This window comes from Paenibacillus provencensis, from assembly GCF_042678545.1.
Taxonomy (GTDB): Bacteria; Bacillota; Bacilli; order Paenibacillales; family Paenibacillaceae; genus Paenibacillus; species Paenibacillus provencensis.
In genome coordinates, this window is the sequence record NZ_JBHTKX010000001.1 from 1,671,105 (window position 1) to 1,728,775 (window position 57,671).

Sequence of the window (57,671 nt, forward strand, 5' to 3'; positions counted from 1 at the left end):
TTAAAAGCTAAAAGGAGTATATTATCTGATGAGCCTTGCGAAGGATGACCAGGGAAAAAATAAAAATGTGAAAGAGCAAATCCTAAAAGCAGCCAAGAAGCTGTTCTCATCTCAAGGATATGAAGCGACGACGGTCAGGCAAATCTGTGAAGAAGCAGGCGTTTCGCTGGCCCTCGTGTCCTATCATTTTGGCGGTAAGGAGAAGGTGTTCTTCGCCTTGTTTGATCCGATTAGGGAGACAACCCGGAACCATCTATATGACTTGTCGAAGCCATTAGCTGCTCTGACTGATTTTTGCAGATCCTTTGTCTTATTCAGGTACGAGGAGCACGAACTGATCACTATTCTTCAGCAAGAGCTCTTCTTGAAGAGTCCGAGACTCGATCTGATGACCGATGTTTTCCTCCCCTCATGGAATGAGCTTCGACAGATTCTGACGGCTTGTAAGGAGAACGGAATTGTTGAATATGAGTCATTAGAAATGACCATTAATTTTGTAATGGGAACCTTGATATTCTCATTAAGCAATCCGTTTCTAAATCCAATAGTAAAGAATTATTCGCCAGAAGAAGCTTCGGAGCAAGCCATTGGATATATTCTTAAAGGCATACGAATTAATAAAGGCACGCAGTAGATGCGTGCCTTTTGCTTGTATCGATTGACACAGAAAATACGAATGTTTAGATTAGTTCACTCTTCTTCTCTACCTACTGTTTCAATTAATTTGTTAATCCAGCTCATTTCCGTCTTTAACTTGGAGATAGATACCTTCAACACTTGATCCCGGTAATGATCAATGTTAGGCTGCTCAAGTCTTTCCTCTAGATTTAATAAGAGCTGTTCAAGGTCCTTCATTCTCATATTTAATATACGCAGCCGTTTATCCTGTGAAATATACCGGAATAAAGACACTCTGATCAAGAATTCCGAATGATGCCTCGCATCTCTCTCCGTAAATGCATTGACCAGCTCCGTTATTCGTCTCTTCCCATTCTCTGTTATTTCATATATATACTGAGTAGGCCCTCCACTCTGTTCATTTATTCGTTTCGTGACCAGTCCTTCTTCCGTAAACTTTCGTAATGCAGGATACAGCATGTTGTTGTTCACATCGGTCAAATATCCTAAATCCTTCTGGATTTCCTTCTTAATTTCATAACCATGCTTAGGTGAGTCCTCAATCTGGATAAGTATAAGCAGCTCTATGTACATAATGTTACCTCTTATATAGTTTAGTATCTTGGTGCTCAAATGTATTGTAAGCTTACCAATTACCCGCTTCATCTTCAATCCCATATTCGACAAAAAGCTGAGATAGGGTCTTATGGTCATGGGTCGTTCGCATGTGTTTCGTCATTTTTATATATGTTAAACTAACATAGTTAAATCAATTCAATAAAATATCTATTCGAATGACTGGAGGGATTAATCGTGAACAATGAAATTATATCCTTGGAGGAAATTACCGAATTTAAGTCGTCATCAGAGGAATTCAGCCCTTATGCTTGGTATAAGGACAAGCTTATAAACGATCCTGTCAGCTATAATGAGGCGACCAATACGTGGAATGTATTCCGTTATAACGATGTAAAGAGAGTACTTAGTGATTATGAGCATTTCTCTAGCGTCAGAGTACGTACGACCATCAGTGTTGGCGCTGATGTCGACGAAGGCAAGCACTCCGGGAAATTCAATCTGATGACAGATCCTCCTGAACACAAAAAGAGCCGCTCCTTGCTCGCTGCCGCTTTTACGCCACGCAGTTTGAAGCTATGGGAGCCACGAATCAAGGAAATTGTAAGCGAGTTGATTGACTCTATGGAGGACAAGCCCGTTATTGATATTGTCGACGATTTTGCTAGTGCCCTGCCTACGATTGTCATTGCGGATCTGCTAGGCGTCCCTTCCAAAGACCGAATGTTATTTCAACAATGGGTGTATGATCTGTTTCTTCCGATGCCCAAAGAGAATCAAGATACGGTAAATGAACGTAAACGCAAAGCCGCCGTTGAATATTATTCCTATCTGTATCCATATGTGGTACAAAAAAGAGCCAACTTGTCAGATGATATCATATCTGATTTGATCCGGGCCGAAGTAGACGGAGATCAATTATCCGATGATGACATTGTAAGGACAACCATGTTTATTCTGGGTGCGGGCATTGAAACGACGAGTCATCTACTAGCCAATACGTTCTATTCCTTCCTTTATGATAACGATAAGATTTATGCAGAAGTACGAGAGAAACGAGAGCTGCTTCCCAATACGGTTGAGGAAATGCTGCGCTACCGGTTCAACATCGCGAAGATGGACCGCACGGTCAAAGTCGATAATAATCTGCTTGGTGTCGAGATGAAAGAAGGGGATGTTGTGGTTGCCTGGATGAGTGCTGCCAATATGGATGGTGAAGTATTCGAAGATCCGTTCACTTTAAATATTCATAGACCGAACAACAAGCAGCATTTAACCTTTGGCAATGGACCTCACTTCTGTCTTGGCGCACCGCTGGCGAGACTGGAAGCCAATACAGGGATCAGCATGTTCATGGATAAGTTTGCCCGCATCGAACCGATTCCAGGCTTCAATCTTGAAGCGAACCTGACGCCGTCCGCTGCAGGCAAAATGCTATCATCACTGCCGGTACGGGTATACAAAAAATAAGACTATTTCTGTCTGCTCATGCAATCTAATAATCAAGTAGGAGGGGCACCACCCCTCCTCTCACATCAACTAATATGCGGGTCCGCACTAGGACGATCCAAAAAAGTTAACAGATTCTGAGATAGTGAAGAAGCAAGCTTATCAGCCCTTCCCGCTCTCAGTAGGAATGTACATATTTTAAGTTTACTAACTAATACGTTTTATTCCCCTCCTCTATAGCTATAACTTCCCTTGCTGTTTCTATGAAAGATAATATGATGGGAGAAAGCCACTTGTCTTTATGCCATGCCATATGAGTATATACGTGCAAGTCCGGAATTTGCCATGGAAGAGCAACAAGTTCACCCCGTTCAACTTCGGCTTCCACGGTTATTTCGGGAAGAAAGGCAATGCCGATTCTCGCCATTGCACATTGTTTAATGGCTTCGGCATTTTGAAACTCCAAATAGGTAATATCATCAATCCCCTTTTTCTCAAACGAACGGTCAAACATGGTGCGATAGGTACAGCCTTTTTCATTGACCAGGAATACTTCTCCGTGAAAATCTTCCAGGTGTAGTACACTTCGTTCCGCGAGAGGATGGTCAGGGGCGACGAAAAAGCGGAAAGTTTCTTCCAGCAGCGCTTCCACTGTTAGCCCCGTTGAGAGAATGGTTTCATCCAGCATAAAAACGACATCCGCAGTTCCCTCAAAGAGCGTTTGCTTAAGTTCCTGATTAGGAACAGAGCGGAAGATGAGACGTACTCCTGGATAGCGCGAACGAAATTGCTGAAAAACAGTGGGAAGCCGGTAGGCGCACAGAACCTCGTTGGCGCTTATCGTCAGTGTGCCGCTTATTAGATTTTCATTTTCATGAACGTCACTCCTAGCTTCATCCAATTTGTCTAAAATACTTTGAACATGAGTTAGGAAGCGCATACCCGCTGTTGTGAGCATGAGTTGTTTGCCCAATCGGTCAAATAGACGAACCCCAAGCTCATCCTCCAATGCTTTGATCTGCATCGTGACGTTGGAGGGAACATAATTCAGAACCTCCGCAGCCCGACTGAAATTTAAAGTTGATGCAACCGTGCGAAACGTATTCAGTTGACGTAATTCCATCCTCCAGCCCCCACTTTACTTTCAATATTATTGAATACTGCTTTGAATTTTGTTCACTTTTATTGAGATTACCATAGCCCTATACTAACAACAACAAATGCATTTGTAATTTAAGGGTTCAAGATGAAGGGAGCAGTAATACAATGGATTACGAAGTTTTTGATCTGGGTAACGTTACTTTGCAATCAGGAGTGACACTACCGAACGCTTTTCTCGCTTATAAGACTTATGGGACATTGAACGAGAAGAAAGATAATGTTATTGTCTATCCTACAGCTTTTGGTGACCAACATTATCAGAATGAATGGTTAATTGGAAATGACATGGCACTAGATCCACAGAAATATTTTATTATTATTCCAAATCTGCTGGGAAACGGATTGTCTTCGTCTCCAAGTAACACACTTCCCCCTTTCGACCGGGGTCATTTTCCACAAGTCACCATCTACGACAACGTTAAATTCCAATATCGGCTGGTCACTGAAAAATTCGGCATTCAAAAAATTGCACTCGTAGTTGGATGGTCCATGGGCGGCATCCAGTCATTTCAATGGGCAGCTAGTTACCCCGACATGGTGGAACGAATTGCACCTTTCTGCGGAGCTGCAAAGACTTGGCCGCAAGCGTATGTGGTCCTTGACGGAATGAGGGCGGCGCTCATGGCTGCGATAGGCTTCGATCCAAATAAAATAAACCAGCTGACCTCTGCACACATGCGCACTGTTGGACGTGTTTATGCAGGATGGGGGCTATCACAGACGTATTACAGAGAGGAACTGTATCGTGATCTGGGATTTGATTCATTAGAAGAATTTGTGGTTGGCGTTTGGGAAGATAGCTTTATGAAGATGGATCCACACAATGTTCTCGCTATGTTATGGACAGGCCAAAATGCAGATATTAGTGTAAATCCTGTCTATAAAGGAGATTTCGATGAGGCGCTTCGAAACATTAAAGCACTAGCCTACGTCATGTCAGGGAGAACCGATCTCTTTTGCACTTCGGACGAGAACGAATACGAGGCTATGCTTATACCCAATGCTGTACTTAATCCCATTGAATCGATCTGGGGCCATTTTGCCGGTCGTGGAATTAACAATGTCGATAATAATTTTATAGATGTCAATTTAAAACGCATGTTATCACTTAATCCAAACAGATAAATAATCGTAAGTAATATAATAGCCTAATTTCTCTCCACTTGATTGAGAAATTAGGCTGTCCTCCTCTAGCTCTCCCCCATCGCTTTACGAACATCATAGTGCTGAAGGTCGATGTCCAGCTCCATTCCAAGTGCCAGCTTCGCAAGCTGGTTCCCGATATATGGGCCCATCGTAAGGCCAGAGGCACCGAGACCGTTCGCAGTGATTAAGCCATCCCAGCCTGGTACCTTACCGATGACAGGAAGAAAGCCGGGTGTAAACGGACGAAATCCAACTCTTACCTCCAGAACCGTACTATTGACGAGATCAGGCGCGAGCTCCAGCCCTTTGTTCAGTATTTCCTGCATACCTCCGGCGGTCACCCTGGTATCATAGCCCTCTATATCGTTCTCATGTGTAGCACCAATCACTATTTTTTGCTCATCAAAGGACAGCAGGTACTGATCCGTTGGCGGCATGACGACTGGCCAAGCACCGGTATCTTGATATTCCGAAACCCGTAAGTGCATAATCTGAGCTTTTTGGTAGCTTACTTTAAATTGAATCCCTAGTGGTGCAAATAAGGAATTCGCCCATGCTCCGGCACATACAATGACTTCATCGGCAGAATAACTTGTCTGATCAACGGAAACCCCTGTTACACGATTTGATTCATACTCCAGAACGGCGCCTCCGCGAATAAGTGTAGCCCCGTTCCGCTCCGCTGATCGAAGAAGCGCATCACGCAGCGCTCGTCCATCGACTCTGGCTCCCCCGCTGACATAAACGGATTGATATCCTTCTGCAAGCAGTGGAAAGAGCTCCTGAGTCTCCGTATCATTTTTGATCGTAACATCACCGATTTCGGGGGCATCGCCCTTCCGTGACTGCGCACGCTCCTCCATTTTGCTAATCTTCTCTGAATCCGTATGAATGCTTAGAACGCCTACTGCAGCATAACCTGTTTCTGTCTCTCCCTCTTTTTTTAAACTATCAATAAGTTCTGGATAATAACGGGCCCCGCCTTTCGCTAACTGGTACCAGGCTTGATTACGTCTCTGTGATAACCATGGGCATATAATGCCTGCAGCAGCATCGGTGGCCTGCCCTTCATCTTTGCGATCTACAATCAAGACCTCTGCTCCCAGCTTCGCTAATTGATAAGCGGTGGAAGCGCCTAATATTCCTGCTCCTACGACGATGACTTTCTTCATGCTTACATTCCTTTCATAAACCAATGTCTCCATTATATCGAATGTACGAAGAAAGTCTAAGTGTCCTGCAGCTTATAACTTCCAACCGGTGCTGAAGATATCATGTACAGTACTCCCTTCACAGCTTGCATTATCAATTGATCTAGTAATGTAATAACGAGAATACCTGTAATTTTTAATGTAATCGCTTTAATTTATATACTTCAGCCATGATATAATTGGATGAACAAACTATACAAAGGAGGAATACAGTGAAGATTATGAGTCAAGGCGCATACGATACAGGTACATATACCAATCTGTTTCAAAAGCTGGGTTATGACAAACAGCAAATTAATATGAAGCTTGAGGATACATGGAACGAACTGTTTTATGGAGATGAGAACACACGAATCTATTATCCTGTGGATGGGGACAAAGGCTATATACTTGATACCGGCAATCTCGATATTCGCTCTGAAGGCATGTCCTATGGCATGATGATGGCAGTACAGATGGACAAAAAAGAAGAATTCGATCGACTCTGGAATTTCTCTCACACGTATATGCAGCATACTGAGGGTCGATACAAGGATTATTTTGCGTGGCATTGCAAGCCTGACGGAACCCGCCTGTCACAAGGACCTGCACCTGATGGTGAGGAGTTTTTTGCCATGGCTCTGTTTTTTGCCTCAAACCGCTGGAGTGATGGCGTGGCTCCTTATGATTACAAGGTACAAGCAAGAAAGATCCTTCGAGCTTGCGTTCATCAAGGTGAAGATGGAGATGGTGATCCGATGTGGGATCCACATACCCGACTAATCAAGTTCGTACCGGAATCGTCATTCACCGATCCCTCCTATCACCTTCCTCACTTCTATGAACTATTTGCATTATATGCTGATGAAAGTGATCGACCCTTCTGGAAAGAAGCAGCGGCGGCAAGCCGAGCTTACCTGCATACAGCCTGTCATCCCTTAACCGGGCTTTCACCTGAATATGCAAACTATGACGGTTCACCAGCTCCGATTCAGCCGCATGGTGATTTTAGGCATTTCTACAGTGATGCCTACCGGGTTGCAGCGAACATAGCATTGGACTGGGAATGGTTTCGCAAAGATCAGTGGCAGGTTGAACAATCCAATCGGATTCAGTCCTTCTTCAGCGACATTGATGTGTCCGATTATCGTCGATATACCATTGAAGGACAGCCCTTCGATGAACCGTCATTACATCCTATAGGTCTGCTTGCTACCAATGCCATGGCATCACTGGCTGCCGACGGACCGCATGCTGACCTATTCGTCCGCCAATTTTGGAACACTCCTCTGCGTCAGGGTGAGCGTCGTTATTATGATAATTGCCTATATTTCTTCAGTCTTCTAGCCTTAAGCGGCAGATATCGTATATATTGACAATGAGCGTGGGAATTAGATCAACTAGTTAACGCCCTTATCTATTTCAAATGAATAAAACGTAATAACAAAGCAAAAAGAGGACTTCCCTGAACATCGATTCAGGGAAGTCCTCTTAATGCACAAGTTTTAATTGCTGACGGTAACAAACTTCCATTGTTGATTAAGTCCGCCCGTATCGTTTTGCTGGCCTTGTTCTGGTTGTCTTCATTGTAGTCATTATAATATAGCTTCACATCCCATTTCGGCTGCTCATCAGCACTTCCCGTGCAGCTAGATCCCATACTCGAACCAGTCAAAGTGTGCAGGGGAACGGCTTACCTGCCCATTACCGGTGGCATATAGCCCGATTACCGCGCCGGTGAAGCACATCTTATGCACAAAATCCTCCGGAGATATAGCTCGAGCAGAGCCTGTACCCAGGCTCATCCAGTTACTTCCATCTACCGAACAGGCTAATTGGTATTCCTTTTCTGTTGACTTAATTTGGAGTACTAGCTGCTCCTCTTCAGTCTCACTCTCATGCACGAATTTTGACTCTCCACGTACCGTCAATCGGGCAAAAATCACTTTGCGACCTTCAGACTGTCTTACACCGAGCTCATAGTGCGCATCCTCATCCCTACGAATGCACAGCCCTGCCTCTTCACCATCGGCGACCGGAACGAACGACATAGAAGCTCTAAAGATGGCCTGAAGATGCTGCTGCCTTCGCCCAACAAAAGAAATTTGACCAACGTCGCTAAGACTTGCCTTTTGGCCATAGAGTGTCAGGAACCCTGGCTTTTCCGAAAGAGTACAAGCACCCGTTGTTGGGTTGCGCACGAACATCCAGTGTGACCCTAGCTCTTCATTAAAGTCTTCCCGGCTCTGAACGTTTGCTGCATGGTTCTCTGGTATGGTAGGCACTGTCATCGGCAAGCGCTGAAGCTGAACGATCATATCCAGACTTACCGTTCCTTCATTGTTATCAATGTGCGGCCAGCCATCATTCCAAACGACCGGAGCAAGGAACGTTTCCCGTCCAAGCACACTGTAACCATCCTCGGTCAATCGAACCCCAAGGAATACGGCCCACCAGTCACCCTGATGATCCTCCACCAGGTCAGCATGTCCAAGGTACTGGATGGGATGATCCAAATTACGATGGGTAAGAATGGGCTCAGGATAGCGTTCGAACGGGCCGTAGGGATCATTGCTTCTGCCGATAATTTCACGGTGCTCCTTGGCTGTTCCACCGGAAGCAGACATCATATAATACAAGCCGTTAATTTTGTACAAATGCGGACCTTCGGTCCATGGTCCACCATCCCCATGCCAGACGACTTGTGGTTCGGAGAGCGCCTCCCCCGTTTCAATGTCGATCTCGTACTGAATGGCATGTGAATCGTAACCCGCGCCTTGTTGGGCGGTAACATACACTTTACCATCATCATCAAAAAACAAGGATGGATCAATTCCGCCATAAGGAATACGGATAGGGTCAGACCACGGTCCAGCAGGGTTCTTTGCCGTAACGTAGAAGTTGCCGATACCTCTCACTTCTGTCGTAATCATATAAAATGTGCCTTCATTGTAACGCAGTGCAGGGGCATAGATCCCGTCCGAGCTCTTCCGATCGGTCAAATCAAGCTGGCTGACTCGGTCTAATACGTTACCAATTTGTTCCCAATGAATGAGATCCCGGCTTCGAAAAATGGGTACTCCGGGGAAATACTCGAACGAACTACAAACAAGATAAAAATAATCTTCCGCCTTCACGATACTTGGATCCGGATAAAATCCGGGAAGGATCGGATTGGCATAGCGTAATGTTTGTGATTGATGATGTGGCATTTATTCCTTGACACTCCCAACATTAAGTCCAACGACAAAGTATTTTTGCATAAAAGGATATACGAACAAAATCGGTAAAGAAGCAACAATCGTAATTGCAGCCCGAATGGAAATTGGCGTTACCTGCGTTGAATTCTCCATTCCTATACCATTGGCTACTGAAGGATTACTGTTGGCATTCATGCTTGAGGACAACAGCTTCATTAATTCATATTGGAGAGTGCTCAGCTCTTGAACAGAGGACGTATAGAGAAAAGCATCAAACCAGGAGTTCCAAGCGCCAACTGCGACGAAGAGTGCAATGGTCGCGAGTACCGGCTTACACAGCGGGAAGATAATTCTCCAGAAAATCTTAAAGTCTCCCGCACCATCTATTTTCGCTGATTCAATCAAGCTTTCAGGGATCGTGTATATATAAGTACGAATAACAATCAAGTTGAATGCACTGATCAGCGAAGGTAAGACATACACCCAGAAGGAATTGATCAAATTCAGGTCCTTAATCAAGAAGTATCCTGGGATAAGCCCTGCATTGAAATACATTGTCAGCACAAAGATGGTCGTAATTGGCTTGCGGAAAATATACTCGCGGCGACTCAGCGTATAAGCCAGCATAGAGGTTAAGAAAATATTAAGCACAGTGGAAAGAACCGTTCGTGCAACAGAAATTATAAAAGCGTTGTAAATTGTACCTGACGCAAATACTGCTTTGTAATTCTGCAGAGTGAACTCACGGGGCCATAAATATAGTCCTCCTCGGATCGTGTCATTTCCAGCATTAAATGAGACAACAATCGTGTTCAAGAACGGGTACAATGTCACCATTACCAACATAATCATAAAGATAGTATTAAAAGTGTTGAACAGGAGCGGTTCAATGCCCCTGCTACCCGGACGTCGGACAGATAGTGATTCAAAATTTCCTGACAATGGTGTTTTTTTCATGATTATAACAGCCTCTCTTCCCCAAGCCGCTTGGCGGTCCAATTCGCTAAGAGCAAGATTGTAATGCTGACTACGGTCTTAAATATTCCTCCTGCAGTAGCCAATGAATAGTTGCCCTGCGCAATCCCATATTTGAGTACGAAGATGTCAATCGTTTCAGACCAGTCAACAACCAATCCGTTGCCTAGCAAATACTGAACCTCGAAGCCTGCTTCAAGAATATGCCCCGTTTGCATAATCAGCAGAATGACAATGGTAGGCTTAATTCCCGGCAAAGTGATGTTCCACATTTTTTGGTATCGATTCGCTCCATCAATATCGGATGCTTCATACAGCGCCGGATCAATGGATGCGATGGCTGCCAAATAAATAATTGTGTTCCAGCCGACTTCTTTCCAGATATGTGAACCCGCAACGACACCCCAGAAATACTTTCCTTCCGTCAGCCATAGAATAGGTTCCTTTATTAAGTTCAGCTTCATTAATATATCGTTGACAATGCCATCCGAAGCGAGCGATGTTGCCACGATGCCAGTAACGATAATCCATGATAAGAAATGGGGTAAATATGAGATTGTCTGTACTGTCCGCTTCCATATGACCTTTTTGATCTCATTTAGAAGGAGTGCCAAAATAATGGCAGTAACAAAACCTAAAATCAAGTTTATAATACTCATGGCGAGCGTATTTCTAAGCACGCGCAAGAAATTATCATCTGTAAACAAAAATTCAAAATGCTTAAATCCTACCCAGGTTTGCTGTGAAAAGCTTCTTGCAGGCTTATAATCCTGGAAAGCCATCGTCCAGCCCCAGATCGGCACATAAGCAAAGGTAATAATGTATGCAAGCAGAGGAACAGACATCCATATAAGCTGCCTCTGTGCTTTGATATTCTGCCAGGTCATTTTCCTAATTTTCGGTTTTTTCTTCGGTCTGTGTGGATCGGTTCTTACTACAATTTCCTCCATAATATCAAGCTCCCTATCCATCTTTATAATTGAACAAAAAATCAGGAAGGAAGAAGTACTTCCTTCCTGACGATATTTCTTTTACTCCACAGTCCAGTTATCAACTCTCCACTTCAAAACTTCATTGATGCGGTCTTCATAAGATTGGATGTCCAGCTTTTGAATTTGGGAAATGTATTCATTCCAAACACTTTCGAAATCTGATGTACTGGCAGCCAAAATCGCCCTCGGCAGATATTTGGTAGACAATTCATTCAGCTTCGTGTTCGCAATCTTAGCTGGAGAACCCTCAACAAGGTCAACAGACCACGCCGGGTAATAAATTGGATTCTCAGGTGGATCACTGAAGAAATCCACATAGCTGTTAAATCCATAAGCATCTAAAACTTCTTTATCAAACGGTCTCAGACTGGCTTGATATTCTTCTGGCTGATTACTTGCCGAGGTTGCATTACCATCACTGAAGTATCCTTCAATCTTCGGTGCAGTTGCATAGAATGCGTCCGCTTTGTTGGCCAGCTTCCATGTAGCATCTGCTGCGTTGTCACGCTGCTCCTGTGTTTTCATGAAACGTCCTTCATCATTGACATAATAGTCCTCGCCCTCGATGCCCCAAGTAAGTATTTTCTGCCATTCTTCTTCCATAAGTTTATCGAGCACTTTGATGATTTTGACTGGGTCTTCGGCACTCACGGTAATACCGAAGCCATTATTCAGATTCAGCGCTGCGCGGTCCCGGTAATAGTCTTTTATACTACTATCATAAACCAGCGGGAACCCTACATAAGTTCGCTCAATTTTACCTTGCGTTACAAGTGAATCTTCCGCGCTGCCAAAGTTCCAGTGTTGATCGAACATACCAAGCACTGCTCCACTGGACAATTTAGCCATGTACTGATCATAGTTCTGTGCAAACGCTTCCTTGTCAAGTAAGCCTTGTGCATTGATTTCATTTAGCTTCTGATAGTAATCTTTGGCATATTCCTTGTCAGCAAAAATCTCTGCAATACCGTCTTTTACTACCACACCACCATCGTTCGGATGACCGATCAGATGCTGTGGCGGATTCAGCAAGCCCCAGTTCTTCCAATCATAGTTTAGAACCTCAAAACCGATTGTCGGCTGGCCATCAATGGTTGGATACTTCTCTTTGTATCTTGCGATCAAGTCGAAATATTCGTCCAATGTTTTGGGTGTCGGATAACCAAACTCCTTCAACACCTCTTTCTGAATCCAAAATGCGGGACCACTATAGTAGGTGTCAGCCACTTCACCGTTATATGCACCGTAGTTAGGCAGGTAGTAGATATGTCCATCGTTTGGGTCCTTCATTTGATTCCAGTACTTTTCGTAATGCTTCTTCAAATTGGGTGCGTGTTCCTCAATTAAATCTTCAAGCGGAATAACCGAACCAGCTGCTGTTAGTTTGGTATCTGCTGAGATCAGATCAGGATAATCACCACCGGCAATCATTACGCCGAGTTTTTGGTTTTTGTCACCAGCCAAAAATTCGAATTTAAATGAAACGCCGAGCTCTTCCTTCATTTTCTTGTAAATCTTGTTGTCAGCGGTAGGCTGTTGTCCGGCCTCGCTCAGGAATACCGAGATTTCTATCGGATCATCAACCCCTACTTCACTTCCTTTTTCTCCGCTGTCTGATTCATTAGCACCGCCAGAACAACCGGCCAGCACAACGATCAGCGACAACAACAGTGTTGCTCCCGTGCGGAAAAACTTCTTTTTACTTTCCCCCATAAAGCACCTCCAAAGTTTGATCCTTCGTAATGTAAGCCCTTTCAATAGAACAATTTCATTATAAATTTCACGCCATTATGAAACTATATTCGAATTAAAGCTCTTTCCGAGAAAAGCTTAGGTATTCTTAGTCTTGTATTCATTGGGGGACATATTCAACCGTTTCTCAAAATGCTTTAAAAAAAGATGGTAACTGGAATATCCAACTTTTTCCGAAACCTCACTATTTTTGTATTGGTTCATCTGAAGCAGGCGACAAGCTTCCTTAATCCGCATATTATGAAGCAGTTCATTAAAGCCGATTCCATTTTTCCGAATCAGCAATTGACCCAAATAAGCGGGATGCAGAAAGAAACGTTCCGCCAGCTTTTTAATGGTTAATCCCTCGCGGTAATGTGTATGAATATAATCATTGATATCTTGGACAATTCCTAGTGCTTCGCACGCGTTCTCCTTAAGCAACAGCTCGAAGCAGACACGTCCGCATGATTGAAGAATAGCAATCAAATCGTTGAGAGTCAGCAGAACTTCATCTAGATTTGGGATTTCGAACAGAAGGTTCGAATCCTCCGCCAGCTGGTCCCCCATATATGCACGAATTTCATGGAGTAAGTAAATGACGAATTTACGGGCTTCATCCGGATGAAGCCGTATTTTCCGAAAGGATTGTTCAATAAATACCACTACGGACTGGTAAGCGTCATGATCAATAAGTTGAAGTGCTCCCAGTATTCTTTCCAGTATTTGTACCTGATCGTAATGCCATTGAAAATCATGATCCTTGAGCGTCTTATAATCTATAATTAAGTTCTTATCCGATTCATAAAAGGCATGTAGGAGCGCTTTCTCCGCTGTTGCTCGGGAGTGGCTGATACGAGTGAGAGATGTTTCGGCTTCTCCAATCGCGATAAATGCACGAAAGCCCGCCAGATGGCGAGCCATTTCCTCTAGTTGCTTTCTATCAATACCTCCTGTTTCCTGGCCTGTAAAGTCTGAATCGTTAAACACGATGGAAACCAAATCATCTCGCAAGCGAATCATATACACGGCTTTAGATCCGTTAAGACATTCTGCAGCAATATTACTCCATCGCCCATAATCTTCCCCAGACACCTGAACCAGGCATACATTCCAAACATCCGATGTTTGTGATAGGGACTCCATTAAGCAATTTGCTTCCGAGGACAGATCTTTGCTTTTCAATGCCTCTTTCATCATTAAATGCTCCCGCTCTCTCCGAGCAACCTGTTCAATATGAAGCTGCTTCTGCTCCTTGATCAGTTCTTGTCCCATTTGACGGATTTCAAGCTCCGCCTGTTCCTCATCCAGTGGTTTTAGCAAATAGTGGGAAACTCTAAATTTAAGTGCTTTTCGAGCATAATAAAAATCGCTGTATCCTGTAAGAATAATGAATCTGGTTGACTGGTTGCCTCTGAGTCTCCATGCCTCAATCATCTCTAGGCCATTCATTACAGGCATATGTATATCGACCATGACAAGATCGGGCTCCAGCTTCTCCATTTGTTGCAAGCCTTCAGCACCGTTTGTGCAGACCCCACACACTTCAAAGCCAAGATTCTCCCATGGTATCCACAACTGCAGGCCCTCGAGCGCCAAGGGCTCATCATCAATCAACAGTACTTTAAATGCCATGTTCCACGCCTCCTTCTTCACCCTGTCGTTCCAACAGATGCAACGGAATTTCGAAGGACACCTCAGTCCCCTCCCCAAGTCTGCTCACCAGGTCAAACCTCACTTTATCGTCATAGTACAGTTCAAGACGGCGATATACATTACGCATCCCAATATTGTATCCTTCACTCTCTTCCTTTCTTCGCATATGATCCAAAACCGATTGCAGTCGCTCCTGGTCCATCCCCTTACCATTGTCGGATACAACAACGCGCAGATGCTCGTTCACGATTCCAGCCCGAATCGTCACGATGCCAAGGCCCTCAATGGCTTGTATTCCATGTTTGCATGCGTTCTCTGCTAATTGCTGAATACTCATTTTCGGTATTTTATATAGCTTTGCCTCGTCGGTAATGTCAATATGATATTCAAACTTGTCCCGAAAACGGAATTTCTCAATCCCCAAGTACATGATTGTAAAACTCATTTCTTCCTCCAGAGTGACCACATCGTCCTTCCAATTCAACAGGCGACGAAGCAGCTTGGACAGGTCCTTAATTATATCCTTGACCTCCACATAATTATTTTTGGCACTTACCACAAGCAACGCATTCAGCGTATTGAATAAAAAGTGGGGGTTCATCTGGCTTTGCAGCATATAAAGCTCGGCACGGATACGTTCAGCCTCCTGGCTTCGTTGCTGAATTTCAAGCTTGTATACGTTATTGATCAATGACTTTATTTGAACAGTCATCATATTGAAGTTGCAAATTAAATGACCAATCTCGTCTTGCCCACCGTCAATATTGATCAGCTCAAATTTCTCATTCCCCACCTTTTTCATGTGTCTAGATAATCGCTTTACGCGATGATTGTAGGAGCGCAGCATGACATAGATGAAAATGGAAGTGATTAGGGTAATTATCCCAGCCAGCATTCCGAAATAGAGCTGCATAGATAGCATCGCTTCCTTGACATGTGTTCCCTGAGGCAAACCAATCAACTTCCAGCCTTTAACATAGCTGGCACTTCCTATTGGAACAATATGTATATCTTTATCTGCCATCTTACTTGCATCGAACAATGAATATTGGCTGTCAACCTCTCCATGAAATTTATCATCCGCAGACACAATGATTTGATTCTGGTCATTAACAAGATACAACTCAAGAGAATTTTTTTCTCTTGCAATCACATCATAGAATCGGTTGAGGTAAAAATCGATGCGTACCAGCTTCTGATAAGAGCTGTGTGCATAGTAATAGTCCATTTTTTCAATTATGCTTAAATACGAGGAGGTCGCAGCACGATTGTTGACCGCCTGATCACGATATGCGACTACTCTTAGAGATTCCCCCGCCGCTTTCCACTGCTGATACCAGCCACTGGAATGCATTGTACTATCCAGAAAATAATAATCCCCACCGGGGACTATGGTTGGATTGTCGGTGTATATGCCGATACGCTGAATTTGGTTATTTGTCGGAATATAGGAAGTCACTCGATGGCGGAGCATATCATCAAATGTGCTGTAGAAATCCAGCTGTCCATCATAGTCCCGATCCATGGATTCGGTCAATAATTTGTCTGTGATCAATGCATGACTCACAGCAATACCACCATCAATCATTGAATGGATGTCTTTTCTTGCGCGCTCCAATGATATTTTCAAATTCTGCTCCTCTCGTTCCTTGATTAGCTCAGACATACGATCCATGAACAAATAATAGCTCGCAAAGATGGGAAGTAAAATTCCAATTAGAAATATCAGCATGAACTTATAGTTCAATGGAATATCATTTACAATGCTGCGGACACGGAGTTTTGAGAACATGTTTGTCATCACCATCCTTCGTTCATGCTTCTTATCTTCCAACGTCTTATTGCTGTTTTCTATACTGTGAAGGTGCCATGCCCGTCATTCGCTTGAACTGACTTATAAAATAGTCGGCACTCAGATAACCCGAATGTACCGCAACGTCAGCAATGCTTATATTGGTTTGACGCAACAAACGTTTTGCCTCCTCAATCCGCTTATCATTCAAATACTCCCGAAAAGCCTTACCTGTCTGCTGTTTGAATGCTTGCCCCAAATAGTTGGCATTCATATGAAATTTATTTGCCAGCTCCTGGAGCTGCAACTTTTGACGGAACTCCTGATTGACATACTGTTCCACCTGAAAAATCGTGTTGCATTCCTTTTGTTTTCGTTGTTCCTGGAGCGTCTCCATAGCTTTAAAGCTCAGCTTAAGCCCATAATCCCGAAACTCAGGATATGTGTGTATTCCAGTAATGTCGGATGCCATATTTTTAACATATAACAAAAAGTTGCCAACATCTCCTTTCAGTTCCTTTAAATGTCTTAGAATTCTCATTTCAAGAGCAATTAATTGAACTCGGACGTGTTCTATATTTGACACTGCTAGCTCGGAGTCAGGATTAGCAAGCATCGCTTGCATCTTTCCTTCCACCCTGTCCTGTTCGCCTAATAAAATAACTTGCATTAGTTCGGTCAAAGCTTTTTGATTTACTTTAGCCATGCTTTCATTCTGTGGTAAATCCCCTTGATTTACAAAGCCCGCCTCACAATGATAGCGTTTCCATTTTAATGCGAATAGAGCTTTTTCATATGCTGAGCGCATGCCGTATACTCCGCCTGATTTATGTCCAAATGCCACAATAATTGAGGCACGATCAGAATATAATTCAGATAGACCTTTGCCCAACGCCTCAAGCCGCTTCAGAGAATCATTTATGTCGGCAGCAAACACTCCGATATTGCCTTCCACATCTGCAAAAAGTTTAGAACAATAGATGCCAGAACAACTATGCAATTGCTCTTTCACGTCTTCAATACTGGCATCCGTTGAAACCAGAAGACAGGCCACGTTCTCATGACCCTCCATTCGAAGAGCTCTGCTTACTTCGTCTTGCAGATCACTGCTGTCATCTCCTTGAAGCAGGCGATTGAACAAACAATTTACATATAAGTCATGTTCACGTTGATACATTTCCGCTGAAACGTGCTCCTCCAACATCTTACGCCGGATCAAATCTAATACAGTTTCAATCTCGATTTCATCAATCGGCTTGAGCAAGTAATCCTCAACACGTTGCTCCAGAGCTATTTTCGCATACTCAAAGCTATCATAGCCGCTTAAAATGACAAATCGAGGTGGTCTGTCGAGCACTTGTCTAGAACGATCTATCAGTTCAAGGCCATTCACTGAAGGCATTTGAATATCCGTGAACACGAGATCCGGCTGAAGTTTTTCAATCATGGCCCAAGCGACATTTCCATTCTCAGCCTCTCCACAGATTTGGAAACCGTATTTGTCCCAGTTTACCATGGTTCGCAAGCCCTCCAGCACCCACGGCTCGTCATCGACCAATAATACATCCAACATTCATATTTCCCCTTCCTATTGAATGAAGATTGTATCGTGTTTGTAAGCGCATCAAACATAAGCGTTTTTCGAATCTTAGAAAAGTGTATCTCTATAATTATCTATAGCTTTTATCTACTCCATAATAAACAAAAATTTATATAGGATCCAAATCTTTACCTTTTTAGAGGACATAAGGAGGTTAATGTAGCAGCAAAAAATTATTGTCCTTGCTGAGGTTTGTACAAATGATATGCTTTTGATATCCGAATATTCCAATGAGTACTGCTATTCCACTTTCCACTCTACTTACACATAATAAAGCCCCTTTCTTCTACAAAGTCAAGTCCATCCTTTAACTCCCATATACCTCACTCAGATTGCCTGCCTGATAATAGGGGTATTCCAGCTTCTGTTGCACAAGCAAAGCGGTTTCTGTATTCGTAAGCCACTCGATCATATACAATCCCAAATCTATAGAGGCCGTTACTCCACCACCGGTGATAACTCCCTCATCTCTTACGACTCTCGCTTCAATAACTTCCTTGCAGTACGGAGCCAGTAGTTCATAAGCTGAAGAGTTCGTGGTTGCTCTCCTTCCCTCAAGGAAACCCGCAGCTCCAAACAATAAGGCACCTGTGCAGACAGATACCTTATATGGAACATGCTTCGCAGTCCGAATCCAATCAATAAAGGAATGATCGTGACGAAGCTCTCTTGTAGACATGCCGCCAGGAACGAAGACAAGATCAAACTTACCTAAATCCGGGTTTATTTCATTCACTTTCATTGTCAGCCCCCGATCATCCGTCACCTCCTCCTTATCCGAACAGAAGGTCCAGGATACGTTCTCTTTCGCCTTAAGTATCCCTAACCAGGTGATAGCTTCGTAAAATCCCGTAAAATCCATGCTTGTCATACCGTTGAATAGTACAAATGCGATCCTCATTTTTTCCACCCGTCCTTTTTTATTCGTGAATTACGCATATCAGGTTTCTATGAGTATACCTGTAAGCGTCTTCCTTTCCTATCCTCCATTCAGAGCGTTCTATGATCAATTATGCAGATCAAACGAAGAACAATGAAACAAAACTTGAATTATACTCAAGCCATGATATGAAAATAGACATAACCTCATCCTCAGTAGTCTAAAATTTCACTAAATGGAGGTTATGTCATCATACCTTTTTATGAAATTCGTGCTGGTGATTTGATTATAAGGCTCACTGCTCGTAATGGATACAAGAACGAACGATGGATGCTATGCCAGACCCCTCATCTGTTATGTTGGGAGTTACACGAATGGTCTCCATTTGATGTCCTCTCGCCTTTAGCACAAGCTTATCCACTTCAAGCTGCTGCTCCGTTCACATTCAAGGCTGCGAGCTCCCGGTTACTGCTCACCAAGGCAATCGAAGAACTCGGGTTCAGAGCCAACACTTCCGCTTAAAATATGAACTGGCGTATACCATGCAGCCTCCTCAAGTGTAAGCTGTTTGCTCCAACTATACGTTAGTTTACATAATATTAATTACGGAAAATAAATGTCATTACTAACATCATTGCATCTCTACTACTTCCACAAGCCAATTCAACATAAAACAGTGCGACCTTTGTAAGATCACACTGTCCAACAACATACTTCACATATATAAAATCCGTTTGCTGTGATTAAACTTTCTATCTCTTATTTAGTTCTAATGTGTTTGCTAAACCAGCAACATCAAGCCCATCCACACTAAAAGCACTTCGAACAAGCTGAGGAAGTATGAATTCATCATACTTTCCTAAGTAAGGCGCTTCATCCGGCTCCAGCAATAAGCTGGGATCTTCAAGATTTGACAGTTCGTCGATGATCGCTTGATGCGTGGTAATCGGATCTGTCTTGCCGGAAACTACCATATAATACGGTTCCATTGGAACGATGGAACGTAAATTCAAACGATGGGATAAATTATGCTTAAGCAGCCGCTCTAAGGTGCGAAACTGCTTGCTGCCCGCCCACGGCAGGATGAAGAGTGAATCCCCTCCCGCAGGTATAATGATGCTGCTCAGTAGTCCACTCTCCCGGGCCAGTCTTCGAGCACGCTCCAGACGGTTCACTGCGCCTGCCGCCAGATAAGGGTAAATGGTGCTGCCCGCCAATACCTCTCTCATCTTCTGCATGACTTTGGTGTGGATGTCTCCTCCAGCACCTAGCCATAGCGTATCAACTTTACCCTTAGCTGATTTAACATAAAGTGCTTTATGCTTCGCATCCACTTCTTCGACCTTCCACAGCTTACCTGCTAAAGAGAAACAATAGCCTGGAGGCGGCACCGTTGTAATCGAACCGATTTCTTCCGAGCCATTATAAACAACATGCTCCTCATCATCTTTGAATACAGCGTAAAAACGGTAATTGTTCACAATCTTCTCGCCGCCCAGTCCAATGATGAGGCTTCCCTCCTCTGTACGCTGAATATGATCCGTCTCCAGAAGATACGTAAGAAATTGTTTATACTCATTCGTGGAAATCTCTCTAAAGGAGGGCAATGAAAGTACATGTCTAGCGAGCTCGGCCGGGGTGGCTTCCCCCATGCTTTTTAGCGTACTCATCGTCTGATGATACAGGACACCGACCGGCTTCTTTCGAACGGCCACGGGCTCCACCCACTTGTCCCGCAGATACAATTCGATGACAGCTATGGCACGAAGCAGTGTCCAAGGCATCCGGGCAGGAAGCTGCGCTTCTTCATCTTCTTCCTCAGGAATAAGGAACATCATCTCGGACGCTTGATCCTCTCTACGACCTGAGCGACCCAGGCGCTGAACGAAGCTGGAACTGCTGTATGGAGCTCCGAGCTGAATCACTCGTTCCAGTTCACCAAGATCAATGCCAAGCTCTAATGTAACCGTCGCGGCAGCAACCGCGGGTTCCTGCCCTGTCTTTAGAGCAGCTTCGGCCTCTTCTCGCAGCATGGCGGAAATGCTGCCATGATGGACGTGGAATACATCTCGCTGCTCCCGTTTGGCGGCAATCCGCCTAAGCTCCAGGGTAGTGAGTTCCGCGTCCGATCTGCTATTGGTGAATACGAGCGCCTTCTTCAGATGAGTCACGTCGTAAATATATTGATGATATGCCTGCTTAGCCAGCTCCAATTGCTCTGCCTGCTTCTCATCCCGGGCATCCGGCAGGGAGAAATGCTCAACAGACAACCTCAGCTTTCTCCCTCCTTGAGGAGAGATCACCTCGGTAGAATTTGTCGTCCCAGCGCCTAGCCATCCTGCAGCCGATTCATAATCGCTTAAGGTTGCAGACAGACCGATACGACGTGGCGAGCAGGAAGCCATCCGCTCTATTCTTGTCATCTGACTTAGAACCTGTATTCCACGATCGGCTCCCATGAAGGCGTGAACCTCATCGATGATAATGTATCTCAAATCATGAAAAAGGGCGGGAATTGCGTTTGGCCGATTCATAAGCAAGCCTTCTAATGATTCCGGCGTGATTTGCAACACACCTGAAGGCTTCTGCATCAGCTTGGTCTTCTCTGCCTGAGAGACATCCCCATGCCAATGCCACACCGGCACGTTGCCTTCCTTCAACAGATCGCTAATTCGCTCGAACTGGTCGTTAATCAGTGCCTTTAACGGTCCAATGTACAGTATACCTACTGATTCTGGAGGACGATTATGCAGCTCCGTTAGTGCAGGGAAAAACGCGGCTTCCGTCTTCCCTGAAGCCGTACCGGAAGCAATCAGCAAATGATTCGGTGTGTCAAAGATAACACGGCAGGCTTCCACTTGTGCTTCACGAAGGGTATCCCACCGCTTCTTGTATATAAATTCTTGAATGAAGGGAGCCAGACGTGTAAACGGATTGGGTGACCGGTTCAAGCTCATAGGTCAAACTCCGCGAGGAAGTCATCCAGAGCATCAGAAGGACGTTGTTCCTTTGAAGGCAGGGTTCTGGACCCAGATCCAGCACTATTTCCACTTTCCTGTCCACGATCCGTCAGCAGCTCATCAAAAGTCGTTTCCGGATGCTGATGCAGTGTGTGAAGCAGGTCCATAAAATCACGGACCACCTCCCGTGTCGTTAGCAGCTGTTCCGCTCCCAATCTGCCAACTGCAGCCTGCATAAAGGCAATTAGCTGCTCATTGGACAGCTCGGCTTCATATTGGAAATGCATCGCATGAATTTCACGCAATTTTTGCAGCAAGATAAGTATTTCTTCATTAGACAGCATCTCTAGCTTAAGAATAGGGGAAGTGTATGTCTTCAATACGCCTCCGCCATATCGTCCGTCGATTAGACGAGATCGCAGTGCTTCATAGCTGAACAGCCCTCTTCGCTCATCTTCAACAAACTGAGGCGTACCACCCATATATATACCTAAATGCTCCGCTTTTCCCTGCATCGTATCGTTAAACATCGTGAGCAGCTTCTCGTAGTTGCTGTGCCGGGATATACTGTTCGTAATTTTGTACAGATTCACACCCTCATCAATAAATAGCAGCAGACCCTTATAACCAATCTTGGAAATAAACTCGCTCCACAGCTTCATATAATCATACCAATTGTCATCATCTATAATGACAGATACGCTGAGCTCCTTGCGGGCTTCTGTTTTGGTCGCATACTCACCGCGCAGCCAGCGAAGTGAAGCGCCCTTAAGATCATCATCCCCCAGCTTGTAACCAGTCCAATAGGCAGCCAGTACTTTGGCAAAATCAAATCCGTGCACCAGGTTCTGCATTTCACCAGCGACAGCATAGATCCGGACCTCAACCTTCTGACTGATCGCAGGATCATCCGGCATTAGTCCGGAGCTTATCATCACATCCTGCTGGATCGCAGCGATCCATTTCTGCAGTATGGTCTCCAGCGCGCCGCCATCAGGACGGGTCCGGGTCGATAGATGAGTCATCAGTTCCCGATAAGTGGCAAGTCCCTGCCCTTTCGTACCGACCAGACGACGCTCCGGGGACAGATCCGCGTCAGCCACGACAAAATCACGGTCCATGGCATAATTGCGTATCATTTGAAGCAAGAAGCTCTTCCCACTCCCGTATCTTCCCGTAATTAAACGGAAGGCAGCGCCGCCTTCGGCAATATTGTCCATATCTCTTAAGATCGATTCGACCTCAGGTTTACGTCCAACGGCAATATGTTCAAGTCCGACTCTGGGTACTACTCCTGCAGTTAACGAGTTTACAAGCGCCGTCGTCAGACGTTTTGGTATTTTCATTGATTTCATTTTCGTTATTACCCCGTTTCATTCTCCGGAACATAGCTTGTCCATCATGCTCATATAATCTTCGACAATCGTCTCCTCATCAATGATCAAGTCACCGATATGCTCCATTGCGGCTTCATTAATCTCCTCGATCAGCACAGCGGGCATGGAGCCTGCTCTGCTGGCAGCAGCCTGCAGCGCTTGAGCACCATGGCTGTCCTTAAGTAAGAACAATATTTCGAGATGTGCATGCTGTAAGCTAGCAGCAAAATCTCGCCATTCTTCATCAAGCCCCTCCACGTTCCATACCAAGGCAGGCTGTACTTCCACTTGCGTCCCCATAATAATTGCTGATGATGCATTCACATCTGCATTCGTATCTGCTTCATGCTGAACAGGCCCAGATTCTAGCAGTGATACTGGCCATATTTCAGATTCAGCTATTTCAGGAGAACCCAACGGCGTTTCTTCTTCAGGCAGAGGTACGGGAGAATCAAAGTCCATTACCGTCTGAATAAGATGGTATGCTCCTGTCTCCTGGCCAAGCTTCGGGGAATGCGCTTGAGAGCGGGTGTGCTCCATCACTTTGATATCCCTGCACTGTGCAGTATGTGCTATACGGGAGGTATTCGCTTCCTCTTCTTCATTGGCTGCACCGATGATCAGCATATCTCTTACCTCATCTGATTCACGTGCTAAGCGCTCAAGCTTTCGCGAATTAATCTGGATTGCCGGCTGAACCGCCCGGGCTGTTTGAGCTTTGAGTGCCCTCATCTCTTTGACCAGGTATCGTGAGATGAGCTCTTCCACCTCTTTTTCAAGCTCAATCCCTCTTAACCGGCCCTTGAAGCCTTTTAATTCCCGCAGCTTATTCTCGGTAAACCGTACCAGCTGAGTGATATAAGCTCTTAAAGGCTTATGCTCGCTGATAGAAACAAAATCAACGGTTATCGTTCGACCATAGATGTCACTATCATACAGTGCACTCTTGAAGAGCGTCCGTTTCACACGCTGTGAACGAGGTTCATAACGATGGATCAGCCGGGTTCCATAGGTTCTGTACAAATATTGATCAACGAGAGCAATGACTTTAGGAGTGAACTTCGTCATCTCATATCGTCCGCTCTCAATATAAAATCTGCTTCGTTCAGGGTCATAATCCAGCATAACAAAAAGATTGTCCCAAGACAGCTCAATGGGCTCTGCGGTAAATCTCCGTCTCCATTCCAGCTCTTTCAGTTCATTCGACATGCTGCGAGGCAGTTTCTTACTCATGGGAGACGGGTCATATTCGAGCTGATGCAGCGTTGCAAAATCATAGAGCCATTCCCTCATGTAGTTGTCCAGCTTAAGGTGCTGTTTCCGATATGCCTGCCATACCTTATTTAGCTGCTCCCAGCCATCGGAAGGGTGAACCCAACCAATCCCGTTAATGAGCTCATATATATAAACAAACAGATAGGACAAATCCGTAATTGGATAAAGGCCGTTCCGCACTTCGGATCTCCAGTAAAAATACCATTGATATTGTTCAGGTCTCATCTGATCATAGGTCGGCCAGTAGCTGTGAAATGGAACAAACGGTACCTGCTCAGCAGTACGCGCAGCCAGCTCTTTGGCTGTATGTACAAATTGCTGCTCCCTGGATATATAACGAAAATCCTGCTCCCAGTTCACTTGCGGCATGGCGTTCTGTGGCGCATAGATCTGACGGATGGATTCATTATAAGGAACTTCCTGAACAGGCGGGCTATTGGGCTGAGTCTCTCTGTCATCCAGCATATTAGTGTTATAATCTATGGAATTTGCTTCACTTGGAGCAATGGGAACATCCCGTTCATTTCCTGTCAGATCAAATTCCGCAAACCGGATTCGATCGTTGTTACTCATAGGACATACCTCCCTCCATCACAAATTACATTATAACATTTCAAGGAAATGAGCATCTATCTTTACACAAAAAAGAAGAAGGATTCTTGGTACGAATCCTCCTTCTCATCAAAAGCGTTTATTTCAGTTCTGCACTTTGCTGTGCATCTCCTGTATACTCCACAAACTGGATTCTCTTCATCCCTCTGCGAATCCCTTTCGGAAGATAATAAGCGAGTGGAAATGCCAGCATGAAGGCAATCCCCCAAGATCGCATCCATATTAATAAGAAGGAATCGTGGAAGCCGTAATTGATAGACATCATGACAAATGACATCAGACATGACATTCCAAACGCCATAAAAAATGTAAAAATAATCGTTTCGTACTTTTTATTTATCTTCATTAAGCTTCTCTCCGTTGTTCTTTGTTCTTATGCATATCACGATGCTCAACCGCATAACGATGTATTTTATCAGTAACAATCCAATTCGTCAATTATGATATCCAGACGCTTATCGCTTCAGATCCTTTCTTTGACCGCTTGAATGAATGCTTCGGGATTCTCTTTGACCGTATAGGGGTATACTCCTTGCTGTGTATGCAGATATAACAGTCCATCCATCTCTCCAACCTTTTTGTAGGAAAGATCAAATACTTTCTCCAATGGAAACTCCCGATATTTCGTAACAATTTTATCAGAATACAGAATCAATTCACGTTCGTCCGCAATCGTCTCCATATGAATGCCTTCAATTTTACGTAACATTTTATAGTAGGCCTGTGTTGCAAGCCTCTCCATGATCTTCACTCCCTTATTTGAATGATAATGCTGCTTCAATTACCCAACCGTCGCGAGTCTTTTTTCATATGACTTCGGTTAGTATTCATGATAATCTGTTCTTACGGTTAAGTAAAATCTCCATAAGGAGTGATAAAATGAATCCCTTTTCACCAGAGCTGTTAAAAGACAAGGTCGTTATCGTTACTGGAGGTGCTACCGGCCTCGGCCAGGCAATGAGTGAGCTATTTGCAGAGCTAGGTGCAAAGCTCGCCATATGTGGAAGAAGACAAGCAGCGCTGGATCAAGCTGCTGAGGTATTTCGCTCCAAAGGTCAAGAAGTCTATGTACAATCATGTGATGTAAGAGATCCTGTTCAAGTGAGTGAATTTGTGAAAGCGGTTTATTCCCATTATGGAAGAGCTGATATTCTAGTCAACAATGCTGCCGGCAACTTCATAAGTCCGACCGAGCGACTATCACATCGAGCAGTAGATTCAATTCTTGGCATCGTGCTGCATGGTACTTTTTATATGACCCTTGAAGTCGGCAAAAAATGGATTGAGCTTAGTCACCCCGGAACGATGCTGAATATTGTTACTACTTATGCTTCAACAGGGTCGGGTTACGTAACCCCTTCTGCAGCAGCCAAGGCAGGGGTGCTTGCCCTTACTCGTTCACTCGCGGTTGAATGGGCGCCTTATGGAATCCGCCAAGTTGCTATTGCTCCGGGTTCTTTTCCAACGGACGGTGCAGATTCAAGACTCTCTCCTACACCGGAGCTCCAGCAGCAATTGCGTGAGCGCATCCCCTTTAAACGAGCCGGTAGCAAGGAGGAGCTAGCTCATTTGGCGGCCTTTCTTGTTTCGGACTATGCAGCCTTTATTAACGGTGAAGTTATAACGATTGATGGTGGCGAATGGCTGCAGGGAGCAGGACAGTTTAACGGTTTATCAGAAGTGACACACGAACAGTGGGATCAGCTTGCCAGCATGACACGCAAAGGTAAATAACGTAAGGGACACCTATATTGCTGGCTATAATCAACAATAATAGGTGTCCCTTATGTATCACTATGATTTGACGACTTCTCCCCCCATATAGATCGTGGAGCTGTATAGTCGTTTTGTTTGAACTATAGGCTTCGCTCCCGGCGTTGCAGCGATAGAATCTGCATGAGATGAATAGATGTGAATGGTGTCGCCATCATAAATAGCAATCTGTTCACGGCCATTACCCAGAAAATTAGCATGTCCCACATACCCATCTACCGGAAATGCCGCAACGACGTTCATATCACCGTCATAGAGAGTAGGAAATATACCGCCTCCACGTCTATAAGCTAGAATATAATCCATCCCGCTCTCATCCCAGCCGCTAATTGTATCAATAATGGTTAACCACCCGTCGGTTTGGCGGTGTTCTTTCCATATTTCTTGACCGTTTGCGTCCAGCATGAACATCCCATCCTTGCCTTTAACACCTGCTTTTCCATCCCCGCGAATGATTCGGTCCAGACCAGCAATCTGAAGCCCTGGCAGATCGTCTCGAAATCGTCCAAGCGCTATATGCTGGGATTCAATGGAATCCGCATATCTCCATACTTCTGTTCCATGCTTATCCATCATGACTGTTACACTGCCACCAATGACAATCTCTATTTCTCCGTCCCCGTTCACATCCCCTACCCATATACAGTCCGCATGATCCGACAAGTCCTGACAGCTCCATATGACGTTTCCTTCTGAATCCAGCATATCATATCCTGCCATGACTTCGTCTTTACCGTCGCCATTAATATCGTAAACCCATGGGAAGTGTCCAGGATTCCCTTGATGCGTCCACAGCAGTTCAAAATGTGAATTCAATGCCCATATCTGATGATAACGATCTTTGAGCAATAGATCAGTGGGCCGTTCATTCCCAGATAAATTCGCGATAATGATACAGTCATGCGCTTCCGGCGAGGGAAGATCGTAGGCCTGGTTGCTCTCTCCAGTAAGCCCGTCAATGACATGAAACTGGTCATTCATCACACACAGAACTTCCAATCGACCATCTCCATCCAGATCGTACACCTGCGCAGGATAATCGGAGCCCTGCGTTCCTGCCTGATCATCTGGAGTTCCTCTTTGCCAGAGCATTCTACCCTCCAGATCAAATACAGTAATACACTGCACCTGATGAGGGATATATCTCACATCTTGCCGGTTATCCGGCTGAATCATTACCATTTCTAATCTTCCATCGTTATTGAGATCCCCGAATAGCATTTTACAATTAGGGCCAGCCGAGCTTACATCGACTGTTGCAAGACAAACCGGATCAGAATGCTGAAGCATCATAAGTGGTCCTCCATATCAATGAGTGTAGTGAAGATAGGCGTTAATATTGAACAGCATACGGCATCATCGATTTTCCATCAATTGGACTTTTTTGTATACAAGATTTTTTGTATGGAATATATATCCTGTTCATGTTATATTCACTCTGTTCGTCAAAATTCGAGTATTTTTGCAACATCCTTAGGAGGCCACATGTTTAAACTTCGTACTGTTCTTGTTTTTGCGTTTACTGTAATCGTCATTATGCTAACATTCATTATGGGATTCATACTTAGTAGTCGAGCCGAGAGAAGCCTTCAAAGGGAGATTGGTCAATCTCTCGCGAACATAGCCTATCAGATGTCGGACAAGCTGGATAATTTTATGTGGTCAAGACAAGGTGAAGTAGAAATGCTGGCTGCAACATATACACTCGCTCAGAATAACGAGATTTCTGAGATACAAAATTTAATGGGACAGCTGCAAACGAGCTTCCCTTCCTTCTCATGGATAGGCTATATGAACGTGAACGGAGATGTAATGGCGGCGACAGATGGAATTCTGGTAGGGTCCAATATATCTGAACGCCCTGTCTTTAAGGAAGGAATCAAGGGGAAATTTATAGGAGATGTACACGATGCCGTTCTTCTGGCCAAGCTCCTGCCCAATCCTACCGGAGAACCGCTGCAATTCGTCGATATTAGTATGCCGGTAATGGACCGTAACGGTCAGGTCAAGGGAGTGCTCGCCGCCCATCTCAGCTGGGAATGGTCTAGAGAGGTAGAGCGCACAATATTAGAGCCTCAGCAGAATCATACGCAGGATATTGACCTGTTCATTGTTAGTAAGAATGAAAAGACGATTCTATTAGGCCCAGATGATATGGTGGGTCGTCAACTAGACATCCAATTGATTCAAAATGTGCAAAACGGTGAAGATTCGTGGGAAATCGAAGAATGGCCGGATGGAAAAACTTATCTGACCGGCTATGCATATGGTGATGGTTATTTGAATTATGAGGGACTGGGCTGGTCCGTACTCGTCAGACAGCCTGAAGCCACTGCCTTTATCGATCTTAAGGAACTGACAAGACAGTTTATTCTAGCAGGTATTACCGCCTCACTTATCTTTGCTGCGATTGGCTGGTTATTGTCAGAACGAATTACGAAGCCGATCCGGGGAATTACCAATGCGGCTAATCAGCTAAGACAAGGTAAAGATGTTAAGATCCCCGTATATAAAAGTTTCTCAGATATGCATATTCTCTCCTTATCTCTACGCAGTCTGGTGGATACGCTGGTTCGGACAGAAACAGCATTAGGGAATATGAAGAATCAAGCTCATCGGGATCAACTGACAGGCTTACCTAATCGGGCAGCGCTGGAGATCTATCTGGAGAACACCATCAAGGATCTGGATATGCACCAAGAGGCTTTATCTTTTATGTATTTGGATTTGGACGGATTCAAGCATGTAAACGATACTTTGGGACACCAGACTGGAGATATTCTATTACAGAAAGTGGCAAACCGCTTGAGAGAAGCCATACCAGAACAAGATACCGTTGTCCGCTTAGGTGGAGATGAATTTCTAATTATCTTGCGCTCCGAGAAGAATGAAGCGATGGAGTCGGCTCGCACGATTTCTTATCGTATGATTGAATCAATCAACAGTCCTTTTATTATTGACCTCAATCATGTAACGATCGGCTGCAGTATTGGTGTATCCTTCTATCCGATTCATGATAGTGATGTAGGCAGTATAATCCGGCTTGCAGACGAATGTCTGTATCAATCCAAGCAATCGGGAAAAAATCGGGTTACCTTCTATCACCAAGAAGAAATCCGTTAATTAACTTTATAGCTATGCAAAGAACCCGGCTTTCGCCGGGTTCTTTAGGCATCCAATTAGTTTGTGTTCTACATTTCTTTTGTCGCGGGATCATTAACTTCTTCAATCATTTAAATAGTGCTCAATTCCAATCTGCATCGGCCGATGCGTTGCTTGTTGATTAATAATGAGAGATTTGAGAGTATGCTTATCTTCCTTCGACATCTCCATAAATTCTGCACCGTATCTATACTCTGTATCCAGCTTTTGATGATGTCTGATGATCGCATTAAGCTTGAATTTCCCGTCGAGATTGACACGGACGACATCCTTCTCCTGAATGGGTATCGGACTTTCGATTGAAAACAGCAAGCCTCCCAAGCTGATATTCTTAATATCGCAGTGCAGACCTTGCTCAAATACATAAGGACTTGAGGATGCTTGCGGTAACAAAGACTCTAGGCATGAGTTCAAGTACCTGACCGGAATGCGGATATCCTTCCGTCTATTCAGCAGCTTTTTCTGCAAATCAGGTGGTAGAATGCATAGAATCCGCTGCAGGTAGCTTGCGATGGGATAAGTATCAAACACAATTAACCCTTCAGCCGAGTAGATCGTGATCCCCACCGAATTACCTAAAGGAATAGGGATGTTCTCCTCCACCTCAAACATCACTTCAAATACATCGCCTTCTATATAAGAGATTCGACCTCCGACCGAGCGGAGCTTACTCCGTACAACGACGACACAGTCTATTAATGAGGCTTCGTTAATTTTATCTATGCTCATCATGTATTCCTCCTGAAATATTAAAAAGCTGCATTGAAAATACATCGTTGTGTGTTTTTGGAAAAATGATGATCAGCATTATTATATAAGAATATCAGAAATTTGAAATGTTGTTTTTTAAATATGCGTAAATTCTCAGTTGCAAGATTGATCGGTTAGTTATCATTTATTCGGATGATAATGTGCTGGAGAGGGGATTGTTTACTGGTGTTGGAGACCCAATCTTTGGTCAAGGAATGACCGTTGGTGCGATAACAGCAAGATGAGTATGATCTCTGCAACTGCGGGCATTAGCAGCGGATTGCTATACTATTATTTTAAATCGAAAGACGAGTTGTTCACGTCGCTTGTTCAAGAGGCCATGTTCGAAACGGAGGTGGCGATCCGCAGCATCTATGAGCTGCCAGGCACACCTATCCAGAAACTCAGGGCGTTGACTACGGAGATTCTTGATGGAAAGCGGAGCCCCTTACTTCATGCTAGTCCACCAAGCGCGGACGTCTGGAGGTGTTCCCGAGCAGGTCAAGCAGCTTCTGGAGCAATATTCGATGAATACGTATATTGAAGCCCTCTTACGGGGTAGAGGATTACAGGATGCCGAAGGTAGATATGCTGCTGAAATTAATAAGCCCTCTTTAGAACTTCGGTTAGCATTTAAAAGTGAACGGAGATTTATAAATTCAGAAATCCGCCTTATTGAAAGGCTTTAAATTTTGAATACACAAAAAAGAAACAGGACTCTTTTAAAGGTCCTGTTTTAAACAATAAATTAGTTTATATGGAGTTACAGTATACTTCCTCTGAAATTATGTTGGGAAAGAAAGAATATTAAAGTTCGTATTATTTGCTGATACAGAGGTTACATTTGTACTTGCAGTGAGGAATCCTCTTACACTGTACGTACTTGTTGCTGTTGTAGGGGCTGTATCTACATAGGTATTCGCGATCGTAAAACGCTGAATTCCCGCTGTTCCACCGCTCCTTATTACGATCTGAGTATTTATCAGTGTTGCATCTCTATACAATCTAAATTCCATTTGAACAGACCAATCGGCTGTCGTGTCTACTTCTGCAGACAGTGTATAATCTAATTTTAGAGGAAGTCCCGCTGCAGTATCCTGTGTAACACTCGCAAGCGTGACTTCCGTTGCTGCTGGCATCGCAGTAGCTGCCGGAACATTTGCAAAAGCCAGCACAGGTGAGGCGGCAGTAGCTCCTGTTGCACCAGTCAGGCCAGTTGCGCCCACTGCTCCTGCGTCACCCGTTACTCCTGTTGGTCCAGTCGCACCTACTGCTCCTGTCTCTCCAGTGGCTCCCGTTGAACCTGTTGCACCTACTGCTCCGGCTTCGCCAGTGGCTCCCGTCGGGCCGGTTGCACCTGTTGCCCCCGTTGGACCGGTCGCACCCACTGCTCCTGTCTCACCCGTTGCTCCCGTTGGACCGGTCGCACCTGCTACTCCTGCGTCACCCGTTGCTCCCGTTGGACCCGTCGCACCTGCTACTCCTGCGTCACCAGTGGCTCCCGTCGGGCCGGTCACACCCACTGCTCCGGCTTCACCCGTTGCTCCCGTTGGACCTGTCGCACCTACTGCTCCTGCGTCACCCGTTGCTCCCGTTGGACCGGTCGCACCTGCTACTCCTGCGCCACCAGTGGCTCCCGTCGGGCCGGTTACACCTACTGCTCCTGCGTCACCCGTTGCTCCTGTTGGACCTGTCGCACCCACTGCTCCGGCTTCACCGGTAGCTCCCGTCGGGCCGGTCACACCCACTGCTCCGGCTTCACCCGTTGCTCCCGTTGGACCTGTCGCACCTACTGCTCCTGCGTCACCCGTTGCTCCCGTTGGACCGGTCGCACCTGCTACTCCTGCGTCACCAGTGGCTCCCGTTGGACCGGTCGCACCCACTGCTCCGACTTCACCCGTTGCTCCCGTTGGACCTGTCGCACCTACTGCTCCTGCGTCACCCGTTGCTCCCGTTGGACCGGTCGCACCTGCTACTCCTGCGTCACCAGTGGCTCCCGTTGGACCGGTCGCACCCACTGCTCCGACTTCGCCCGTTGCTCCCGTTGGACCTGTCGCACCTACTGTTCCGGCTTCGCCCGTTACTCCCGTTGGTCCCGTCGCACCTGCTACTCCTGTGTCTCCAGTGGCTCCTATTGCTCCCGTCGGGCCGGTTGCGCCTACTGCTCCGGCTTCACCCGTTGCTCCCGTTGGACCTGTCGCACCTACTGCTCCTGCGTCACCCGTTGCTCCCGTTGGACCGGTCGCACCTGCTACTCCTGCGTCACCAGTGGCTCCCGTTGGACCGGTCGCACCCACTGCTCCGACTTCGCCCGTTGCTCCCGTTGGACCTGTCGCACCTACTGTTCCGGCTTCGCCCGTTACTCCCGTTGGTCCCGTCGCACCTGCTACTCCTGTGTCTCCAGTGGCTCCTATTGCTCCCGTCGGGCCGGTTGCGCCTACTGCTCCGGCTTCACCCGTTGCTCCCGTTGGGCCCGTCGCACCCACTGCTCCTGCGTCACCAGTGGCTCCTGTTGGTCCGGTCGTACCTACTGCTCCGGCTTCACCAGTGGCTCCCGTTGGACCTGTCGCACCCACTGCTCCTGCGTCACCCGTTGCTCCCGTTGGGCCGGTTGCACCTACTGCTCCGACTTCGCCAGTGGCTCCCGTTGGACCCGTCGCACCCACTGCTCCTGCGTCACCCGTTGCCCCCGTTGAGCCGGTTGCACCTACTGCTCCTGCGTCACCCGTTGCTCCTGTTGGTCCGGTCGCACCGTCTGCTCCCACGTCACCGGTTGCCCCCGTTGGACCTGTCGCACCCACTGCTCCTGCGTCACCCGTTGCCCCCGTTGGGCCGGTTGCGCCTACTGCTCCGGCTTCACCAGTTGCTCCCGTTGGACCGGTTGCACCGGTTACCCCTGTCGGACCGGTCGGACCCGCTACTCCTGCGTCACCGGTTACTCCTGTTGTACCGGTCGAACCGGTTACGCCTGCTTCTCCGGTTACTCCCGTCGGTCCCGTCGGACCCGTTGCACCTTCCGCCCCAGTGGCCCCAGTGGCTCCGGTAGAACCACCTGGAGGCCCTTCTGGTCCCGTAATTCCTGTTGCTCCAGTGGCTCCAGTGGCTCCGGTGGCTCCAACTCCTCCTGCATTTGCTCCAAGAAGCTCAGAAGAGACGATCCGGTGGGGTGCTGCCAAATTTCCAGCCGCGTCTTTGCCCCATACAGATAACTCTATTGAATCCTCTGCAAGACCGCTTGTAAGAAATTCAAACTCAAATCCGTCCAGGTTGGCGAAATAGGTTCTGTTGATCACACCATTAGGTCCAATACTTAAGGAATCCAACACATATAATGTTCGAGCAGCATCCAATACATATCCCTGAACCGTTACAATTCCGCTATTGACGGTATCCCGGTTTTCAATAGATATCGTAATCTGCTGTGTAATTCTGGCTCCATTTACCGCATTGTTCTCAATAGGTCCAGTTGAGTAATTAGCCATATTACCAATCTCCCTCAATTTTGAAGTGCTTTGTTAGTTATACCCCTCACTTCTTACAATTCCGAAGACACCAACCGATACGCGCTCACGAGCTGACCTGATGCATCTTTTCCCCACACAGATATTTCGATCGCATCATTATCTAGTGCAGACACTTCAAACTCATAACCTTCGACATTGGCTTGATAAGTGTTTGTATATACCGCATTTGGATCGAGATTAAAGAACTCAGCCACGTAATTTGTTCTTACTTGATCCAATACATATCCTTGTATTGAGATCGAAGCATTTTGAGTCAGCGATTTATTAATAATTTTGACTGTAACCATATGGACCGGCCGAAGGCCGTTTACCGCATTATTCAAAATAGGCCCCGTAGTGACAAGCAATTACTGTTCCCTCCTTCATGAACTGTCTTATTCTAATAGATCAGGAACCATCTTTATCAACATATGATGTCGTTGCTCAATGAATGTCATGAATCCTGTCGAGTTAACCACTTATTTGGGTGATATTCGAACATTTCATATCCATATGTTTAAGTTTTATGTCGTGTGTGAACATATAAGGGTATGCTGTTGTTTAGAAGACAGATGAAAAAGGTTTGTTTATTGTCAAGTGAATTATTTGTGATATATGATTACTAATGAATTTCGCTTGAAAACGCTATTATCATCTATATGAATCATTCGTATTACCATTCGTAGCTCTTATCAAGAGCATATAGTTTCCAATTCACCATTTTGATAAAAGTATGAAATTGATTTATATAGATGAACATCCCGTATATTTTACTTACAAAAGGAGAATGGAACATGAATAAACGTTTTGATTCAAAAGTTGTATTGATTACTGGAGCAGGCTCTGGATTAGGACAAGCTGCAGCCCTTGAAATCGCTAAGGAAGGTGCAAAGCTGTCACTCGTTGACCTCAATGAAACTGCACTTGGGGACACTAAAAAATTGATTATTGAAGCAGCACCTGAAGCAGAGATTCTTCTTCTCACTGCCGATGTATCCGATGAGCAAGCTGTACAGAAATATGTAGACGATACGGTACAAAAATTCGGCCGTATTGATGGCTTCTACAACAATGCAGGGATCGAAGGTACCCAGGCTCCTACAGCAGAATACAACAGCAAAGTGTTTGATAAAGTCATTGACATTAACCTTAAAGGTGTCTTCTATGGCATGAAATATGTCCTTCCTGTAATGAAAGAGCAGCAATCCGGCGCAATCGTGAACGTAGCATCCGTTGGCGGGATTCGCGGAGTTCTGAATCAGGCTGCTTATGTTGCAAGTAAACACGCAGTGTCCGGTATGACGAAGAATGCAGCAATCGAGTACGGTCAGTACAACTTAAGCATCAATGCCATTGCACCCGGCGCGATCATGACAGCAATGGTGGTTGGTTCCCTGAAGCAGATTGGCGGAGAAGACGGATGGGAAGAAGCAGGTAAGCAATTTGTCAGCGTAAATCCGAAAAAACGTTTCGGTAAACCAGAAGAAGTAGGCCGTCTCGTTGCGTTTCTGCTGTCTGGAGAATCCGAATTTATTAACGGTGTCGTTATTCCAATTGATGGTGGACAGTCGAACCAATACTAGTCAATCTCAAGACATCAAAAGGACCCCTGCTAGGGGCCCTTTTCTATTATTCCCTTAACCTTCAACATAAAAAAAGCGAATACCCATAAGGGATTCGCTTTCTCCACAATTAGCTATACTCTACTCTTAACTCGAACTAAACTGTCGCCTTCTCGCCAATGTGGAGGGAATAATGAAGCTGTTCAATATCTTCATATATGGCTGGGAACTTGGAAAGCCAAGGTATATTCATTTCTGCGGGTTCTTTTTTATCCTTAATGGATTGTGCGAGCATTGCGAAGTAACGCTGGAACTCTAATCTATCCTCATCTGATATCGCTTCGCTTTCATATTTGTTTGCTGCTGCCAGCAGAACATATCCCAAATGCAGACAATCTGCCACTGCCGGCCACAATACGGCGATTTGGGAGCTTTTTTTGATGGACTCAGCAAAGGCATCATCATAAACCAATCTTAATTGAATCAGCGCATTACGTAAGTCTTGCTCTTGGACCTGCTTATCATGAACAGGATCAGCATTCAATATTGCAAGCAGCATTTCACCTTCTTTTTGTACTGCATTGGACAATGTTTCTGGCAGTTTCCTTGATGCCCTTGTTCTCCAGAGCAGCAATGAACCCACGATAGCGATGACACTTCCGATGATAATATCTACAATGCGGGCCGATATAAAATATCCTGCGGTTAATGCGGGCTGAATGGTTGTACCGATCAGCAAAGTGCTTGGTGTCAGGAATAATACTGCCAGTGCATAGTTTCTTCCGTAAATAAGCTCCACAATGAATTGAAATATCATAAGGGTGAGTGGTATTACTATTCCAAGTGGCTCATACCACAGCACAGCAGTACCAATCAATATTCCAATCATCGTACCAGCCGAACGCTGCAGACCACGATATACCGTGCCGATATAGGTGCCTCCTGCCATCACAGCTGCACTTGACAAGGGAACCCAGTAAGAGCGATCGAAATGAAAGCCATAGGCGATTGCCGCTGCAACGAGCAGCACCAGACCATATCGTAGTGAAGTATACAGAATCGTTGAATCGGGTTTGAACGCATTACGAAGCAAGACCAGAATAGGAACCTTGGTATCACCTGCTGCCTCAGTATCTCCACCCAGATGAACGGCATCTCTAGTTATGATGTCATAAGCTGCTTGAATTTGATCATGCAAATTGCGTAACGAATATTCGGATTCCTCTTCCAGGGAAACGACAAATCGGACATCTGTATCTCTTGTATGGATGGCATTGCTTAGCGTTTGTAGAGCATGGGCCAGCTCATCCTCAGCCGTATTTTTGCTATCCAAGGAGACATCGATGATGGACAAAAATATTTCACTTGCTTGAAGATTTAATCTCTTTAATTTGTCTAAGTACTGATTATTTCTCGCACCGATGACTTTACCATTCGATAATGTACGATCTGCCTGTTTCATTAGTGAGGCACTTTGATGCTGAAGGTCTGTGAATCGTTCTGTCCCAATAGCTGACAGCAGCTTGGACAAGCTCTCATATACAGCAGACACTGATTTGTTCTCTGGACCGTAGGGGACGATCAAATAACCAAACATCCCCACAATCCAAGCGAACAGACCGCCCAGCAGAACACATAGAGCGTTTAACGGCAATGTACTAGGGTCATGCGGCATGGACGTTCCGACAGAATATGCGAGGACGAAAAACATACCTCCTGGGCCAGTTATCTGAAAAAGATTGAATATAAAGACCGTTAAGGCGCCAACAAGACCAAACATGAAGACCATTAATGCCACACTGTAGGAGCATAAGGCCCCTAGTGTTAGAGCAGCAGTCAAACCAAGGGCTACCCAAAATAAACGAACCGCACGCTGAGCATAGGTTTCATTCGATACATACAAAAAAGTAAAACCGCCGATGGATGCCAATATTCCAAGATCCGGATTTCCACTTAGAAACCCTAATAAGGAAGGTACCCCTACACTTAAGGCTGATCCAATTCCTCTAAACCAATTCAAAGGAATAGGCTTGATTGTAAATGCCTCCCTGTATTTCTTTACCGCTGGAATGCTGTGTTGTACACGGCGTCTGTCAGCGGATTTTTGGTAGTTATTGATATTATGATTTTTGTGATTATTCATACTTGTTACCTCTATTTCCAACTAATTTATTGCATGAATGGCTGCATTTTCTTCAATCTTGAACAATACCTTGTTGAACACTGCCAGTTCTTCCTGCGGTATTCCCTCAAGAACCTTGCTGAATACCTGCTCGAGGTGTTCATATACTTCATTTCTTAATTTGACGCCTTGATCTGTAATGAATATGAGATAGGATCTCCGGTCCTCATCGTTTGTTTTACGTGCAATTAGCCCTTCTCTTTCCAGTATGTCCAATATTTTGGCCAAGGTTGCCGGATCTTTATCTGAGATTACAGCAAGCTCTTTTTGCGTAATACCTTCAAACTCGAACACTCTCTTCACTACAGTCCATTGCTCGGGTGTTATCGAATAGCTTCTTAGATATCCGGTAAGGAACCGAAGCACCGCTCGGCTAGTTCTTGTTATCGCATATCCATATTTCTCTTCATTGCCTGCAGCCCTCATCACTCTACCTCCATAATTGTTATACAAATTATATGTATACAAATTAATTTTATCCCTATGTTTGTCTTTTTTCAAGTTTTTCTGAAAATCACTTGTTAATTAAATCAATTTCATATACCCAGAAGATATGAGATTGTTTAAGCTTTTACAAAAAAAAGAACCCGCTATCTCTATCTCAGCAGGTTTGGCAGTAACATAGATATCTATTCATTGGATCTTTCGATACAGCTTCTCACGCTTGTCAATTGTTTCATACTTGTGACTATGACTATTAAACAGCATGGATTCCTTATCTCCCAACACAAGAAATCCAAGCATGGCTAGACTGTCATGAAGGAGTTGATGCACCCGATTCTGCAGCTCCCGATTGAAGTATATCAGTACATTTCGGCAGAAGACTACATTAAATTCATTAAACGATTGGTCCGTGACCAGATTATGCCGTGCATATACAATGTTCTTCAGCAGTGATGAATTGAAAATAACGGAATCCTTGCGGGCCATGTAATAATCCGAGAAATCTCTTGTACCGCCTGAACGAATATAATTGTAGGTGTTTACTTTCATATTTCTCAAGGGATATATGCCCATCTGAGCCTTTTCAAGTGCATCCTCATCAATATCTGTTGCATAGATCCTGGCCCTGTCGTATAATCCTTCTTCCTGAAGCAGGATAGCCATCGACAATACCTCTTCGCCGGTTGAGCAGCCTGCATGCCATATTCGAATATGAGGATACGTTCTTAAATAAGGGATGATATTTTTGCGAAACGAATAAAACATATCCGGGTCACGAAACATTTCCGTCACTCCAACGACAAAATAGCGAAACAGCTGCTGCATCCGGTCAGGGTAATGGAGTACTTGAGGGATCAGAGCCGAGATCGACTCTTCGCCTATAGACTGCATTCCGTACCTAATTCTTCTATATATCGAATCATAAGCATAATTCCGAAAATCATAACCATACATCCGATAAATAGCCTGGAGAAGCAGCTCTACTTCTATTTTCTCAAGCTCCTCCTTATCATGACCTGCCAGAGGCGCAAGCTGCGTATATTCTCCACGATCAGAAATCATCCTCAGCCTCCTTTACGTATAGAGCCACACCTTTAATAAAGAAAGCAATTTCTCAACATAAATCGGCTTGTTAATATAGTCAACTAGAAGAATTCGCTTCCCATCAAAATTGGTCTGATTGCTGTACAGCTTCTTCAATATATTACGGCGATCATCCGGTAGATTCTCTTCAACTCGATGTAGAATCTGTTTGGTTTGCGTTTCTAATTTTCTGCTTCTGTCATTATGATACTGTTACTTAATTGGAACAAGGTGGCCGTCTAGTATGCGTCGGGCCGTCGACTCATCCGTAACGAGCATATTAATGTACTTGCCCCGCAAGGAAGCGAGTATGCACTCGATTTTGTGCAGACCAAAGGCCATGCCGACAACCGTCTTGGCCTTTTTCAACTGTTCGAGCCCAAGTCCAATGACTCTGCAGTTAATGGAATGTTTCGCGATTGATCCGTCTCGTGCGATAAACACGGAGTTAATGTCTGCAACCGCGTTCATGGATTTCAGTTCAGATAACGTCTGCTCATTGAGGTATCCTGACCGTTCCATTGTGGACATAGAAAATGGATTTCCGATACCGACCAGTGCTAAATCGATTTGTTCCGCCTCTCGCAAAACCGCAGCAATGTTAGCCATGCTAACAATCTGTTCACGCAGTTCTTCGGTCTCTACCACAGCAGGGGCATATAAGCTCTCGCACGAGACTCCCATTTTCTTGGATAGCTCATATGCGATCTGATTGGAGTGCATTTCATTGCGATAATTTCCCGTTCCGCCGACAAGCGGAATGATTTTGACGTTTTCCTTTTTCTCTAACGGAAATTCTCTAACCATATGATACAACGTGTTGCCCCAGGAAACGCCTACACGATCCCCGTTTTTGATCAACCTTTGCACAAATTGGGCAGCCGCCCTTCCAACCGCACTTGACACCAATTCCTTGTTTAAATCTTTGGTTGGAACCACCAGAACTTGTTTCAAATGAAATGCTTGCTCAAGCTCTTTTTCCAGATTCGAAATTTCACGATCGTCATCATGAATAACAATTTCTATGATTCCTTCGTCCTTAGCCCGTTGCAGCATTTTGGAGATGACCGGTCTTGATACCCCCAGCTTCTCTGCAATCTTTTCTTGCGTCCAAGATTCGTAATAATACAATTTGCATACTCTGACTACATTTTTTCGCTCGTCTATATTCACATACAAGTCCGCCTTTTGCTTTATAGTGCGTACACATGTCTCAATATAAAATGGCGTTTACGCCCGAGTCAAGTTAGGAACATATTCCCAAATTATTTTTACACAAGTTTGACATTCATCTGATATCCGAGTAATAAAGCGTCCTTACAATGAGAACTGTCCAGAACATTTGTAACAACGCAGAACATTTGTAATTGACTTCAGATTAAGACAGACCGAGGTGCAAAAGATGAATGTAAAGATTTTGGATTATTGGGGAGGCTACCCTGCAGCAGGCGGGGCAACAGCGTGATATCTGGTAACCACCGACGAAGGACAAATTTTATTGGATTGTGGCAGCGGCGTAATGAGCAAGCTCCCTTCCGAAACCAGGGTAGAAGCGTTATCCGGCGTGATTCTGTCTCACTTGCATTATGATCACATGGCAGATCTTGGCGTTCTTCAATATGCGGCAGCAGGTGCCATTCGCAACGGTCGCATGAAAGAGAAACTGAAGCTTTATGCCCCAGATGCTCCTGTTGACATACTGCACAGCTTATTCAGCGAACATACCAAAGTGATTCCGATCGATCCTTCCACCAAAGTCCGGCTTGCAGGAGCGGATATCGAATTCGTGCATGTCGAACATACGATTACTTGTTATGCAATCAAGATCTCTTACAAATGCAAGGTGCTGGTGTATTCAGGTGATACCTCCTATTGTGATGCCTTGATTGAGCTCGCCCGTGACGCAGACATTTTCCTGTGTGAAGCAACGATCTGCGAGGGAAGCGTGCACACCACTGGCCAAGGACACATGAATGCGCTGCAGGCAGGTATGATTGCCGGACAAGCCAATGTGAAACAGCTCGTACTGGTGCATCTGCCCGGCGACGGAAATCTGGAATTCATGCGTGATGAAGCAAGTCGAACCTTTCATGGACCGGTGGACATTCCTGAGCCACTGCGCATGTATACCATATGATCCATCCTATAGGAAGGAATGGTTATAGTTGCATAGATTGCTTGCTCTTGATTTGGATGGGACCATGTTGAATTCGAACAAAATCATTACGCCAGAAACGCGAAACTCCATCCAGCAATTAATGGCGGATGAAGTAGCTGTCACTATCGCTTCCGGGCGGTTTCCCGCTTCGGTATGGCTACATGCGAGGGAAATACCATTGAATTTTCCCTTAGTGGCATTGAATGGTGCGGTAACCGTTGATGCAGAGACCTGCCAAATGATTGAAGGATTCCCCCTGGATACAGCATCCCTTTTATACATACTGAATGTAATTGAGGAAGAAAGCGCCTACGTTCATTTCTACGGCTACAATGTCCTATTTGTACGGCAAATCAACGATACGAATCGGAACTGGGCATTGAATAATGTTGTCGTGCGACCAGAACTGCCATGGACGGAAGATCATTACAAAGAACAAACCGAACTGATCCGGTTGGTCGAAGTCGGTTCCGATTTCAAATCGTTCGTAAACAGCATGCCTGGCATGATCTACAAAGCGGCCGTCATTTGCACAAACCTTGCCGCCCGCGATCGAATATATAACCAACTTAAAGCGTCGGCTATGTACCAATGTACCAAAACAGGAAGCTTGAGATTTGACGTGAACGCGGTCGGTATCAGCAAGCGCGGTGCGCTTGAGCATCTGTTCCGCGAGCAAGGCATCGATCGACAAGAGGTAGCCGCCGCAGGAGATTACGACAATGATCTGGACATGCTTCAATGGGCCGGATTGGGTATTGCAATGGGCAATGCTGAGCCTCATGTCAAAGCGAGCGCAGACGTCATTACAGGAACGAATGAACAAGACGGCGTCGCCATGGCGATCCGCAATTATCTGCTTAAATATCCATTCCATAACATTGGTTGCACAATAAATTTATCGAAATATAAGACGACGCCACAAGTGGCTAATAAAGGAGAGAACTTTCGTGATTCCATTCAAAAAGTCATTACTTCTGCCCGTTCTGACAGGTATGGTCGTATTTAGCGGTTGCTCTACACAAGGACAAGGCACTTCAGAAATGAACAACGTTAACGCCGAAGCAAATGCAATATCGGGGAAGTTGTCTTTCTATACCTCTCAGCCTGAAGAGGATGCTACGAAGCTGATCTCCGCTTTTAACGATAAATATCCGGACGTAGAGGTCAGCGTCTTCCGCTCCGGGACAGAAGAAGTCACCGCCAAAATCCAGGCCGAACGCCAGGCTGGCAAAACACAAGCTGACGTCTTACTGCTCGCCGACGCGGTAACCTTTGAAAACCTGAAGCAAGAAGACCTTCTACTTTCGTATAAATCTCCTGAACTAAGCGAAATCCCTGCCGATCTTGTCGATCCTGATGGCATGTATGCGGGAACCAAGGTCATGGCTACCGTACTAGCGACCAATACGCAAAAAGTGGCCTCCCCACCGACGTCGTGGAATGTACTGACTGCGGCAGACAGCAAAGACGCATCGATTATGCCAAGCCCGCTCTATTCTGGAGCAGCAGCGTACAACATTGGCGTATTCAGCCGCACAGATGGATTCGGTTGGGATTTTCTTCAGCAAACTAAGAATAATGGTATATCCGTTATCAAAGGAAACGGCGCTGTCATGAAAGCTGTAGCCAGCGGCGAAAAATCATACGGTGTTGTTGTGGATTATCTCGTCGCACGTGAAAAGGCCAAAGGCTCCCCGGTTGAATTGACCTATCCAGAAGAAGGCGTGCCGATCATAACCGAGCCGGTTGGGATCATGAAAGATGCGGCCAATGTGCCAGCTGCAGAAGCCTTCGTTGATTTTATCTTATCTGAAGAAGGACAACAATTGTCGGCAGAGATCGGTTATTCCCCGATCCGGGAAGGTATCGCCCCGCCTGAAGGACTCAAGAGCGTCTCCGAAATGAAGATTTTGTCCGGTGACCCGGTTAAACTTGCCGCTGATCGTGAAGCGGACAAGCAACAATTCATTCAAGTATTCGGTGAGTAATGATTGGAGCGGTTAGATATGGAAAAATCGAAGACGAGCACCATCTTGTGGCAAGGCGGAAAAGGGCGTAAGCCCTTCTCCGCCTTGCTTGGCCAGCTTCGCTGGAGTCACTTGGGCGCTTTGCTTGGTGGCGCTGCTATACTTATCTTTTTTGTCTATCCCATCCTGAAATTAATTTTGCTTAGTTTTCAGGGCGAACATGGTTGGACGCTGTCTCATTACGGCGAAATCTTGCAGCAAGGGCGCTTTTGGACGACCATCCGCAATACCTTGTATATCGTAGTCGGATCTACCTTGTTCGCACTTGTGCTTGGCATAGCGCTGGCTTGGGTCGTTGCCTATACGGATATCCGAAATAAATCGGCGTTACATATGGGCATCATGCTTTGCTTCATTTTGCCTTCTTATGTACTGACATTGTCCTGGTCTTCTTTTACTGGATCCCAAGGCTGGCTTGCCAGTTTACTTCAATGGATCCACCCAGACCTGGCCCCGTGGAGCATGTACAGCTTGGGCGGCATCATTTTCGTCATGGCCATTCATCATTTTCCACTGGTTTACATGTTCACGCTGGATGTACTGCGAAAGATCCCGCGTGACCTGGAGTGGGCTGCCAGAGCGGGTGGAGCCAGCAGGTTCGAAGTGTTTCGTAAAATTACGCTTCCGCTTGCCCTTCCTGGTTTGACCGCTGGGGGTTTATTGGTTTTTCTGGCTTCGCTCGACAATTTCGGCATTCCGGCGTTTCTGGGCACGCCAGTAAATATTTCGGTGCTTAGCACGCTGATTTACGAGGAAGTTATCGGATTTGGACCATCCGCCTTTGCCCGTGGTGCCTCTCTCTCCGTTTTACTGGGCGCGGCCGCAGTGGTGGGCAGTTTGTTACAATGGGTTCTTTTACGCAAAAGCCACGCTTCGGATACGATGCAACCCGACCTTACACCGAGATACACTTTGGGACGCATGCGCAAACCGCTGACTTGGGTCATTTGGACAGGTTTGCTCTTAATCACCATCGTTCCTCTTGCTTCAATGATTTCAATGTCTTTGAAAAGAGCCTATGGTTTGGGTCTAACGCGTGCCAACATGACATTGGACAATTATCGGTACATCCTTTTTGAAAATGAGCGTGTATTGCAGTCCATCCAAAACAGCTTGGTGCTGTCCCTGCTTACGATGCTGATCTGCCTGGTCATCGGCTCTGGATTCGCTTATATAAGGGTTCGCAGGCCAAATGCTTTCAACAAAACAGCTGAACTTGCTACTGCAGTTCCCTATACCTTACCAGGCATCGTCTTTGCTCTCTCCATCATCTTAGTTTGGATGGAACCGATCCCCGGTTGGAATCCGGGCATCTACGGCTCCATGTCAATCCTGTTTATTGCGTATATTTGCAGATTCTTGATTTTGCAAATTCGTTCCAGCGTTGCGTCGTTCATGCAGCTGGATTCCTCAATGGAAGAGGCTGCTCGGATTTCTGGTGCTGGGTTTTGGTGTAAATGGATTGCAGTTTTGCTGCCATTACTGTTGCCGAGCATGTTAACAGGGGGCATGCTGGTCTTTTTAACCGCACTGACCGAACTTACCGTGTCCGCCCTGCTGTATTCCTCCGGATCTCAGACCATTGGCGTAACTATCTTCAGTTTTGAACAAGCAGGGGACACCCTGTATTCTACCGCATTGTCCAGTCTGATCGTTGCACTCATGGCAGCAGGAGGCATCATTCTGTTGCTCGTTCAGCGCTGGGCCTCACACAAGGGAGTGAAGAAATCATGAGCATCCAGATTAAACAGGTAAGCAAATTCTTCGGCAACTTTCAAGCACTGCACACGATTGATTTAACGATTGCGGATGGAGAATTCGTGGCCATCCTTGGGCCATCAGGCTGTGGAAAAACGACTCTACTGCGCATTTTGGCTGGATTCGAGCAGCCCACCAGCGGTGAAGTATCGATGGACGGCAACGTTGTAGCCGGGGCAGGCACACTGCTCCCTCCAGAAAAACGTCGGATCGGCATGGTCTTCCAATCTTTTGCACTCTGGCCCCACATGAACGTAGCTGAACATGTCCGGTTCCCGATCCGAACGCATAAGTCCACCCCGCCACATATCAAAAACAATGAGCAGTCCCGTATTCAAGAAGTACTAAATATTTCTGGATTATCTCATCTGGCGAATCGCATGCCCCACGAACTATCTGGGGGACAAAAACAACGGGTTGCGATAGCAAGAGCCATCGCACCTGAGCCGTCGCTACTGCTAATGGACGAACCACTTAGTAGCCTGGATGCCATGCTGCGCATGGACATGCGGCGTGAAATCCAGCAAGTCCATCGCAATACCCGATCTGCCATTGTTTATGTTACGCATGATCAAGGCGAGGCCCTTGCCATGGCTGACCGCATCATCGTCATGAAAGATGGTCGGATTGAGCAGGCAGGTACGCCGCGAGATATCTATTTAAGACCTCAGACTGAGTTTGTAGCGAAATTTGTATCGAAATCCAACTTAGTCACCGGTCACTGGGAAGCGAACCGATTTATGCCGAAAGGCAGCGAGAACGTGTCTTGGTCCGGGATCAACGTTGCCGACTACTTCAAAGTGAACGGCATCTATCCTGTCAGACCAGACCAGTTTCAATTGCAACCGCACCTGCAGCCGGGCATCGGCGGTAAAATCGTGAATGTGCAGTTCCAGGGAAAAGAGTTTCATTATGACATTCAAAGCGAGGCCGGCCGGTGGGAGGTTATCTCCCCGCTGCCCTTCTCCATGAACGAACAAGTCAGCCTGAACTTATCATCCTTCGGCGGTGAAGGAGCATGACAACCTTGAAGCGGTGCGAAAGTTGGCCTCCCTACGTGACATTAAGTGCAGATCGGGATGGCATAAGGCATGGCCTGCAGTGGACGGGACTCATTTATATCGCAAAGAATTCATTTGAAGCAAGAGGCAAAAACCTTCTGGATAGTTGATCCAGAAGGTTTTGGTAATGTTCAAACTACCGAACGGGCCTTAAAAATACTATTTCAACAGATTTTCTTTATGAAGCTGGTCAAAAATAAGCTGTGTAACTGCTGACACTTGTTTCCGATCTGCATAATTCAACCATTTTAACTGCTCGATCTCAGATTCAGGACTTAAGACACCTTCGTACTCTGCCATGTAGCAGGTCATCATCACTTGAATTCCTTCCGATTTGCCATGTGCTGGAGCTTCGAACGTACCGTATAATTCAATACGGTCCTTAAGTATTTCGACAGATAACTCTTCTCTAATTTCACGAATTAACGTTTCTTCATCAGTCTCACCTGATTCTCTTTTGCCGCCTGGTAAATAATAAGTATCCTTGCCTCTACTGCGAGCACCCAAGATTTGTCCATTAAGCAAGTGAATCCATGCAATCTTATCTATTGTAGTTGTCATTTACTTGAACACCTTTCCAAATCCGCTTTGGGAGCGAGCTAATAAGTCATCCCATGTCCCTTCCGGCTGTGCCGGAGACAAAACTTCTTGGGATACAACTCCATGATATCCGATTAGTGCCAAGCTGTTCAAATAGCCGGACAAATCGATGACACCTTCCCCTGGATATGTCCGGTCATTATCAAGAAGCTGTTCTACCGGGAGATCATAGGCATCGTTTATGTGTACATGAACGATTTGATTTTCTTTGAGCCGGAGCAGATCATTCGGAGTCAAGCCTGTCGTATGACAATGGTAAAAGTCAACAAGAAGCCCTACATTGGACATCCCCATCGCATCGATCATCTCCAGCGTTTCTTCTGCAGTCCAAATAAATGGATGCTTCCATGCGGTTCTCAAATGATGAGGCCCAACAAATTCAAGACCGAGGCGTATGCCGTATGCCCCTAGCACTTCAGCGCATAATCTTAGTCGAGAGATGCTTCTAGCCATGAATGAAGCCGCTTTCTCATCTGTGGACGGTAAAATATATGTAGTACAAGCCTTGCAGCCAAGCTGTTCAGCACAAGCAGCCGATAGGGTAAGACCCTCTAATCCTTGCTTAAACTGTTCATCTGTGCCGCGCCATTCTACGTCGAGACCTATAGATCCAATGATCATGCCATGATCCTTTAGAAGCTGCTGCGCTCTTTCCAGCCCATTCTTATCAACGAGCTGCTTGGCATCCAGATCAACGGCTTCAAAGCCATATTCTGCCGCTTTTTGTATGAACAAGACATCATCAATTGGACCAATACCTGCTTTCGTCAGCCCTTTTTTCACGTTCACTTCACCCTTTCTAGCTTGGATAAGTATAAGATAAGGAGATTTCTTATATCTATCCTACATCAAATCCCAGAACTACAAAAGGGATTGAAAGGAATGGCGAATTACATCGCCTCTGCTGATAATACCTGCAAGTACTCCATTACGATGAACTGGCAGCTTCTTGATTTGTTTTTTTCCAAGAATCGACGCTATGATCTCAATATCTTCATTCCAGGATACGGTTATCACTTTCTTCTTACATATGGACATCACATTCAATTTCATAATTTGTTTGACGCGATCTTCATATTCCTCATAATTCAAATTGACGGAATATGTATATATAAACATATCATCCTTCTTGCCTATATAACGCATAATGTCTCCATCACTTATGTAACCAACAATTTCATTACGTTCATTCACTACCGGAAGACCACTGATCCGATGATCGATAAATCTCTGAATGACCTGTTCAACATTGTCACTTTCCTTCACTTTATATACGGGGCTGATCATAATTTCATGCGCCTTCATCTTCCGGCCTCCTTCTCAAGCAGATTTTCACATCGTAAATAAGTCTAACATTATTATTCTTATTCTTTATAATATACTCTTGCTACAAAAAAGGCGTAATTGTTCACACCGAAATCAATAGATCCTACCACCTCCGAAGTGAGACACTTCTCTTATTCTAATAACCATCTGATATAAGAAAAGTTATAGTATCTGATTTAATGTGAAGTTTCTAGGTAAATTCGATCTTTCTATTTTGAATTTTTCATATGTTGAAAATATATAATTTAATGTGGGATGGGTTTCATTTTAGAGTTTGCAGAAGATTCTTTCTGGTTAGACTTATTCATTGGCATCATTTCTGTGATAAATCAACTACTTCAATTGGGCGCATATCCGACGGTTTGTTTCATGCCTTCAGCTGGTTTGCTGCCATCGGAGGGTTATTTCGGCTTCACTCATCATATTTCACAGGCAGAAACTGGGGCTATGCTTATGTATTATGGAGGAGACGTGGTTGATGTTCTCCTCTTCACTATACGATGTTATGGTTGGTACAAATCCGTTAGCCCGAGAGCCTTTATATCAAAGACAGGAAAGGCACAGATATCATAAACTCTTTAGTTCCTCCAGTATATATTCCTTGCGTTCTTCTACATAATTACGTATAGTATCAGGTTCAGAATAAAACATGCTTATCGGCCATTTAAAATATGGATCTAATGGAACTTCATCTTCAATACGCTGATAAATGGGATTTACCAGGTTCATTATTTGCTTCTTCGTAAATGAATGAACTAGCTGCTTCTTCAGCATTTTCTTATACTCATTTCGAAACACTCGGTAAGCTAATATTTTTCCGGTCAACGTGTTGTAGCCTTTAATTCTGACCAAATCGACGTCCACTTTGTTTCCATAACAATTTCTACCCCAGCTGCCCTCGTAATCCCATGGAATAATTCGATATTTCTTTAATTTCCTATTTTCATACCAAGTATAGTTCTGATGAAAACCATCATAATTTCCGGTAAGCACTGCACCAACAAGCCAGCGCAGGTAAAGATTTACATCGACTCGGCTGTTAATATATCGAAACAAGTCCATTTTGGACTTCGTGTTTAATTTTTGGATAAATGTTATTAACCTCATTTTATCCGCATCTGTTCCCTTTATCATGCTGTATCCTCGAAGTTCTCCTCTACTGTGAAGAATCGAAACTGAATCCGCCGAAAATCCTGCATTATCATTAATTGCATAAAAGATACTTTGTACAGACAAATTCCTCTTTCGAAAAAAAGGAGTTTTAACTCCCTCGAGCCGTAAATATATCCCTTTATATTCACCATTCAGATATAAATGACAATGAAGGGATGAAGGTGCGGGAACACCTATAGATTCAAAAAAACGAAATGATAAGGCATTACGAATCAAAGAAGGATCGTCAAACTCTGCATTAAAATGATAAGTTCTACTTCTCGTACGAATTTCGTATGATTTTTTCTCATACTCCCTGGTATGTCCTCCCCGATACCTTACTCGAATCGGCAGCTGCTTATGATCTACATTCATCTGACCACTGACAAAGCGGTTTGACCATATATCCGCCTTTAACTCCTCATGCTCTTTATCGGGGATGGTAATGCGATATATAGGAAGTGCCATTGTTCTCCGCCTTTCACTTGAAACAAGTCGTTATATCTAGGCATATAACATTTATCATATTCAGGAAAATGCTCTAGGTTACAGATATCTCAAGCAACGCAAGCAATCTAATATGACGGTAAGTTACCCCAGATGTACAGATATCACGAACCATTATCTATTAAATATGGCATCAATTTGATAGATAAGCGCCGTTTTTACGACATAAATGTATGTTTGGCTAGTCCCCTTCTATATGAAATTACATACTATTAAATTACAGATAGACTTGAATGACAAATGAAGGGGAGTATTCCTACATCCGCTCTTCTAGTCTATTAATTTATGTAATGGAAGGGGAAATTTTCAATGGCTCTTTATGATCAAGGAATGAGAGGTCTCATAGGAAAGGGCGTAAAGATTAATCGTGGCGGTCCTGATGCTATCGAAGGTACGTTAATGGATGTTAGATATGACCACATGGTTATAAACACCAAGAATGGCCTGGTCTATGTGAAAGACTCTCATATTAAAAGCATCACAGATACAGGACGTACTAGTGGAGTTGCAAGAAACCTGGCTACCCCAATCTTTGCTAACACTTTCCTCGGTGTCATGGAAGCACTTCGTTTTCAACAGATACAAATTAACCGTGGCGGTCCTGAAAAATTAGAAGGTGTTCTTGCAGATGCGAATCAAAACCAATTGATTCTGACGATGAAAAACCAAGAAATCGTCAGAATCCCACTATATCATATTAAATCTGTATCTGCTTTACGTAGCGGGAATAGTGGAAATAACAATTCTTCCCAAGGAAATCAAGGACAAAACAATCAAAGTGGCGGAAACAGCCAGCAAGCGGCTAATCAGTCTCGTGGCCAGCAAGGTGCAAACCAATCTCGTGGTAATCAATCTCGTGGCCAACAAGGTGCAAACCAATCTCGCGGTAATCAATCTCGTGGCAACCAGCAAGGTGCAAACCAATCTCGCGGTAATCAGTCTCGTGGTCAACAAGGAGCACACCAATCTCGCGGTAATCAATCTCGTGGCCAACAAGGAGCACACCAATCTCGCGGTAATCAATCTCGTGGCCAACAAGGTGCACACCAATCTCGCGGTAATAAATCGAAGGGTTCTAACAACAAACGATCGTACAACAAATAAAATGCACTGAATTTCTTCTATAATATAAGCTTATTAAGATACCCTACACCTTGGAGGTGACCTACTCGAACTATATATATCTCAGCACTGACCATAGGGTTATTGATTACTTCAACGCAGTGCAGCTCTAGTACCTTATAATATCAGTTACCTCCTCCCTAACAACATTTCATCAAATAAAGGAATGCTATCTCACACATCAAATTAGGTTAAACGCTTCGAAAGGAGGTATATCGTGCAAGTTATCGATTCTTGGTTAGGCAAGCAAATTGAGCTCAGTATTTCAGGGTGCAAGAACCTTATTCAAGGAGAAGTTATTGATGTTGGCAATGATATTGTTGTACTATATGGGGATTTTCGCTATGTTTATGTTCCGTTACATCACCTTCAGTATTTAAGACTATCAGATAACAGTTCAACGGTTACTGAAGAACCACCGGATCCTTCCTTAGATCACAGTAACATCTCATACCGAAAAATATTAATGCATGCCAGAGGAATCTTCAGTGAAATATCAGTAGGGGACAAGGCACTACATGGATATGTGACCAGTATTATGAATGATTATTTTGTATTCTATTCTCCTCTACACCGATCTGTCTATGTTTCTGTGGAGCATGTAAAATACATTATCCCTTACCCGCCAAATGTCAGGCCATTCTCTTTAAGCCAGGAGTATTTTCCTATACAACCTACTTCAATGTCCCTATCAAGAACCCTGGATCAGCAGCTCAAGAAGCTGAAGGGTGAGCTGGTTACTATCAATTTGCAAGATAGTCCTCATAGAGCTGGCTTGCTCAAAGCAATAGACAATAATCTTATGGAGATTGTAGAAGCGGCCGGCTCCTCAATTATCATGCATACGGATCATATCAAGACCATTCATCTACCATAATATGAAGCTAACTGTTTGACTCCTGCACAAGTGATCGTATAACAAAACAGCTCGTTGCTCAACTTGAGAACGGGCTCCTTGTACTACTAGCTCCGAGTGGATACGCAGCTGATAAAGTGTATCTATCGGTTTTGAATTGACAGGTAACTAATCGAATGAAGTTTCAATTATTAGGAGGTGATATGGTTGATGGAATTCATTATTATTTTAATCTCGGGCTGTGGATTATATTTCTTGTTAGCACCACCCAAGATAGAATCCTTGGAATCTTCATCAGAAGAACCAATGAAGGAAAAAATTGCCCTGATCAGTGTTATGGCTGCGGAGAAATCTGATGTGTAAACTCCCATGCTAATCCGACCAAAAAGGGGTGATAAACTTGCTCGGTTCAGCAACTGTTACAATTACCATCGCTGCTTTTATTTTTTCAATGGTGCTGATTATATGGCGTCCAAAAGGCTTAAATGAAGCAATCCCCGCTTCTATTGGTGCTCTGCTGGTCGTCTTGAGCGGAAGTGTAACTTATTTAGATTTGTTTACAATCACGACCACCATTAGCAGTGCGGCTATAACTATTCTTGCTACCATTGTAATGGCGATTATCTTAGAAAGCTTCGGTTTCTTCAACTGGGCGGCAGAAGGCCTTGCAGCAAGAGCTAGGGGCTCAGGGGTTCGATTGTTCTGGTATGTAAATCTGCTATGTTTTCTAATGACACTTTTTTTCAACAATGATGGAAGCATTCTGATAACGACCCCCATTCTATTGATCCTATTGAAACGTCTCGGTTTTAAGAACCACGAAAAAATACCTTATCTACTATCCGGTGCACTCATCGCAACAGCTTCAAGTGCTCCTATCGGCGTAAGCAATATTGTGAATCTAATAGCTCTTGAGATTGTTGATATGGATCTATATATGCACACTCTTATGATGTTTGTGCCAGCCTCACTTGGTCTGCTCCTGCTCGTAACTCTTCTCTTCTTCGTTTTCAGGAAGGAACTTCCTAAAGAATTTAAACACAGTGGGATTGGGAAACACCCGCTGGGTCCAAAAATGGAGTATAGCTCCATAGAAAAGCGAAATAAACTGATGATTAATGTCCTACTGTTTGTATTTATGGTACGTATTAGTTTATTTGTTGCTTCTTATGTCGGAATACCAATCGAAATGGTCGCCGTACTTGGTTCTGTCATTCTATTAACCTGGCGATGGTTTGTATTGAAGATAACACCTAAGGATTTGATAAGAAAGACTCCGTGGCATATCCTCGTCTTTGCCTTTGCCATGTATGTCATCATATTTGGTCTTCATAATATTGGACTTACCCATCTATTGATTCGATTTATAGAGCCTATTGTTGCAGCTGATTTGCTTAACGCCAGTCTATGGATGGGCGGACTGCTCTCATTGTTGTCTATTATGTTTAACAATCATCCGGCATTAATGGTAGGAACGATGGCACTCACGGAAATGAGTCTTGATCCGCTTACACTTAAGATTGCTTATCTGGCCAGTGTAATTGGAAGCGACATAGGTGCTCTCATTCTTCCTATGGGAACCCTAGCATCGTTAATATGGCTTCATATCCTTAAACAGCATCACGTTAAGGTTAAATGGAAGGATTATATCAGAGTCACCCTCCTAACGATTCCAATAACTTTAGTGGTTACACTGGTCTTGTTAGCCGTTTGGGTACAGTGGTTATACTGATATTTGAGTAAACTTACCGTTTTAAAGCCAACATTGAATGATTAAACTCATAGAGAGCATTGAAATTCGGCAGCTTGTAGATACTAATCCTGGTGAATCCACAATCTGTATTGAATCTTCATTGCTCTTCACACATATTTAGACTAAGCCACAAATATTTTGTATCCAAAAAATCCGCTCCTAGCATGTGTATATGAACACTCTTTTCTAGCAATCTATGAATATCTTAATTTATAGAAAGGAGCAGGTATACTCATGAAAAATATAAAAACCGTTATCAGCATTCTTGGCAGTGCTGGAGGCGTTTCCAGAGCTATATTATCTATACTAGAGAAGAGCTACAGCGATACCAATGATCCTATCCATTCCTATATACACCAATGTCAAATTCATTTAATAGATTTGCAGCAGAAAGACAAGGCATACTATGCATCCTTCATGCCGCAGCTGCTGATTCATGCTACACTCCATCAGTTCGATTTAACCGATTTGGACAAGTTCCAGGAACACTTAGATGTAACCGGTACTACACATGCGATTGATGTTTCTTGGGCGGATTCGGTTGATATGCTAAATTGCTGCCAGGCTAGAGGGGTAGCATATATCAATACCGCATTGGAAAGTCCGGTCATTGACGAACTGGAAATTCTGAACGGTTATACGCTGCTTGAACGATACAAGCAGTTCATGGAAGGCTTGAGCACCATCTCTCCCTACAAGGCCATTATTGGTTCTGGAATGAATCCTGGCGTAGTTCAATGGATGGCTATCCGATTGATCCAGGAAACACCGGATATTAAACCGCTTGCTTGTTACATTGTGGAGCATGATAATACCATGTATCTTGATCCATCCCATATTAAAGAACAGACGATTTATTCTACTTGGTCTCCGGAATGTTTTCTAGATGAAGCACTTATCAATTATCCATTGTATATGAAATACAAGTTTCCAATAACGATGCATGCTCCTGTTTATGAGCTGGAATTTAAGGTGAGGTTAGGAGCCAAACAGTTTTATGGCTCGCTAATGGCTCACGAAGAGGTACTCACCTTAGGAAAAGAATTCGATATGGAAACGGGTTTCATATATCGGGTCAGCGATTACGTTATCGATACGATTCGTAATAACTTGGAAAATGCGGATGATCTGTGGGATTGGGAACATGTAGTACTGGACCCTGCTGATGGTGAACTTGGCGGTGAGGATTTAGTCGGAGTTCTGCTCGTATATCCAGACAAGGAACGGTATATGTATAACGTACTAAGCAGTAAGGAGATCTATCCTATCTATCATACGAATGCCACTTATTTTCAAGTCGCTTGCGGTATTTACGGTGCCTTGTGTACACTCCTTAAGGATGACCTTCCGAATGGAATATACTTTATTGATGAGCTTCTTCTAAGCACTGAAAGTCTTTACGGTCAATATTTGACTTATTATATGGAGAATTTTGTGACGGGAGAAAATACATCCACAGATGGTCTTCTCCTTGATCGAATGAGAAAATTTAGACCTTAGTGTTTTGCAGTCATATTTCCAGGTCAGTATTTAATTATTACCATAGTATTACTTGGTTGCATTTAAGTTGTTAGCTGTTTAGTAAAGAGCATTGACATTCGGCAGCTTGTAGATGTCGTTTCTTTTCTAGATGACTAACAAGCTGACTAGAATCATCAATGCTCTTCGCTTTATGTTCCTTCTGCTCTCCAAACTTGATCAGCAGTTCAATTAATGCTCATTCGACTCCGCTGTCACTGTATTCTCTACTTACATTGATTTCAAGATTTACTTTATCATTTTCTCTTGAAGCAATTGAATCGCCTGGTATAGTCGTTCCTTCGGCACCTCACCGTAACGATCCCCAATACTAATCTCTGTCTTGCATTCCTGATCATGAACTTCTCGCAGGAACGAAATTAGGCCGACTCCTGTTTTTGTATAAATATCGATTAATATGGTCTCCAGCTCGCGAGCAGACATATGAAAATGAAGATGAAACATGTTTGTCACCGGGACCTGTGGTACGGCTCTAACTCCTGTGCACTGATTGAACAATTCGGCCAATTCCTTCGCCCGGTTATAATATTCCGTCATTCGATCTATCCGTTTATTGAAATAATAATCGCTGCTCAGAATGTAAGGATATAACCCGATCAAGTCTCCGCCATGCCGTCTCTTCCATACTTTGGATAGTGTCGTGAAATTTTCAGGTCCTGCTAATATCGCACCTGCAATACCGCCAATTCCTTTGTAAAAAGATACATAAACACTATCAAACAGCGCACATATTTCAGCAGCTGGCCTTCCATAATAAGGAATTGTTTCGAACAATCGAGCACCATCGAGGTGCAGTCGAATTCCCTGTTCTTTACAATAGGTTGAGATTTCCATGAGCTCCTCAAACGCTGGAAGCTGACCTCCAATCTCACGTTGCGGCAGTTCTAACAGCAAGCATGCCACTTCTCCTCCTAGTTGCTTGACATCCTGCAATCGAATAAGACGATTCTCTTCTCCGAGAAGTAGAGGCTCCAAGTGATGCAGCTCTTTGAGGCCATCTTCCTCATGAATCTCTAAATGACTAAGTGGATGATACGCGACTATTTTGCTGTCCTTCTCATCTGACCATATCCGCATAGCGATCTGCTGTGCCATCGTACCACTTGGAAAGAACACTGCCGATTCTTTACCTAACAAATCAGCAATTTTACGTTCAAAATCTTCAATCACTTTTCCTGTCCCATAGCGGTCTCCCGCTATATCCCCATCCATATGCTCAAATGCATCCTTTAACATCTGAATATTCCATCTACCATTACCTAAAATGGGATATTCACTCTTGTTGTATGCTTCTGATAGTGTCATATTGTTGTACTGTTCCATCTCTCGTCCTCCAGTAGTAGAAATATCGAAATCATCAAGCTCTGTGATCTAAACATATCATAAGAACGGTCGCGGAGTGAAATAGATTCAACTCTATTAAAAATAGATACCAGCGTAATCCAAATCTTCAAAAATTGCATAAAATACTATTAAAACCAGCAAAGGAGGTGTGGATGCATGAACTACGAAAGCGGAAACCACGGCTTCACCATCGGAGGAATCCTCGTATTATTCATTTTGCTGGTCATTATCGCTAAAACTTTCAAATGGTATTGATCTAGAGCATCTCATAGCATTTCATAAAATAGAAAAGAGTCTTAACTAGAAACGTGTTCTAGCTAAGACTCTTTTTAGATGCTCGGTATCCAATAACGCCAAACAGCCACCGATCCTTTGTACTCTAGGATCGGTGGCTGTTTGTTAATTCAAGTTGACTGAATCATTTTCATACTACCGTTAGTTGCTTTTTGTTAAGTTATGAAACTAATTCAACTATTCTTTTTTCTCTGGCAGCGGTGTAAAGAGCAGATTAACAGGCAAATTACTTCCTGGTGCTGCGGTCAACAGAATTTCTACTTTTTGGCTGTAGTCACCTGTACGGTATAATATCGCCTGCTCATTAGGTGCGCTGACCTGTCCAGCAGAATAGATCGCCGTAATATTTCCGTTCACCATCGCATACCCGGAATATTTGCCTCCACGCGGATTGAAGGAGATCAGGGTATTGGCAGCTACGTTATCGAATGTCATTTTGTACAGTACACCGAAGTTACCCGTGTTGGATGCTTCAACACCAAGCATAGGATCTGTGCCCGCAAGATTTGGATCGTCCTGATTA

The 57,671-nt window shown here is 44.5% G+C and carries 50 protein-coding genes and 1 pseudogene (2 of these 51 cut by a window edge); 21 read left to right on the forward strand and 30 right to left on the reverse strand.

The features are described from left to right. A protein-coding gene (locus ACFQ3J_RS07985; RefSeq protein ID WP_251583880.1) for a 3-hydroxyacyl-CoA dehydrogenase crosses the window boundary here: on the forward strand, positions 1-11 show its 3' portion. The gene continues 889 nt to the left of window position 1, outside the view; the window shows 11 of its 900 coding nt (coding positions 890-900); its start codon lies beyond the left edge, outside the window; it ends in the stop codon at positions 9-11. 17 nt (positions 12-28) lie between these two features. Next, positions 29-634, forward strand: coding sequence for a TetR/AcrR family transcriptional regulator (locus ACFQ3J_RS07990; RefSeq protein WP_251583879.1), 606 nt, complete (start codon positions 29-31; stop codon positions 632-634). A gap of 56 nt (positions 635-690) precedes the next feature. Here ACFQ3J_RS07990 and ACFQ3J_RS07995 read toward each other — a convergent pair whose 3' ends face one another. Further along, complete coding sequence (locus ACFQ3J_RS07995; RefSeq protein WP_251583878.1) at positions 691-1,212, reverse strand: PadR family transcriptional regulator; 522 nt, start codon at positions 1,210-1,212, stop codon at positions 691-693. Between the two features lie 219 nt (positions 1,213-1,431). Between ACFQ3J_RS07995 and ACFQ3J_RS08000 the strand changes: the two genes are divergently transcribed. Then, a complete protein-coding gene (locus ACFQ3J_RS08000) occupies positions 1,432-2,664 on the forward strand; it encodes a cytochrome P450 (RefSeq protein ID WP_251583651.1) in 1,233 nt (410 codons plus the stop codon). Positions 2,665-2,854: 190 nt separating this feature from the next. Here ACFQ3J_RS08000 and ACFQ3J_RS08005 read toward each other — a convergent pair whose 3' ends face one another. Then, positions 2,855-3,766, reverse strand: a complete 912-nt coding sequence (locus ACFQ3J_RS08005) for a LysR family transcriptional regulator (protein WP_251583650.1) — start codon at positions 3,764-3,766, stop codon at positions 2,855-2,857. Between the two features lie 143 nt (positions 3,767-3,909). Between ACFQ3J_RS08005 and ACFQ3J_RS08010 the strand changes: the two genes are divergently transcribed. Further along, positions 3,910-4,929 carry an alpha/beta fold hydrolase gene (locus tag ACFQ3J_RS08010; RefSeq protein ID WP_251583649.1) on the forward strand — a complete coding sequence of 340 codons (1,020 nt, stop codon included), beginning with the start codon at positions 3,910-3,912 and terminating at the stop codon, positions 4,927-4,929. Positions 4,930-4,994: 65 nt separating this feature from the next. Here the strand turns inward: ACFQ3J_RS08010 and ACFQ3J_RS08015 are convergent, their stop codons facing one another. Beyond that, a complete protein-coding gene (locus ACFQ3J_RS08015; RefSeq protein WP_251583648.1) occupies positions 4,995-6,122 on the reverse strand; it encodes an NAD(P)/FAD-dependent oxidoreductase in 1,128 nt (375 codons plus the stop codon). Between the two features lie 260 nt (positions 6,123-6,382). Here ACFQ3J_RS08015 and ACFQ3J_RS08020 point away from each other — a divergent pair, with 260 nt between their 5' ends. Beyond that, positions 6,383-7,516, forward strand: a complete 1,134-nt coding sequence (locus tag ACFQ3J_RS08020; RefSeq protein WP_251583669.1) for a glycosyl hydrolase family 8 — start codon at positions 6,383-6,385, stop codon at positions 7,514-7,516. A 273-nt stretch (positions 7,517-7,789) separates the two neighbouring features. On the opposite strand, the gene ACFQ3J_RS08025 is transcribed toward ACFQ3J_RS08020, so the two are convergent. From ACFQ3J_RS08025 to ACFQ3J_RS08085, 13 genes are all read right to left on the reverse strand, one after another. Then, positions 7,790-9,352, reverse strand: a complete 1,563-nt coding sequence (locus ACFQ3J_RS08025) for a glycoside hydrolase family 43 protein (RefSeq protein WP_251583647.1) — start codon at positions 9,350-9,352, stop codon at positions 7,790-7,792. Further along, positions 9,353-10,192, reverse strand: coding sequence for a carbohydrate ABC transporter permease (locus ACFQ3J_RS08030; protein WP_379293284.1), 840 nt, complete (start codon positions 10,190-10,192; stop codon positions 9,353-9,355). Positions 10,193-10,299: 107 nt separating this feature from the next. Further along, complete coding sequence (locus tag ACFQ3J_RS08035; protein WP_251583646.1) at positions 10,300-11,265, reverse strand: ABC transporter permease; 966 nt, start codon at positions 11,263-11,265, stop codon at positions 10,300-10,302. Between the two features lie 81 nt (positions 11,266-11,346). Beyond that, positions 11,347-13,020 (reverse strand): ABC transporter substrate-binding protein, encoded by a 1,674-nt coding sequence (locus tag ACFQ3J_RS08040; protein ID WP_091155986.1) that lies wholly within the window; start codon positions 13,018-13,020, stop codon positions 11,347-11,349. A 117-nt stretch (positions 13,021-13,137) separates the two neighbouring features. Then, positions 13,138-14,673: a response regulator transcription factor gene (locus tag ACFQ3J_RS08045; RefSeq protein ID WP_251583645.1), complete on the reverse strand. Its 1,536-nt coding sequence runs from the start codon at positions 14,671-14,673 to the stop codon at positions 13,138-13,140. Continuing rightward, the gene (locus tag ACFQ3J_RS08050) at positions 14,663-16,486 is read right to left on the reverse strand and encodes a sensor histidine kinase (RefSeq protein ID WP_251583644.1); all 1,824 of its coding nucleotides are present in this window, start codon (positions 16,484-16,486) and stop codon (positions 14,663-14,665) included. The genes ACFQ3J_RS08045 and ACFQ3J_RS08050 overlap by 11 nt, the downstream gene beginning before the upstream one ends. Positions 16,487-16,532: 46 nt before the next feature. Next, positions 16,533-18,059 carry a response regulator transcription factor gene (locus ACFQ3J_RS08055; RefSeq protein ID WP_251583643.1) on the reverse strand — a complete coding sequence of 509 codons (1,527 nt, stop codon included), beginning with the start codon at positions 18,057-18,059 and terminating at the stop codon, positions 16,533-16,535. Positions 18,060-18,393: 334 nt separating this feature from the next. Next, the gene (locus tag ACFQ3J_RS08060; RefSeq protein WP_091155978.1) at positions 18,394-18,987 is read right to left on the reverse strand and encodes a DJ-1/PfpI family protein; all 594 of its coding nucleotides are present in this window, start codon (positions 18,985-18,987) and stop codon (positions 18,394-18,396) included. A gap of 731 nt (positions 18,988-19,718) precedes the next feature. After that, positions 19,719-21,923 (reverse strand): DEAD/DEAH box helicase, encoded by a 2,205-nt coding sequence (locus ACFQ3J_RS08065; protein ID WP_251583642.1) that lies wholly within the window; start codon positions 21,921-21,923, stop codon positions 19,719-19,721. After that, the gene (locus tag ACFQ3J_RS08070; protein ID WP_251583641.1) at positions 21,920-23,281 is read right to left on the reverse strand and encodes an ATP-binding protein; all 1,362 of its coding nucleotides are present in this window, start codon (positions 23,279-23,281) and stop codon (positions 21,920-21,922) included. The genes ACFQ3J_RS08065 and ACFQ3J_RS08070 overlap by 4 nt, the downstream gene beginning before the upstream one ends. An 18-nt stretch (positions 23,282-23,299) precedes the next feature. Then, positions 23,300-25,150 carry a TerB N-terminal domain-containing protein gene (locus tag ACFQ3J_RS08075; protein WP_251583640.1) on the reverse strand — a complete coding sequence of 617 codons (1,851 nt, stop codon included), beginning with the start codon at positions 25,148-25,150 and terminating at the stop codon, positions 23,300-23,302. Positions 25,151-25,268: 118 nt separating this feature from the next. Beyond that, positions 25,269-25,535, reverse strand: coding sequence for a DUF2798 domain-containing protein (locus ACFQ3J_RS08080; protein ID WP_251583639.1), 267 nt, complete (start codon positions 25,533-25,535; stop codon positions 25,269-25,271). A gap of 117 nt (positions 25,536-25,652) precedes the next feature. Then, complete coding sequence (locus ACFQ3J_RS08085) at positions 25,653-25,931, reverse strand: hypothetical protein (protein WP_091155966.1); 279 nt, start codon at positions 25,929-25,931, stop codon at positions 25,653-25,655. A gap of 137 nt (positions 25,932-26,068) precedes the next feature. On the opposite strand from ACFQ3J_RS08085, the gene ACFQ3J_RS08090 reads away from it, so the two are divergent. Then, entirely contained in the window at positions 26,069-26,923 is an 855-nt protein-coding gene (locus tag ACFQ3J_RS08090) for an SDR family oxidoreductase (RefSeq protein WP_251583638.1), read from the forward strand. A gap of 60 nt (positions 26,924-26,983) precedes the next feature. On the opposite strand, the gene ACFQ3J_RS08095 is transcribed toward ACFQ3J_RS08090, so the two are convergent. Beyond that, entirely contained in the window at positions 26,984-28,252 is a 1,269-nt protein-coding gene (locus ACFQ3J_RS08095) for an FG-GAP-like repeat-containing protein (RefSeq protein ID WP_379293286.1), read from the reverse strand. Positions 28,253-28,447: 195 nt separating this feature from the next. On the opposite strand from ACFQ3J_RS08095, the gene ACFQ3J_RS08100 reads away from it, so the two are divergent. Next, positions 28,448-30,085, forward strand: coding sequence for a sensor domain-containing diguanylate cyclase (locus tag ACFQ3J_RS08100; protein WP_251583636.1), 1,638 nt, complete (start codon positions 28,448-28,450; stop codon positions 30,083-30,085). A 102-nt stretch (positions 30,086-30,187) separates the two neighbouring features. Here the strand turns inward: ACFQ3J_RS08100 and ACFQ3J_RS08105 are convergent, their stop codons facing one another. Next, a complete protein-coding gene (locus ACFQ3J_RS08105) occupies positions 30,188-30,856 on the reverse strand; it encodes a PilZ domain-containing protein (RefSeq protein ID WP_170862384.1) in 669 nt (222 codons plus the stop codon). Between the two features lie 259 nt (positions 30,857-31,115). Between ACFQ3J_RS08105 and ACFQ3J_RS08110 the strand changes: the two genes are divergently transcribed. Then, the gene (locus tag ACFQ3J_RS08110; protein ID WP_251583635.1) at positions 31,116-31,418 is read left to right on the forward strand and encodes a TetR/AcrR family transcriptional regulator; all 303 of its coding nucleotides are present in this window, start codon (positions 31,116-31,118) and stop codon (positions 31,416-31,418) included. A 241-nt stretch (positions 31,419-31,659) separates the two neighbouring features. On the opposite strand, the gene ACFQ3J_RS08115 is transcribed toward ACFQ3J_RS08110, so the two are convergent. Continuing rightward, a complete protein-coding gene (locus tag ACFQ3J_RS08115) occupies positions 31,660-34,356 on the reverse strand; it encodes a beta strand repeat-containing protein (protein ID WP_379292565.1) in 2,697 nt (898 codons plus the stop codon). Between the two features lie 53 nt (positions 34,357-34,409). Then, on the reverse strand, positions 34,410-34,745 hold the full coding sequence (locus ACFQ3J_RS08120; RefSeq protein ID WP_251583633.1) for a hypothetical protein: 336 nt from the start codon (positions 34,743-34,745) through the stop codon (positions 34,410-34,412). Positions 34,746-35,171: 426 nt separating this feature from the next. On the opposite strand from ACFQ3J_RS08120, the gene ACFQ3J_RS08125 reads away from it, so the two are divergent. Next, positions 35,172-35,960, forward strand: coding sequence for a glucose 1-dehydrogenase (locus ACFQ3J_RS08125; protein WP_251583632.1), 789 nt, complete (start codon positions 35,172-35,174; stop codon positions 35,958-35,960). A 136-nt stretch (positions 35,961-36,096) separates the two neighbouring features. Here the strand turns inward: ACFQ3J_RS08125 and ACFQ3J_RS08130 are convergent, their stop codons facing one another. The 4 genes from ACFQ3J_RS08130 to ACFQ3J_RS08145 all read right to left on the reverse strand — a co-directional run bounded on the left by ACFQ3J_RS08130 (position 36,097) and on the right by ACFQ3J_RS08145 (position 40,821). Next, positions 36,097-38,082: an FUSC family protein gene (locus ACFQ3J_RS08130; protein ID WP_251583631.1), complete on the reverse strand. Its 1,986-nt coding sequence runs from the start codon at positions 38,080-38,082 to the stop codon at positions 36,097-36,099. 21 nt (positions 38,083-38,103) lie between these two features. Next, positions 38,104-38,547: a MarR family winged helix-turn-helix transcriptional regulator gene (locus ACFQ3J_RS08135; RefSeq protein WP_091155949.1), complete on the reverse strand. Its 444-nt coding sequence runs from the start codon at positions 38,545-38,547 to the stop codon at positions 38,104-38,106. Between the two features lie 207 nt (positions 38,548-38,754). Continuing rightward, positions 38,755-39,627 carry a CheR family methyltransferase gene (locus ACFQ3J_RS08140; protein WP_091155946.1) on the reverse strand — a complete coding sequence of 291 codons (873 nt, stop codon included), beginning with the start codon at positions 39,625-39,627 and terminating at the stop codon, positions 38,755-38,757. Positions 39,628-39,861: 234 nt separating this feature from the next. Further along, the gene (locus ACFQ3J_RS08145; RefSeq protein WP_251583630.1) at positions 39,862-40,821 is read right to left on the reverse strand and encodes a sugar-binding transcriptional regulator; all 960 of its coding nucleotides are present in this window, start codon (positions 40,819-40,821) and stop codon (positions 39,862-39,864) included. Positions 40,822-41,116: 295 nt separating this feature from the next. Here ACFQ3J_RS08145 and ACFQ3J_RS08150 point away from each other — a divergent pair, with 295 nt between their 5' ends. From ACFQ3J_RS08150 to ACFQ3J_RS08170, 5 genes are all read left to right on the forward strand, one after another. Next, positions 41,117-41,785, forward strand: coding sequence for an MBL fold metallo-hydrolase (locus ACFQ3J_RS08150; RefSeq protein ID WP_285850214.1), 669 nt, complete (start codon positions 41,117-41,119; stop codon positions 41,783-41,785). A gap of 28 nt (positions 41,786-41,813) precedes the next feature. Then, positions 41,814-42,815, forward strand: coding sequence for a Cof-type HAD-IIB family hydrolase (locus tag ACFQ3J_RS08155; RefSeq protein WP_251583628.1), 1,002 nt, complete (start codon positions 41,814-41,816; stop codon positions 42,813-42,815). Continuing rightward, positions 42,802-43,797 (forward strand): ABC transporter substrate-binding protein, encoded by a 996-nt coding sequence (locus ACFQ3J_RS08160; RefSeq protein ID WP_091159102.1) that lies wholly within the window; start codon positions 42,802-42,804, stop codon positions 43,795-43,797. Before ACFQ3J_RS08155 ends, ACFQ3J_RS08160 begins: the two co-directional genes overlap by 14 nt. A 231-nt stretch (positions 43,798-44,028) precedes the next feature. Further along, positions 44,029-45,570: an ABC transporter permease gene (locus ACFQ3J_RS08165; RefSeq protein ID WP_379292570.1), complete on the forward strand. Its 1,542-nt coding sequence runs from the start codon at positions 44,029-44,031 to the stop codon at positions 45,568-45,570. After that, positions 45,567-46,616 (forward strand): ABC transporter ATP-binding protein, encoded by a 1,050-nt coding sequence (locus ACFQ3J_RS08170; RefSeq protein WP_091155935.1) that lies wholly within the window; start codon positions 45,567-45,569, stop codon positions 46,614-46,616. Before ACFQ3J_RS08165 ends, ACFQ3J_RS08170 begins: the two co-directional genes overlap by 4 nt. A 198-nt stretch (positions 46,617-46,814) precedes the next feature. On the opposite strand, the gene ACFQ3J_RS08175 is transcribed toward ACFQ3J_RS08170, so the two are convergent. From ACFQ3J_RS08175 to ACFQ3J_RS08185, 3 genes are all read right to left on the reverse strand, one after another. Next, on the reverse strand, positions 46,815-47,216 hold the full coding sequence (locus tag ACFQ3J_RS08175) for an NUDIX hydrolase (protein WP_091155932.1): 402 nt from the start codon (positions 47,214-47,216) through the stop codon (positions 46,815-46,817). Continuing rightward, on the reverse strand, positions 47,217-48,038 hold the full coding sequence (locus ACFQ3J_RS08180; protein WP_251583625.1) for a sugar phosphate isomerase/epimerase family protein: 822 nt from the start codon (positions 48,036-48,038) through the stop codon (positions 47,217-47,219). A gap of 78 nt (positions 48,039-48,116) precedes the next feature. Beyond that, entirely contained in the window at positions 48,117-48,560 is a 444-nt protein-coding gene (locus ACFQ3J_RS08185; RefSeq protein ID WP_091155928.1) for a CBS domain-containing protein, read from the reverse strand. Between the two features lie 317 nt (positions 48,561-48,877). Between ACFQ3J_RS08185 and ACFQ3J_RS08190 the strand changes: the two are divergent. After that, positions 48,878-49,024, forward strand: a pseudogene (locus tag ACFQ3J_RS08190) (DUF2243 domain-containing protein); the annotation flags it as partial. 124 nt (positions 49,025-49,148) lie between these two features. On the opposite strand, the gene ACFQ3J_RS08195 reads toward ACFQ3J_RS08190, so the two are convergent. Continuing rightward, entirely contained in the window at positions 49,149-50,201 is a 1,053-nt protein-coding gene (locus ACFQ3J_RS08195; protein ID WP_251583624.1) for a CotH kinase family protein, read from the reverse strand. Positions 50,202-50,549: 348 nt separating this feature from the next. On the opposite strand from ACFQ3J_RS08195, the gene ACFQ3J_RS08200 reads away from it, so the two are divergent. From ACFQ3J_RS08200 to ACFQ3J_RS08220, 5 genes are all read left to right on the forward strand, one after another. Next, a complete protein-coding gene (locus ACFQ3J_RS08200; protein ID WP_251583623.1) occupies positions 50,550-51,344 on the forward strand; it encodes a hypothetical protein in 795 nt (264 codons plus the stop codon). Between the two features lie 235 nt (positions 51,345-51,579). Beyond that, positions 51,580-52,239: a DUF2642 domain-containing protein gene (locus ACFQ3J_RS08205; RefSeq protein WP_251583622.1), complete on the forward strand. Its 660-nt coding sequence runs from the start codon at positions 51,580-51,582 to the stop codon at positions 52,237-52,239. A 189-nt stretch (positions 52,240-52,428) separates the two neighbouring features. Further along, positions 52,429-52,581 (forward strand): hypothetical protein, encoded by a 153-nt coding sequence (locus ACFQ3J_RS08210; RefSeq protein WP_211753650.1) that lies wholly within the window; start codon positions 52,429-52,431, stop codon positions 52,579-52,581. Positions 52,582-52,618: 37 nt separating this feature from the next. Next, positions 52,619-53,950 (forward strand): arsenic transporter, encoded by a 1,332-nt coding sequence (locus ACFQ3J_RS08215; RefSeq protein ID WP_091155922.1) that lies wholly within the window; start codon positions 52,619-52,621, stop codon positions 53,948-53,950. Between the two features lie 255 nt (positions 53,951-54,205). After that, complete coding sequence (locus tag ACFQ3J_RS08220) at positions 54,206-55,471, forward strand: S-adenosylmethionine decarboxylase related protein (protein ID WP_091155920.1); 1,266 nt, start codon at positions 54,206-54,208, stop codon at positions 55,469-55,471. A gap of 267 nt (positions 55,472-55,738) precedes the next feature. Here the strand turns inward: ACFQ3J_RS08220 and ACFQ3J_RS08225 are convergent, their stop codons facing one another. After that, a complete protein-coding gene (locus tag ACFQ3J_RS08225; protein WP_251583621.1) occupies positions 55,739-56,833 on the reverse strand; it encodes a threonine aldolase family protein in 1,095 nt (364 codons plus the stop codon). 177 nt (positions 56,834-57,010) lie between these two features. On the opposite strand from ACFQ3J_RS08225, the gene ACFQ3J_RS08230 reads away from it, so the two are divergent. Beyond that, complete coding sequence (locus ACFQ3J_RS08230) at positions 57,011-57,109, forward strand: YjcZ family sporulation protein (protein ID WP_379292577.1); 99 nt, start codon at positions 57,011-57,013, stop codon at positions 57,107-57,109. A gap of 216 nt (positions 57,110-57,325) precedes the next feature. On the opposite strand, the gene ACFQ3J_RS08235 is transcribed toward ACFQ3J_RS08230, so the two are convergent. Further along, positions 57,326-57,671, reverse strand: partial view of a stalk domain-containing protein gene (locus tag ACFQ3J_RS08235; protein ID WP_251583620.1) — the end only. Its footprint extends 1,868 nt past the window's final position; the window shows 346 of its 2,214 coding nt (coding positions 1,869-2,214); its start codon lies off the right edge, out of view; the stop codon is at positions 57,326-57,328.

Excerpts from the sequence above, each read along its gene's own strand:
- ACFQ3J_RS08100 (WP_251583636.1), top strand. The coding sequence starts at position 28,448 with ATGTTTAAACTTCGTACTGTTCTTGTTTTTGCGTTTACTGTAATCGTC.
- ACFQ3J_RS08070 (WP_251583641.1), bottom strand. The coding sequence starts at position 23,281 with ATGAAATCAATGAAAATACCAAAACGTCTGACGACGGCGCTTGTAAAC.
- ACFQ3J_RS08110 (WP_251583635.1), top strand. The coding sequence starts at position 31,116 with ATGAGTATGATCTCTGCAACTGCGGGCATTAGCAGCGGATTGCTATAC.
- ACFQ3J_RS08050 (WP_251583644.1), bottom strand. The coding sequence starts at position 16,486 with ATGTTCTCAAAACTCCGTGTCCGCAGCATTGTAAATGATATTCCATTG.
- ACFQ3J_RS08230 (WP_379292577.1), top strand. The coding sequence starts at position 57,011 with ATGAACTACGAAAGCGGAAACCACGGCTTCACCATCGGAGGAATCCTC.
- ACFQ3J_RS08015 (WP_251583648.1), bottom strand. The coding sequence starts at position 6,122 with ATGAAGAAAGTCATCGTCGTAGGAGCAGGAATATTAGGCGCTTCCACC.
- ACFQ3J_RS08200 (WP_251583623.1), top strand. The coding sequence starts at position 50,550 with ATGGCTCTTTATGATCAAGGAATGAGAGGTCTCATAGGAAAGGGCGTA.
- ACFQ3J_RS08140 (WP_091155946.1), bottom strand. The coding sequence starts at position 39,627 with ATGATTTCTGATCGTGGAGAATATACGCAGCTTGCGCCTCTGGCAGGT.
- ACFQ3J_RS08175 (WP_091155932.1), bottom strand. The coding sequence starts at position 47,216 with ATGACAACTACAATAGATAAGATTGCATGGATTCACTTGCTTAATGGA.
- ACFQ3J_RS08010 (WP_251583649.1), top strand. The coding sequence starts at position 3,910 with ATGGATTACGAAGTTTTTGATCTGGGTAACGTTACTTTGCAATCAGGA.
- ACFQ3J_RS08035 (WP_251583646.1), bottom strand. The coding sequence starts at position 11,265 with ATGGAGGAAATTGTAGTAAGAACCGATCCACACAGACCGAAGAAAAAA.
- ACFQ3J_RS08225 (WP_251583621.1), bottom strand. The coding sequence starts at position 56,833 with ATGGAACAGTACAACAATATGACACTATCAGAAGCATACAACAAGAGT.
- ACFQ3J_RS08115 (WP_379292565.1), bottom strand. The coding sequence starts at position 34,356 with ATGGCTAATTACTCAACTGGACCTATTGAGAACAATGCGGTAAATGGA.
- ACFQ3J_RS08135 (WP_091155949.1), bottom strand. The coding sequence starts at position 38,547 with ATGAGGGCTGCAGGCAATGAAGAGAAATATGGATATGCGATAACAAGA.
- ACFQ3J_RS08040 (WP_091155986.1), bottom strand. The coding sequence starts at position 13,020 with ATGGGGGAAAGTAAAAAGAAGTTTTTCCGCACGGGAGCAACACTGTTG.
- ACFQ3J_RS08160 (WP_091159102.1), top strand. The coding sequence starts at position 42,802 with ATGGTCGTATTTAGCGGTTGCTCTACACAAGGACAAGGCACTTCAGAA.
- ACFQ3J_RS08105 (WP_170862384.1), bottom strand. The coding sequence starts at position 30,856 with ATGATGAGCATAGATAAAATTAACGAAGCCTCATTAATAGACTGTGTC.
- ACFQ3J_RS08055 (WP_251583643.1), bottom strand. The coding sequence starts at position 18,059 with ATGTTGGATGTATTATTGGTCGATGACGAGCCGTGGGTGCTGGAGGGC.
- ACFQ3J_RS08065 (WP_251583642.1), bottom strand. The coding sequence starts at position 21,923 with ATGAGCTTGAACCGGTCACCCAATCCGTTTACACGTCTGGCTCCCTTC.
- ACFQ3J_RS08025 (WP_251583647.1), bottom strand. The coding sequence starts at position 9,352 with ATGCCACATCATCAATCACAAACATTACGCTATGCCAATCCGATCCTT.
- ACFQ3J_RS08130 (WP_251583631.1), bottom strand. The coding sequence starts at position 38,082 with ATGAATAATCACAAAAATCATAATATCAATAACTACCAAAAATCCGCT.
- ACFQ3J_RS08125 (WP_251583632.1), top strand. The coding sequence starts at position 35,172 with ATGAATAAACGTTTTGATTCAAAAGTTGTATTGATTACTGGAGCAGGC.
- ACFQ3J_RS08090 (WP_251583638.1), top strand. The coding sequence starts at position 26,069 with ATGAATCCCTTTTCACCAGAGCTGTTAAAAGACAAGGTCGTTATCGTT.
- ACFQ3J_RS08095 (WP_379293286.1), bottom strand. The coding sequence starts at position 28,252 with ATGCTTCAGCATTCTGATCCGGTTTGTCTTGCAACAGTCGATGTAAGC.
- ACFQ3J_RS07995 (WP_251583878.1), bottom strand. The coding sequence starts at position 1,212 with ATGTACATAGAGCTGCTTATACTTATCCAGATTGAGGACTCACCTAAG.
- ACFQ3J_RS08170 (WP_091155935.1), top strand. The coding sequence starts at position 45,567 with ATGAGCATCCAGATTAAACAGGTAAGCAAATTCTTCGGCAACTTTCAA.
- ACFQ3J_RS08005 (WP_251583650.1), bottom strand. The coding sequence starts at position 3,766 with ATGGAATTACGTCAACTGAATACGTTTCGCACGGTTGCATCAACTTTA.
- ACFQ3J_RS08045 (WP_251583645.1), bottom strand. The coding sequence starts at position 14,673 with ATGGCATTTAAAGTACTGTTGATTGATGATGAGCCCTTGGCGCTCGAG.
- ACFQ3J_RS08195 (WP_251583624.1), bottom strand. The coding sequence starts at position 50,201 with ATGGCACTTCCTATATATCGCATTACCATCCCCGATAAAGAGCATGAG.
- ACFQ3J_RS08210 (WP_211753650.1), top strand. The coding sequence starts at position 52,429 with ATGGAATTCATTATTATTTTAATCTCGGGCTGTGGATTATATTTCTTG.
- ACFQ3J_RS08060 (WP_091155978.1), bottom strand. The coding sequence starts at position 18,987 with ATGAGGATCGCATTTGTACTATTCAACGGTATGACAAGCATGGATTTT.
- ACFQ3J_RS08085 (WP_091155966.1), bottom strand. The coding sequence starts at position 25,931 with ATGGAGAGGCTTGCAACACAGGCCTACTATAAAATGTTACGTAAAATT.
- ACFQ3J_RS08030 (WP_379293284.1), bottom strand. The coding sequence starts at position 10,192 with ATGATTATGTTGGTAATGGTGACATTGTACCCGTTCTTGAACACGATT.
- ACFQ3J_RS07990 (WP_251583879.1), top strand. The coding sequence starts at position 29 with ATGAGCCTTGCGAAGGATGACCAGGGAAAAAATAAAAATGTGAAAGAG.
- ACFQ3J_RS08185 (WP_091155928.1), bottom strand. The coding sequence starts at position 48,560 with ATGAAGGCGCATGAAATTATGATCAGCCCCGTATATAAAGTGAAGGAA.
- ACFQ3J_RS08075 (WP_251583640.1), bottom strand. The coding sequence starts at position 25,150 with ATGAGTAACAACGATCGAATCCGGTTTGCGGAATTTGATCTGACAGGA.
- ACFQ3J_RS08020 (WP_251583669.1), top strand. The coding sequence starts at position 6,383 with ATGAGTCAAGGCGCATACGATACAGGTACATATACCAATCTGTTTCAA.
- ACFQ3J_RS08220 (WP_091155920.1), top strand. The coding sequence starts at position 54,206 with ATGAAAAATATAAAAACCGTTATCAGCATTCTTGGCAGTGCTGGAGGC.
- ACFQ3J_RS08080 (WP_251583639.1), bottom strand. The coding sequence starts at position 25,535 with ATGAAGATAAATAAAAAGTACGAAACGATTATTTTTACATTTTTTATG.